Origin of the sequence: Stutzerimonas stutzeri, from assembly GCF_000935215.1 — a bacterium.
In the GTDB taxonomy this organism is placed as follows: Bacteria; Pseudomonadota; Gammaproteobacteria; order Pseudomonadales; family Pseudomonadaceae; genus Stutzerimonas.
Map to the genome: position 1 here is coordinate 1 of NZ_JXXD01000013.1, position 44,754 is coordinate 44,754.

Here is a 44,754-nt window from a genome sequence, read left to right on the forward strand (position 1 = left end):
GCGTCTGGCCCAGCCGGCTCCGGGTTGGCGCTCTCGTCGACAGGCCAGAAACGCCACGCGACCGCTTTTCTCTATTGCCCTGCCCCAGGTGACTTCCCATGAACAGCCCTAACCGCTTGCTCCTGCCACTGGCCGTGTTCGCCAGCGCGTCCGCCTTCGCCGCGGATGACGGTCCTCTGACGATCAACGGCTGCGTACTCCAGCCCGAGAGCCAATGTGCCAACGCCGATCTGCGCGGCGCCGACCTCAGCAATCAGGACCTGCGCCGCATCAACCTCGCCGGTGCCAACCTCTCCGGCGCCAACCTGCGCCACGCCAACCTCGACCTGGCCAATCTGGAAAAAGCCAACCTAACCGGCGCCACGCTTAACCGCGCCAGCCTGCAACAGGCCAACCTGCGCCTGGCCAATTTCACCGATGCCCGGCTGATCGCCATCCAGGGCTGGGGCCTGTTCGCCCAGGCCGCCCAGTTCAAGGGAGCCGACCTCACTGGCGCCTACCTTGAGTTCGCCCGCATGAGTGGCGCCAGGATGCATGGCAGCACGCTGCACGCCGCCGACCTGGAAATGACCTGGCTGAGCAAGGCCGATCTCGAGGGTGCCGATCTGACCGACGCTAACCTGCAGGAAGCCAAGCTCAACGACGCCAACCTCGGTAAAGCGGTGCTAACCGGGGCGCGCCGGCACTACGCGACGTTTCAAGGCACCAACATGGAAGGCTGCAAGGACTGCCCGGTCGATTGGGAGAAATGAAACCGCCGCCGATAGGCCAATTCAATCGCCGGTATAGAGCAAACCATTGGCTGGCAAGCTCAGGAAAATGACTCAGGCGCCGATCAAGTGACTGGGCTGTCTTGCCCTTCACCGGATGCCAATAAATGTTCAACAAGAACCTGAAACGGGAACTGGCTGAATTGCGCGAGGAAGCCGCAATCAATCAGCAGATCAAGAACTCGTTGTACAGGGAGATGATGGTCCTGGAACTGGACCCGCAAGGACGCATTCAGCACGCCAACGAGCTGTTCCTCAGCGAAATGGGTTATCGCCGCGACGATCTCATCGGCCGCTCCGTCGACGACTTCTTCAGCCAGCAGTTTCGTACCGAACCGAACTACTCACGCCTCAAGACCGCCATGCAGCGCGCGGAGCACATCAGCGGCGCCTACCGACTGCTACAGGCTGACGGCCAGGAAGCCTGGCTGCGTTCGATCTGGCAGCCGATCACGGGCTCGGATGGCAGGTTGCATCACTTCACGCTATGCGCCACCAACCTGACCCGCACTATCGAGACCTCACGCGAGCACGAAAGCGTAATCAACGCGCTGTTGCGCTCCACCGCGGTGATCGAGTTTGACCTCGGCGGGCATGTCATCACCGCCAACCAGCGGTTCCTCGACGGCATGGGCTACCGCCTCGAGCAGATCAAGGGCAAGCACCACCGCATGTTCTGTGAGCGTGAGGAAAGCGAGTCGCCGGCCTATCGCGAATTCTGGGCTAGCCTCAACCGTGGCGAGTACATCGCCGAACGCTTCAAGCGTATCGATGCCCACGGCCAGACCGTCTGGCTCGAGGCATCTTACAACCCGGTGCTCGATGCCTACGGCAAGCTGTACAAGGTGATCAAGTTCGCCACCGTCATCACCGATCAGGTCAACCGGGAGATGGCCGTGGCCGACGCCGCCACGGTTGCCTACGACACCTCCCAGCACACCGACCTCAGTGCCCAGCGCGGCGCGCAAGTGGTCCAGCAGACGGTCGAAGTGATGCATCGCATCGCCCAGCAGATGCAGGAAGCCTCCGACGGTATCGAGGCGCTGGACAAGCAATCGCAGCTGATCGGCGCGATCCTCAAGACCATCAGCGGCATTGCCGATCAGACCAACCTGCTGGCTCTCAACGCCGCCATCGAAGCCGCACGGGCCGGTGATCAGGGCCGTGGCTTCGCGGTGGTGGCCGACGAGGTTCGCCAGCTGGCGGCCCGCACCAGCAAAGCCGCCGAGGAGATCGTCGGCGTGGTGCAGAAGAACCAGGACCTGGCGCAAGCCGCCGTGCACAGCATGAGCGCGAGCCGTGACCAGGCCGAGCAGGGACTGGAATTCGCCAACCAGGCCGGCGCGGTGATCGTCGAGATCCAGGACGGCGCGCAGCGCGTGGTCGGCGCGGTCGGGCAGTTCGCCAGCCAGTTGAAGAACTGATGGCGAGCCTGTCCACAGCAGATCGGCACATGAGGGATGGCCGCGCTACAGCCGATTCGGCACCGCTGCAGGCTGACTCGATCATCAGCGTTCGGAGGACGCCAGCTTGACGCAGAAGCTGATCATTCATATCCGCCAGCATCCGAATGTCGACGGGCTGCCGCGCTTCGACGGGCTGACGTCGCCGAGCATCGTCACCCCCGCGACAGCGGACGAGTTTCACGCGGCGGTGGAGGAAATCATGAGCTTTGCCTGCATCGGTTTCGATACCGAATCCAAACCGACCTTCAAGGTGGGCGAAGTCTCCAGCGGTCCGCACCTGATCCAGTTCGCCACCCCGGCAAAGGCCTACCTGTTCAGGATCGGCATGCCCGGCTGCATCGAAGCGGCCAGCGCAATCCTGCAATCGCCCGCGCTGGCGAAGATCGGTTTCGGGCTGAAGTCGGATCGTTCCAGGCTGCAAGGCAAGCTGGGCATCCGCCCGATCAGGCTGCTGGACCTGGGCTCGGTGCTTCGCTATCAGGGCAAGAAGGGTCAGGTCGGCCTGCGCGGTGCGGTGGCCGCGGTGCTCGACGCACGGATCGAAAAATCCCGCAGCGTGGCCACCTCGAACTGGGCGAATCCCGCGCTGACCGAGGCACAGCAGGCCTACGCGGCCAACGACGCCTACGCCGCGCTGTGCGTATTTCTCGGTCTGAGCGCAGACCAACAAGCGATGCTGCTCGCGGCGCTACCGCGCTGACAGGGCTTCGGCGGCGGCAGTCAACAGGAGTCAGGCCAGCCCATGCGCCCGGCGTTGCAGGAAGGTCAGTGCGGCATACGCCAGGACGCCCAGCGCCGCCGACAGCCACAGCGCCCGCGTACCGAAGTCGTCGATCAGCAGCGCGAACACCAGCGGCGAAAACGCTTGGGCGAAACGTGCCGGTACCATCAGCAGCCCCTGGCGCAGGCCATAGCCATGGGGGCCGAATATCGCCAGCGGCAAGGTCCCTTTGGCGATGGTCAGAATGCCGTTGCCGCCGCCATGCAGAAGCACGAATGCGGTGGTCGCAGGCGCACCCACCAGCATCACGCCAGCCGCGCCGATGGGATGGGCGATAGCGGCGAGACGGGCCGAGATCAGTGGATGGAAGCGCTGCAGCAGGACGAACTCCAGGCAGCGCGCCCCGACCTGGGCCGGTCCGACCAGCGCCGCGATTCCGATGGCCGCGGCCGCTGACAGCCCGGACTCCTGCAACAGACGTGGCAGGTGCGCCGCCATCGCCGTGCTGGTGAACCAGGTGGCGGCGAAGACGAAGGCCAGCAGCGCCATGGTCGATCCAGCACCCGAGCGATCGTTTGTCTGCGCTTGCTCTGCCGCGGTCGGAGCCGGCTGCACGCCAACCGGGATCAGCAACCGGTTCAACGGCAGCCCGAGCAGCAGATGCGCTCCGGCCCATGTGAGGCAGGTGGCGCGCCAGCCGAATTCGGCGTTCAACCAGCCGCTGATCGGCCAGCACACCGTACTGGCGAAGCCGGCGAGCAAGGTGATGCCGGTGATCGCGCCACGCGCATCGCGACCGTAGATGCCGGCAAGCGTGGTGAAGGCCGACTCGTAAAGGCCCAGCGCCATGCCGATGCCGATCACCAACCAGCCGGCCCAGAGCATCAGCGGTCCGTTGGCCAGGCCGAGCATGGCCAGGCCAACGGCAAAAACGATGCTGGAAAGCGCCAGCACATCGCGCCCGCCATAATGGTCTATGCGCTTGCCCGACAGCGGTCCGAGGACGGCTGTGACGATCAGTGCCAGGGAAAATGCAGCGAATACATTGCCTGTGGAAATGCCCAGCTCGCTCGCCATCGGTTCGGCGAGAATGGCCGGCAGGTAGTAGGTCGAGCCCCAGGCCAGGGTCTGTGCACTGCCGAGTGCAAGAACGATGCGCAGACGTGACGGCATGCTCAGCGGCACCCGCCAGCGGCACGTTGCGAGACGAGGGGGTAATGATGGACGCGGTTCATCCGTGCTCCTGTGCTGCCGTCAACCAATCGGCCAAGCTCGCCAGGATACGCAATCGCCCGTGACGATTTCACGTCAGAACCTTGAACCGCGAGCACACCGAACACCGCAGCCAGGCCGGACGCGACATGCCGGGCGCAAAGGCCCGGCATGCTCGGTGCTACTGCGACTGATCGGTTATAGCGCATCCCAGCGATAACGCACGCCCACCCAGCCCGCCCGGGGCGCGCCTGGGGCGATGAACTGCTCGTGGCGCCATTCATCCGGGTCCGACTCGAAAGCGTTGCCAGCACCGACGAAGGAATTCTCGGCCAATGCACCGCCGGTGGCGTACCGCTTGTCGAAGAGGTTGTCGACCCGGCCGAACAGCGTCCAGTCACGGGCGAAGCGGTAATCGGCAGTGAGGTTGACCACCGCGTAACCTGGCAGCTTGCCGCTGCCCTCTACCTCGTCGTTGGGCTGATGACGGTTGTTCTCGTTGCCGCGCACGTACTGCGACGAGTACGCCAGGACGCTGGTGCCGACTCGCAGGCGCTCATTGAGATTCCAGTTCAGCCCCAGCTTGAGGTTGTGCTTCGGCAGGCCTGGCAGATAGTCACCGCTGGACACGCGAATCTCGTCGTCCGGGCAGCCGCCCTCGCCTTCGGTGCTGTTGTTCTCGGCGAGAATGCAGGCCCCGGAGCGGAAGGTGGCGTGCAGGAAGGTGTAGTCCACCCGCCAGTCGAATGGCCCCAGCTCGCCAGCCAGACCCAGTTCGATGCCCTGACGACGGGTGCGGCCAAAGTTGGTGAAGTAGCCCATGCTACCGCCGGTGCCGACGAACAGCAGGTCATCATGGTTCATGCTGCGAAAGGCCCCGAGGTTCCAGCGGGTGCCGCCAGCCAGTTCGCCGCGTACACCGACCTCCAGCGTGCGGGTGACAACCTGCTCGAGGAAGGGGTCGGCCGCCATGGCGTTTGGTAGGCTGCATGGGTTTGCAGGGTCCGCGCAGCCCAGCTCGATTGGTGTCGGGGCACGGTTACCCTGGGAAAAGCCGCCGTAGACTGTGACCGCCGGTCGCAGCTGCCAGGCAAAGCCCAGCGCGGGATTGAGTTTGCGATAGGTGAAGTCGCCATTTAGTGCATCGCCCATGCGATCGGTGTTCACCACGCGGGTGCGGTTGTAGCGCAGCGAGCCGGTCAGCTGCAGCGCGTCGGTCAGCGCCCAGGTGTCGGTGGCATAGAGGCTGGAAGTACGGGTGCGCCCCAGCAGGCTGTTGGCCTGTTCCTCCTCTTCGCTGGCGGCGATTCCGCGCTCGTCGGTCAGCTCGCCGCCCTGCTCGCTCTGGTGGAAGCTGGCGCGGGTGTTGTCGTGGGACAGTCCGAAGGCGAACTGATGCGCACCTACATGCCGCGCCCACTGCAGCGCCAGACCGTAGGCACGTTGCGCGGTGCGGGTACGGTTCAGCACGCCGCTTTCCGGCCCTACGCCGATAAAGCCGCCGTCTTCCCACGCCTCGTATTCGTCCTCGTACTCATCGTTGCCGTCGCCATTGAGCGTCGCGGTACGTGTGCGGCGCAGATAGATCGTGCCGGAAAGGCGATCGTTGTCGTTGAGCCAGTGGCTGGCGGACAGGGCCATCAGGTGGCTGCGGTTCTCGGTCTGGTCGGGATAGGTGAAGATCGACTCGCGCCGCTGGTCGTACATGCTCTCCGGGATCAGGCCGTTGCCGATCAGATCGTTGTCGGCATGCGCCAGCGTAAGGGCCAGATCGGTGGTGTCGGTAGTCCAGGCGAACTTGCCGAACAGCTGGCGCACCTCGGACGGCGAATGGTCACGCCAGCCGTCCTCATCCATGCCTTCGGCGGCCAGGTACCAGGAGAACTCCTCATGGCTACCACCCTGTTCGATTGCACCTCCCTGGCGTCCGAACGAGCCGCCGTAGATTTCCGCCGAGCCACCTGGATGGGTATCGCCACGTTTGGTTTGCAGCGCCAGTGCGCCGCCCAGGGTGTTCAGGCCGTACAGCGGGTTCGAGCCCGGCACCAGGGCCATGTTGGCAATGGCGGTGTTCGGGATCAGGTCCCAGTGCACCACATCGCCGAATGCTTCGTTGACCCGCACGCCGTCGAGAAAAACCGAAAGACCCTGCGGCGTACCGAGCAGCGGCGAGGCGGTGAAGCCACGATAGTTGAGGTCCGCCTGGTACGGATTGCCCTGGATCTCGTTGACGTTGACGCTGGGCAACCCGCGCTGCAGTTTCTCGGCTAGCGATTGGCCGCCGAGCCGCCGCAGGTCCTCGCCATCCAGTGACTGGATGTTGGACGGTACCTGATCCTTTGGCAGCTCGATGCCCGGCAGCGGCGTGGTACCGACCACCTCCTGACTGCCTAGATCGAGCGTCTGCTCGGCATGAACGGACGCCGGCAGCAGCGCGGCGATGGCGAGGGACAGCAGCGTACGTCGGGGCGTCGCGCTGCTACAGAGCTGGTACGGCATGGGTAGTCCTTGTTCTTGTTGGCCAATCGGACTGGCCAGGCCACCCGCACTCGCGACGCGGCAAGAACCGCGGACAAGCGCATGCTGGCAACCTGCCAGACGCGATTATCGAGAGCCGCGACGCGATGCCGACAGGGAAGAATTCCCGACTCGAGCGGGAAAAATTCCCGGCCGCATGGAGATTGGTCTTACGACCTGCGCACTAGCTCGGGCCCACGACCTTCGCAAGGCGCAAGCGCCCCGTCCGCCTGTTACAGGCGGGCAGGTGCTTGGGAAAAATTGGAGAGGTGCTGCGGCTTCAGCACACAGACATGTCGCGCTGCATCGCCCACAGAGGCAGCGCGGCAGGAAGCCGAACAGCTGAGGGCCGATCAGGCCTCGCACACCATGCGGTCACCGACGCGGAGCAAGCCCTGGTCGATGGCCAGGTGCACGAGCTCGGCCTGGGAGCTGACCTCCAGCTTGCTTTTCAGCAGGGCCATATGGTTCGAGACGGTCTTGCTGCTGATGCACAGCCGCTCGGCGATCTCCCGATTGCCTATGCCACGCGCGAGCATGATGAAGATTTCCATCTCACGCGGTGTCATTTCGCCCAGTCGCCCCTTGATTGGCGACTGCGAAGGCCGCTGGCAGGCCAGATCGGTCGCCAGCGGCTGCTCGATGAAGGTCTGCCCGGCAAGCACCTTGCGCACCGCCTCCACCAGCACGTCCGGCGCGCAGCGTTTGGTCAGGTAGCCGGAGGCGCCGGCATCTAGCGCCTGCCGGACCAGTGCCAGCTCGTCGTGCATGCTGAACACCAGCACCGGCAGCAGCGGCAACCGCTGACGCAGGCGCCGGCAGGTTTCCAGTCCGCTGATGCCCGGCAGTCCGAGGTCGAGCACGACCAGGCTGGGAATCGATTCCTGCACCTGCTCCAGCGCCTGCTCACCGCTGGCGGCTTCACTGACTGTCACCTCGGGAAGCAGAGCCTTGAGCAGGCTCGCGTAGCCCTGACGCACTACTGCGTGATCATCCACCAGCAGAATCTTCATGACGTGGCTCCTTGCAAAGGCAACTTGAGATAGAGCGCCCAACCCTTGCCGGCGCGGTGGCGCACGCGCAGCCGGGCACCCAGACAGCGCGCGTGCTCGACCATCGAACGCAGACCGACGCCCGGCCGTTCTGGCGGCAGCCCATGGCCATCGTCCCGTAGCAACAGGCGCAGCCCGTTGTGATCCCCACACAGATGCAGGCACACGCGAGTCGCACGCGCATGCCGCGCCACGTTGGTCAGCGCCTCCTGCACCATGCGATAGAGATGCACCTTGGCGTCCATCGACAGTGCTGGAATAGCTCCACGCAGCTGGACATCGCATTGGATACCGTGAGTGTTCTGCCACTGCTCAGCGAGTTGCCCGATGGCGTCTTCCAGGTTCAGGTGATCGAGCATCACCGGATACAGGTCACGCACCAGCGTGCGAAATCCGTTCTGCAGATCGAGGCTGTGTTGCTCAAGGTGCGCCGCGGTATCGCGAACGGCGTCGGGCTGGTCCGCCTGGACGCGCAGCAGACAGGCCCGCGCGCGGATGCCGGCCAGGTACTGGCCGAGGTCGTCATGCAGCGCTTGCGCCAGACGGGTGCGTTCACGTTCCTGCAGCGCCAGCAGCGCCTGGGTCAGTTGCTCATTGTCGGCCCGCGCATCTTCGAGTGCAGCGGCCATGTGATTGAAGCGTTCGGCGAGCCTGCGCGACTCGGCGAAGCGATGCGATGGCAGGCGGGTGTCGAGTCGGCCGTCGGCGATGCTCACCAGTGCACCAAGCAACTCGCTGAGCACTCGCATGCCCGGACGCACGGCCCAGCGGATCGCCAGCAGGCAGAGCAGCAGCGCCAGGCCGAACAGCACAAGCAACTGCAACAACGAATCGCTGACCTCTTCGACTTCGTCATGCGGATCGACGCTGATGTGCAGCCGCTGGCCGTTGGAAAGCTGAAGGACGCTGGGTGACGAAAGTTCGGCTGGGTACAGCCAGGACCCGAGCCAGTTGTCGAGCGCTGGATCGCCCCCGACAGGCATCGATTCAGTGGCGTCCAGCCAGCGCACACGAATGTGGCGCAGGCTATCGGTCAGGCCCGGGCGCAGCGAGTCGGGATCGCGCTCGGCCATCTCGCCGAGATAGCCAACCACCGCCGCCGCGGCATCGAGCTCACGCTTTACATCGTGGGCGGCCTGGCGCAGCAACACCGCCAGACAGACCATGGTGATCAGGGTGAAGAGCAACGTGACCAGCAGATTGATTCGCCAGAGTGCGGACATATCGGCAACTCCCCGTGATCAGCGCCGAGCGCCAGTCCGCTTCACTTGACCACGAACCGGCCTTCCATGCCCTTGTTCTGCAGCCCCTTGCAGTAGAACGGGTAGCTGCCCGGCTTGACGGGCAGGAAGAAGATTTCCGCCTCGCCGGCATCCTCGAACTCCAGCTCGACCAGCGTGATCGCCTTGATCTCCACACCACCGGCCTCGACCTTGCGCAGATAGATCGACTGGGCGAACTCGGGCGCCTGGAACGCGCACTCCTTCTGGCCATCGGAGCTGACCTTGAGCTGGTAGGCGACGCCGGTTTCCAGCTGATATTCCTTCTGCGACACCGCGTAGTCGCTCTGCTCGGAACCGAACTTCAGATCCGGCAAAGCCTGCGTACGACGGGTCAGGTCGCCAGCGGCGTGGCTGTGATCGAATCCGACCAGGCTGCCAACGAACAGCAGGTTGAGCAACAGCGCTTTGTAAGTGGGCATGGGAATGGCCTCGTTATTGTTTTCGGTGTCGCCATCCTAAGGCGCCGAGCCCTGCCCAGCTTCCTACCTTGGTAGCGTTCAGGGGCCGTTGAATCGGGCGCTCCAGACTCTTTCATGGCAGTGGCGGCGATCCAAATCTGCGCAAACACCGGCTGCGTCACCCGTTTCGGCAGCCTGATGGCGCGCACCCCGGGTGCCGAGCGAGCCGAATCAGTACCAAGGTCGCAGTACCAAGGTATCGATCAACTTCCTGCCAGCGCGGCCGCCATATCCAGGTATGCATGATGCCGATTGGACATCATCCGATCCTTGGCCGCCCCACGTGAGACCGTCAGCGTCCCTGGGCCCGCCACCGCTGGTTCTTTTGCGTTATCAGGAGTAGGAACCGTGATGTCGCTCAAATCCATACAGCAGCGAATAGCGATCACCGGCGGCTTATGCCTGCTGGCAACCGCTGGCATCTTGATTGGCTACAGCGTCTATCTTGCCAGCTCGACCCAGGGCATGGTGTCCGACCGGGTCAGTCAGCAGGCGCAGGAAGATGCCTTGCAGACCCTGCAGCACCTCGGCGGGAAATACGCCGGAGAAATCCGCTCCGAGTTCACCGAAGCGCTGGAAGCGGCGCGGGGCATGGCGACGACCTTTGCGGTCGGCAAGCTGAACCCGGCGGGTTCGGGTGGGCTGCAGGTTGGCCGGGACGAGGTGAACTCGATTCTGCTCAACGTGCTGAAAAGCTATCCGGACTTCAACGGCACCTACTCGTGCTGGGAGCCGGACGCAATCGACGGCCAGGATTTCCTATTCACTGGTGGCCAGAACGGTAACAACGAGCAGACCGGTCGCTTCACGCCCTACTGGACGCGGGGCGCAGACGGCAAGATCGCGGTGCAGCCGCTGGTCGAGTACGACACCATGGACAAGCACCCCAACGGCGTACTCAAGGGCGGCTGGTACATCGGGCCGCGGGAAACGCTCAAGGAAAGCGTGCTCGGCCCGCTGCCCTACATCGTGCAGGGCAAGCAGGTATGGCTGGCGACGCTTTCGGTTCCGGTCATCGTCGATGGCCGCTTCATGGGTGTGGCGGGCACCGACTACAACCTCGACTTCGTGCAGAAGATCAGCCAGGAAGTATCCGGCAAGCTGTTCGAGGGCCGAGGCGAAGTGGCGATCATCAGTGACCAGGGGCTGATCGTGGCGGAGAGCCGCTCGCCAGACCTGATTGGCCAGCACTTCCAGAAGGTATTGCCGAACGAGTGGCAGACGGCTCTGAGCGCCGTGCAAAAGGGCGAAGAACTCGCCCGTCTGGACGCAGACGGCACGATCGTGGTGTTCGCACCGATCGAGCTGGGTCGTACCGGCAAGCCCTGGTCGATGATGCTGAAGATCAACAAGGAAATCGTGCTGGCCAAGGCCACCGAGCTGAAGACCGAGATGGACGCCAAGAGCGATCGGAGCATGCTGCAGCAGATCGGCGCAGGCGTGCTCATCTCAATCCTCGCCGTGCTTGCGCTGTGGTTTTCTTCCCGCTCGGTCGCCCTGCCCATTCGCAAAGCCGCGCAGCTGGCCGGTGCCATTCAGAAAGGCGACTTTTCCCAGCGCCTGGCGCACCAGTCCGCGGACGAAGTCGGCCAGCTATCCGCCAGCCTCGACCGAATGGCCGACAGCCTACAGGAGCAGGTACACGTGGCCGAACGCATCTCCCAGGGCGACCTGGCGGTGGAAGTCCGTCTGGCCTCGGAGCACGACCAGCTCGGGCTTGCGCTCAGGCGAATGGTCGACAACCTCAACGAGTTGGTATCCCAGGTCCAGCAGAGCTCAGGGCTGATCAACGACAAGGCCGGCCAGGTGACGAGCCTCAGCCAGGATCTTTCCAGCGGCGCAACGGAATCGGCCTCCGCGGTGACTGAGATTAGCGCCACCATCAACCAGATGGCTGCGCAGATTCGCCAGACCTCCGAATACGCCAGCGAAGCCAACGCCCTCTCGCGCGATTCCGAGCATTCGGCCCGCGGTGGCAACGAGTTGATGGTCACCCTGAAAGCGGCAATGCAGGAGATCGACCAGTCGGGCCTGGATATCACCAACATCATCAGGGCAATCGAAGAGATCGCCACGCAAACCAACCTCCTCGCACTGAACGCGGCCATCGAGGCGGCCCGTGCCGGCGAGCATGGCCGCGGGTTCGCGGTGGTCGCCGATGAAGTCCGTCAGCTGGCAGCCCGCAGTGCCGAGGCCGCACAGCGCTCTACCCGTCTGATCCAGGAGTCTAATGCGCGGACGATCAAGGGCATGGAGCTCACCGACGACACAGCACGGGCGCTGGAAGCGATCGTTCAGGGCGCGGCACAGGTTTCGCAGCTGGTCGACGAGATCGCCTCGGCGTCGAGCCAGCAGGCATCCGGTATCGAACAGGTCAGCCTGGCCATCGGCCAGATCGATGAAGTGGTGCACCACAACAGCAGTAACTCCGAGCAATCGACCCAGGCCGCACAGGAGCTGACGCAGCAAGCGCAGCAAATGATCGTGCAGGTCGGCCGATTCAAGGTCAGGCGAGTCCGCTAAGGGCCGGGGCGGCGCAGGGCCTGCGCCGCCTTTTCATCGTCATTTCTACGACCTTGGTACACAGCGACTGGTACTTTCTGCATATTCCCCCGCTCTGCCATGGTTCCTATGCTGCCTGCAACGTCACAGGAGCTGCCCATGAGCCACGTATTACGACGAGCCGGTTTCCTGATCGCCCTCACTTGCTGCACGCAGTTCGCTGCAGCGGCTGCCAGCACGGAGCTGGCGATACGCATCGGTTATCTCGGTTATCGCCCAGACACCGGCCCGGTGCTCTCCAACGTCATTCCTGAGCCCGAAGACGCCGGCCTGCGCGGCGCCGAACTGGCGATCACCGACAGCAACAGCACGGGACGTTTTCTCAAGCACAGCTATGTGCTCGAAGCGGCCACCAGCGAAACGCCGGAAGAACTCCTGGAACAGGCGGGCAAGCAATACGCCGACGGTCTGCGCCTGTTCGTGGTCAACGCTCCGGCTGCGTCCCTGCGCCAGCTGTCGGACGCCATGCCGGAAGCACTGCTGATCAACGCCGGCAGTGCCGACGATGCACTGCGCAGCCAGAGTTGCCTGGCGAATGTCCTGCACACCCTGCCCAGCCGCAGCATGCTCGCCGATGCGCTCGGCCAGTTCCTCGCGGCACGCCGTTGGAATCGCTGGATGCTGATCGTCGGTCCGACCGCTGAGGATCAGGCCTACGCCGATGCTTTGCGCCGCGCGGCCAAGCGCTTCGGTCACCGCATCGTGGTGGAGAAGCCCTGGAGCTTCGATAACGACCAACGCCGCAGCGCCCAGGCCGAGATGCCGTTGTTCACCCAGGGTGCCGAATACGACGTGGTGCTGGTGGCCGACGAACGTGGCGACTTCGGTGAGTACGTGCCATATCACACCTGGTTGCCGCGCCCGGTGGCAGGCACCCAGGGCCTGACCGCCACCGGCTGGCACAAGACGGTGGAAACCTACGGCGCCGCCCAATTGCAGAAACGCTTCGAGGCGCATGCCAAGCGCTGGATGAACGACCGCGATTTCGCCGCCTGGATGGGCGTACGCAGCCTTGCAGCGGCGGTCACTCGCCTGCGCAGCACGGACGCCGCGGCAATCCGTCAGCTGTCGCTTAGCGGTGAGCTTCCGCTGGATGGTTTCAAGGGCCGCAAGCTGAGCTTCCGCCCGTGGAATGGCCAGCTACGCCAGCCGATCCCGCTGATACACCCGCGGGCGCTGGTATCGAACTCGCCGCAGGACGGCTTTCTGCATCCCACCAGCGAACTGGACACCCTGGGCTTCGACGCACCGGAAAGCAGCTGCCGCCTGAGCGAGGCGCGCCCGTGATTCGTCTCACTGCAGCCGCGCTGCTTGGCCTTGCCACTCTGCCCGCCAGCGCCGACGAGCTGGGCTATGAGGCCTATGTCGACAGCCCCAAGCGCATCAAATGCCTCTACGGCTACGTGACGGCGAAGACCGGTAACTTCGATGCCGCCAAAGCCATCTTCGAAGACTGCGTGGCGCGCTGGAACGACGTCTACTCGATGATTTCGCTGGCGCAAATGTACGAGAGCGGCAGCGGCATGGAGCCGGATCTGAGCAAATCCGCCGCGCTACTGAAGAAAGGCGCGGAGCAGTCGGACGACGCCAGCTACGTCAGCCTGGCGCGCTACCACTGGGGCGTCGCCCTGGCCGAAAGGCGTGGCGTCGAAGCCGATTCCGTCGCAGCACGCCATTGGTTGCAGCGAGCAGCCGCCGGCGGCCAGGAAGAAGCCGAAGAATACCTGCGCCAGCTGGACCACAACGACACCACTGCCCCCATCACACAATAACGACAAGAGAGCCCAACCATGCCCAGAACTGCCCTTGCCTCCGCCATCGCCATTGCCATTGCCCTCAGCCTTGCCGCAGGTTCGGCTGCCGCCGCCACGGCCTACGTCTCCAACGAGAAAGACGACAGCATTAGCGTGATCAACCTGGACACGATGGAAACCGTCGAGACCCTGGAAGTCGGCATGCGCCCGCGCGGCCTCACGCTCTCCCATGACAACAAGCTGCTGTACATCTGCGCCAGCGACTCGGACACCGTGCAGGTGATGGACCTGGCCACGCGGCAGATCATCAAGCAGCTGCCATCTGGCGCGGACCCCGAACAATTCGCCCTGCATCCCAACAACAAATGGTTGTACATCTCTAACGAGGACGACGCCCTGGTGACTGTGGTCGACGTCGACAAGGAGGAAGTGCTGGCGCAGATCGATGTGGGTGTCGAGCCGGAAGGCATGGCGGTGAGCCCGGATGGCAAGTGGGCGGTCAACACCAGCGAAACCACCAACATGCTGCACTGGATCGACACCAGCACTAACGAGCTGGTGGACAACACCCTGGTCGACCAGCGCCCACGACACGTCGAGTTCACCAAAGACAGCAAGCAGCTCTGGGCCTCGGCCGAGATCGGCGGCACGGTCAGCGTGGTGGACGTGGATAAACGCGAGATCCTCAAGACCCTGACGTTCAAGATCAAGGGCGTGCACCCGGACAAGGTCCAGCCGGTGGGCATCAAACTCAGCTCCGACGGCAAGTACGCCTTCGTTGCACTCGGCCCGGCCAATCACATCGCCGTAGTCGATGCCAAAACCTACGAGGTGCTCGACTACCTGCTGGTGGGTCGCCGTGTCTGGCACATGGCATTCAACCCTGACGAGAGCCTGCTGCTGACCACCAACGGTGTCAGCGGCGACGTCTCGGTGATCGACGTCGACAAGCTCAAGGTCACCAAGTCGATCAAGGTCGGCCGCTATCCCTGGGGCGTGGTGGTCAGCCCATGAACTCACTGGAGGTCAGCGACGTCGCCTTCGCCTATGGTGAGCGGCTGGCGCTGGATGGGGTGAGCTTTAGCGCAGCGCAGGGGCGTTTCACGGCGTTGCTTGGTCCGAACGGAGCCGGCAAATCGACGCTGATTGCGCTGCTGACCCGCCTGTACGACCTGCAGCAGGGGCAGATCCGTATCGCCGGCTTCGATCTGCGCGAAACGCCGCGCAAGGCCCTTGCGCGCCTTGGCGTGGTGTTCCAGCAGAGCACACTGGACCTGGACCTCACGGTCGAACAGAACCTGCGCTACCACGCCGCGCTGCATGGTATGCCGCGGGCCGTGGCGAACGAACGTATCGAGCTGGAACTGCAGCGCCAGCAGCTCGGCGAGCGGCGACGCAGCAAGGTGCGCGAACTCAATGGCGGTCACCGTCGCCGTGTCGAAATCGCCCGCGCCCTGCTGCATCGGCCTGAGCTGCTGTTGCTCGATGAGGCCAGCGCCGGCCTCGATCCTGCCAGCCGCCAGGCGCTCAACCAGCATGTCCGCATGCTTTGCCAGGAACAGGGCATGAGCGTGCTGTGGACCACGCATTTGCTCGATGAAGTTCGCGCCGACGACGATCTGCTGGTGCTCAACCGCGGCCGCCTGGTGGCCCAAGGCCGTGCCGCGGACCTGGCGACCGAGGGTGAAGACCTGGCCGCGAGCTTTGCACGACTGACCGGCAACGAGGCCCACGGCGCCGGCAGCAATCTCGGCCACCAGAGTGCCGTGCTGGACAGCACGCCGCGCACCATCGAAACCGTGCACGCGATGTCGGCTTCCAACCCAGAGGCGGCTCACGGCACGCGCGCGCTCCTCGATTCGGAGCGGAAACGCTCATGATCATCTACTGGGAATGCCTGCGCGGTATCGTTCTGCGTGAATGGCTGCGCTTCGTGCAGCAGCGTTCGCGCTTCTTCAGCGCCCTGGTGCGGCCGCTGCTCTGGCTGGTGGTGTTTGCCGCCGGTTTTCGTGCGGCGCTCGGCATCGCCATCATCGAGCCGTACGACACCTACATCACCTACGAGACCTACATCGTGCCGGGGCTGACCTGCATGATCCTGCTGTTCAATGGCATGCAGGGTTCACTGTCGATGGTCTACGACCGCGAGATGGGCAGCATGCGCGTATTGCTGACCAGTCCGCTGCCGCGCAGCTTTCTGCTGGCCAGCAAACTCGTCGCCACGGCGCTGATCTCCTTGCTGCAGGTCTATGCCTTTCTCGCTATCGCCTGGTTCTACGGCGTACAGCCTCCACCACTGGGACTGCTCGTCGCCCTGCCCGCCTTGCTGCTGGTGGCACTACTGCTCAGCGCCCTGGGCCTGCTGCTATCCAACGGCATTCGGCAGCTGGAGAATTTTGCCGGGGTGATGAATTTCGTCATCTTTCCGATGTTCTTTCTCTCCTCGGCGCTCTACCCGCTGTGGAAGATGCGTGAGGCGAGCGAGTGGTTGTACTGGATCTGCGCCCTCAACCCCTTCACCCACGCCGTGGAGCTGGTCCGTCATGCGCTTTATCTGCGCCTGGCACCAACCGCACTGATGGTCTGCATCGGGCTGACCCTGCTGTTCAGCCTTCTGGCGGTGCTCAGCTTCAACCCACAACACGCAGCCTTGCGCCGCTCAGCTTGAGCGATCTACTACTTTGGTACCGGTTTTCCCCTCCATCGTAGGATTTAAAAGACAGGCCCATTGCTCTGTAATCGACCTATCAAAACGCCATGGAATACGGACTATGTTCAGGTCGCTGCTGCCGTTGCTGATCGCCGCGCTGCCTGGTTTCGGCATGTCCGTGACTGCCGTGGCCGAAGAGCAGCTCGCGCTGTTCTCTGCCGAGGGTTACCGCCAGACGCAATACCGCAGCCCGACGCCGGCAACCGCCGAGGGCGCGCAAACGCTGGACACCGCGGCTCTGCAGGCGTTGCTCGCGAAGGAGCCTGACGTGGTGCTGGTGGACGTGTATCGCAGCCAGTGGCTGGCTGGTCGCTTCGTCGACAGCGAGCCCCACGCCAACCTGCCGGGCAGCATCTGGCTGGCGAACACCGGCGATGGAAATCTGCAACCGCAGTGGGCCAGCTATTTCAGCGATAATCTGGCCCGCGTGAGCGGGGGCGATCAGGAGCGGCCACTGGTTTTCTACTGCCGCTCGGACTGCTGGCTCGGCTGGAACGCCACCAGGCGCGCACATGGGCTGGGCTACAAACGACTGTACTGGTATCGAGACGGGGTGGATGGCTGGGAACAGGCGGGCCTGCGCTTGCACCCTGCTACGCCGGAGCCCCTGCCTGGCGACGAGTAGTTCACCTGACCAGCATGCCCCCACCATAATCACAACAAAGAGGTGACCGGCCTTGTACAAGATCCTGATTGCGGACGACCATCCGCTGTTCCGTGAAGCCATCCATAACGTCATTCGCGACGGCTTCCCCGACAGCGAAATTCTCGAAACTGCCGACCTCGACAGCGCCCTTGCCTTGACGCTCGAGCACGACGACCTCGATCTGGTCCTGCTCGACCTCAACATGCCCGGCATGCACGGGCTGAACGGGTTGATCAACCTGCGCAACGAGGCCCCGACGATTCCCGTGGTGATCGTCTCGGCCGAGCAGGACAAGCAGATCGTGCTGCAGGCGATCACCTACGGCGCGGTCGGTTTCATCACCAAATCCTCGCCGCGGGCGCAGATGACCGAGGCCATCGAACAGATTCTCAACGGCAACGTCTACCTGCCCTCGGACATCATCCGCAGCCAGAAGAGCGCCAGCCGCCATGCGCATCACAACGAGCCGTCGATCCCGCCGGAGCTGTTGCAGGCGCTGACCCGCAAGCAGCTGCTGGTGCTCGAACGCATGACCAAGGGCGAATCCAACAAGCAGATCGCCTACAACCTCGACATCGCCGAGACCACGGTGAAGGCACATGTCTCGGCGATTCTGCGCAAGCTCAACGTGCACAACCGTGTACAGGCGATCCTTTCTGCCGGCGACATCGATTTCACCGCTTATCTGCGCCGCTGAAACGGCGCAGATAGCCTCGATCTCCCGCTAGGCGTTCGCCTGGGCGCCTTCGAACCAGGCCAGTTTCTCGCGTAGCTGAACCACTTCACCGACGATCAGCAGGGTCGGTGCCTGCACCTGTTCCTGGGCGATACGCTGGGCTAGGGTTTCCAGCGTTCCGGTGAAGACTCGCTGATTGGTGGTGGTACCCTGCTGCACCAGCGCCGCAGGCGTATCCGCCGAACGCCCATGGGCAATCAGTTGCTGACAGATCACCGGCAAGCCCACCAGGCCCATGTAGAACACCAGCGTCTGCGCTGGCGCGGCAAGTTCCGCCCAGGGCAGATCGCAGCTGCCATCCTTGAGATGCCCGGTGACGAAACGTACCGACTGCGCATGATCGCGATGAGTGAGCGGAATACCGGCATAGGCCGCGCAGCCACTGGCGGCGGTAATGCCCGGCACCACCTGGAACGGCACGCCGTTGGCTGCCAGCTCTTCGATTTCTTCGCCACCCCGGCCGAAAATGAACGGATCGCCTCCCTTGAGCCGCAGCACGCGCTTGCCTTCCTTGGCCAGTGTCACCAGCTGCCGGTTGATCTGCTCCTGCGGCACAGCATGATCCGCACGTTGCTTGCCAACGTAGATGCGATCGGCATCGCGCCGGCACAGGTCGATGATCGCCGGAGCAACCAGACGGTCGTAGAGCACGACATCGGCCTGCTGCATCAGGCGCAGGGCACGGAAGGTCAACAGGTCGGGATCGCCCGGGCCGGCACCTACCAGATAGACCTCGCCCAGTGCGCGCGGCGCTGCACCGGCAAGCTTCTCCGCCAGCAGGCGCTCGGCTTCGGCGCTGCAACCGGCCAACGCTTGCTCGGCGATCGGTCCCTGAAAGGTTTCCTCCCAGAACACCCGCCGCTGCTGGACATTGGCAAACTTGGCTTTGACCTGGGCGCGGAACTGCTTGGCCAGCCCGGCCAGCTGGCCGTAGGCTGCCGGAATCCAGGTCTCGATACGCGCGCGGATCAACCGCGCCAGCACCGGTGCATCGCCACCACTGGAAACCGCAATCACCAGCGGCGAGCGGTCGACGATAGCCGGGAAGATCACGCTGCACAGCTGCGGTGAGTCGACCACGTTGACCGGCATACCCAGCGCATTGGCGTGCTGCGAAACCGCGGCATTCAGCGGCTCGTCATCGGTGGCTGCGATGGCCAGCACACAGCCCTGCAGGTCTTGCGGGTCATAGCCACGATCGAGGCATTCGCCATCGCCCGCCTCTACCAGTTTGGCCAGTTGCGCCTCGATACTCGGCGCCACCACCCGCAGCCGTGCTCCGGCTTCGCTCAGCAGCCGCGCCTTGCGCAGTGCAATCTCACCGCCCCCGACGATCAACACCCTGCGGCCTTGGAGATTGTGGAACAGCGGGAGGTATTCCATGGGCGAATCCTGGAGAGTCGTTGGTGGTATGGGCATCACAGCCATTTAGGCCGCGATGCCCCTTGTCGAATATCAAGGATCCGGCCTGATGCCGAACCGCGATGACGCAGCGCCGCTGCCTCAGCCGATGACTTCGATACCACCCATGTATGGTTTCAGCACGTCGGGTACCACAACGCTTCCGTCAGCCTGCTGGTAGTTCTCCAGTACGGCGACCAGGGTACGACCGACCGCCAGGCCCGAACCATTGAGGGTGTGCACGAGCTCCGGCTTGCCGGTTTCCGGATTGCGATAACGCGCCTGCATGCGCCGCGCCTGGAAATCACCGCAGTTGGAGCAGGAAGAAATCTCTCGGTACTTGTCCTGGCTCGGCACCCAGACTTCCAGGTCATAGGTCTTGGTCGCGCCGAAGCCCATGTCGCCGGTGCACAGCGACAACACACGGTAAGGCAGTTCCAGCAGCTGCAGCACCTTCTCGGCATTGCCGGTCAGCTCTTCCAGCGCCTCGAACGACCTGGACGGCTGGACGATCTGCACCATCTCGACCTTGTCGAACTGGTGCTGACGGATCATGCCGCGGGTATCGCGCCCGGAGGCGCCGGCCTCGCTGCGGAAACAGGGCGTGTGGGCGACGAACTTCAGCGGCAGCTGCTTGGCATCGAGAATCTCGCCGGACACGATGTTGGTCAGCGATACCTCGGCGGTCGGAATCAGGTAGAAGTCCGCTTCGCCTTCACGGCTGATCTTGAACAGGTCTTCCTCGAATTTCGGCAACTGACCGGTACCCTGAAGCGCCGGCGCCTGTACGAGATACGGCGTGTAGGCCTCTTCATAGCCGTGATCGCGGGTGTGCAGGTCGATCATGAATTGCGCCAGGGCGCGATGCAGGCGGGCAATCGGGCCGCGCATCAGGGCGAAGCGCGCACCGGACAGCTTGGCCGCGGTCTCGAAGTCCAGCCAGCCATGCTGCTCGCCCAGGGCGACGTGATCCTGAACGTCGAAGTCGAAAGTCTTCGGCGTCCCCCAGCGGCGAACCTCGACGTTCTCATCCTCGTCCGCACCCACCGGCACCGACTCGTGCGGCAGGTTGGGAATGCTCAGCATCAGCTGGTCGAGTTCGCTCTGGATGCGGTCCAGCTCCTGCTTGCCGGAGTCGAGCTCCGAGCCCATGCGATCCACGTCGGCGAGCAACGGCGCGATGTCCTCACCGCGCTGCTTGGCCTGGCCGATGGATTTGGAGCGCGCGTTGCGCTCGGCCTGAAGTTGTTCGGTGCGGGTCTGCACGGTCTTGCGCTGAGCTTCCAGCGCTTCGATGCGCGCCACGTCCAGCTGGTAGCCACGGGTGGCCAGGCGGGCCGCCACGTCCTGTAGCTGAGTGCGTACCAGTTTCGAATCAAGCATGGTGGGTCTCGTCTGTGAAAGCTTGGATGAAGGGCGAAGAGGGAGCGAAGTTTACTGTGAACGCGCGCCGGTTCATAACCTGGCGAGCGCCAGACCGGTCCAGGCCGCCAACAGGCCACCGAACACGCTGCCGCCGACATAGGCGAAGGCAGTCGCCAGCTGACCGCTTTCAAGCAGCCGCAGTGCGTCAAGTGAGAAGCTAGAGAAGGTCGTCAGTGCGCCAAGAAAACCGATGATCAGTGCGCCACGCAGCTCGGGTGAAATGTCCGGTCGGGCGAGAAAGGTTGCATAGAGATAGCCGATCAGCAGGCACCCCAGCAGGTTCACGGCCAACGTGGCCAGATAGAAATGCCGTGGCCATTGATTGCTGACCCAGGTAGCCAGGGCAAAGCGCAACAGAGTCCCGATCACGCCGCCACAGGCGACGGCGAAGGCCATGCGGATCATTCCTTTCTCCGTTGTTTCGGGCTTTCGCGGTCGAGCCGGGCAAGGTGCTCGAGCTTGTCGCGGATCTTGCTTTCCAGCCCGCGCGGGGCGGGATGGTAGTAACGCCGCGGCTGCATCGCTTCGGGAAAATAATCCTCGCCTGCAGCATAGGCATCCGGTTCGTCGTGGGCGTAGCGGTATTCGTTGCCGTAGCCGAGTTCTTTCATCAGCTTGGTCGGTGCATTACGCAAATGCAGCGGCACTTCCTGCGAGCCGTTCTCGGCGGCATCACGCATGGCCGCCTTGAACGCCGTGTAGACGGCGTTGCTCTTCGGCGCGCAGGCGAGATAGACGATCGCCTGCGCCACGGCCAGCTCCCCTTCCGGGCTACCCAGGCGCTCCTGCACATCCCAGGCGTTCAGACACAGCGGCAGCGCGCGTGGGTCGGCATTGCCGATCTCCTCGCTGGCCATGCGCACGACGCGCCGGGCGATGTACAGCGGGTCGCAGCCACCATCGAGCATACGCGCGAACCAGTACAGTGCCGCGTCGGGATTGGAGCCGCGCACGGACTTGTGCAGTGCCGAAATCTGGTCGTAGAACGCCTCACCGCCCTTGTCGAAACGGCGACGGCTGTCACCCAGCAGATCCTGCAGCAAGTCGGTGCTGATGCTACCGCCCTCCTCGGCCAGGTCCGATGCGTTCTCCAGCAGGTTGAGCAGCCGACGACCGTCACCATCGGCAGCAGCCAGCAGCATCTGGAAGCTCTCTTCCGGCAGCCCCAGATGCAAGTCACCCAGCCCTTTTGGATCACTCAGCGCACGGGCGACCAGTTTACGCAGCGCCGCTTCGTCGAGACTTTTCAGCACGTAGACGCGGGCACGCGAGAGCAAGGCGTTGTTGAGTTCGAAGGAGGGATTCTCGGTGGTCGCTCCGATGAAGATCAGCGTGCCGTCTTCGACGTAAGGCAGGAAGGCGTCCTGCTGGGACTTGTTGAAGCGATGCACTTCATCGACGAACAGGATGGTGCGCCGTCCGTACTGGGCTGCCGTCTGCTTGGCGATCTCGACCGCCTGGCGAATCTCCTTGACCCCGGCGAGCACGGCGGAAACCGTTTCGAAATGGGCATCGGACACTTTTGCCAGGAGCCGCGCCAGAGTGGTCTTACCAACCCCGGGCGGCCCCCAGAACACCATGGAATGCAGCGCGCCCTGTTCCAGCGCCTCGCGCAACGGCTTGCCACGCGCGAGCAGATGCTCCTGCCCGACGTACTCGTCGAGGCTGGCTGCACGCAGACGCGCAGCAAGGGGTTGGGCGACAGGTTCGCGGCTGAACAGGTCCATTGCGGACGGTTACCTCGATTGCAGCGGCCAGCCGCTGCGCAGGCCGCCTGATACGAATGTCAGATGAGGGTCACTCGGAAATGACGTCGGCACCCTCAGGAATCTCGAAGGTGAACATGTCGGCGTTGAGCGGCTGATTCATCTTCACGCCCATGAAGAGGATATTGGTGCGCTGACCGACGCTGTCGATCAGCTGCATGTCGTTGATCACGCCGCTACGGAACGACAGGCGCAGATTATCGAACAACGTGTCCTTGGCCTTGGGCTTGAGGGTGAAATCCACAACCTCACCGGCCTCCTTGTGGGAAACCTCGAAGTTCTCGCTGATGGTCGACACGTCACCGGAGAGCAGTAGCGCCGGGGTATGCGTCAAGCGCTGGTCGAGTTGCTGGACGGTGACCTGCTCCAGGTCTGGGTCATACAACCAGACCTTCTCGCCGTTGGAGACCAGCAGCTGCTCCATCGGTGCATCGGTGTGCCAGCGGAACTGCCCGGGGCGCTTGAGCGCCAGTTCACCGGAGGTTTCCTGCAGCTGGGTGCCGCTGCCGTCGAGCGACAGCTGCGAGAAACGGCCGGTCAGGGTTTCAGCCTGGTTCAGCAAATCAGTCAGTCGTTTGGTGGATGCAGCCTGGTCGGCGTGTGCCGGGGCCAGGGCAACCATCAGGACAGATGCACACAGCAAACGGATCAATTGCATTTAGCCCTCGAAGCGATTCAATCGCGCATAGGCGGCGGCGCGATGACTTCGCGCGAGCCATTGGTGTTCATGGATGTCACCACGCCAGCCATTTCCATGGCCTCGATCATCCGCGCGGCGCGGTTATAGCCAATCTTGAGTTTGCGCTGCACGGCGGAAATCGACGCACGGCGGCTTTCAGTGACGAAGCGAACGGCCTCGTCGTATAACGGGTCTTCTTCGCTGCCCTCTCCGCTGCCTTCGCCACTGCTACCATCGAAGCCGCTACCCGCCTCTTCGGCGCCAGCAAGAATGTCTTCAATGTAGTCAGGCGCGCCACGGGCCTTCCAGGCCTCGACCACCCGGTGCACTTCCTCATCGGAAACGAACGCGCCATGGACACGAATCGGCAGGCCGGTGCCCGGCGGCAGGTAGAGCATGTCACCGTGCCCCAGCAACTGCTCGGCACCACCTTGGTCGAGGATGGTGCGCGAATCAATCTTGCTGGATACCTGGAATGCCATTCGGGTCGGAATGTTGGCCTTGATCAGGCCGGTAATCACATCCACCGACGGACGCTGGGTGGCAAGGATCAGGTGAATACCCGCCGCGCGTGCCTTCTGTGCGATACGCGCGATCAGCTCTTCGACCTTCTTGCCGACGATCATCATCATGTCGGCGAATTCGTCCACCACCACGACGATGGTCGGCAGGGATTTCAGCGGCGGCGGCTGGTCATCCATGCTCTCGCGACGGAACAGCGGATCGGTAAGCGGTGTGCCCGCCTCTTCGGCTTCCTTGACCTTGCGATTGAAGCCCGCGAGGTTACGCACGCCCATGGCCGCCATCAGCTTGTAGCGCCGCTCCATCTCGGCGACGCTCCAGCGCAGTGCGTTGGCCGCCTCCTTCATGTCCGTGACGACGGGGCAAAGCAGGTGCGGAATGCCTTCGTAGATCGACAGTTCAAGCATCTTGGGATCGATCATGATCAACCGCGCCTCTTCCGGCGTGGACTTGAACAGGATCGACAAAATCATCGCGTTGACGCCCACCGACTTACCGGAACCAGTGGTACCAGCCACTAGCAGGTGCGGCATCTTCGCCAGGTCGGCGATGACCGGCTTACCGCCGATATCATGGCCGAGTGCCAGGGTGACCGGCGATTTGGCGTCGTCGTAGGGGGCCGAAGACAGCACCTCGGAGAAGCGCACGATCTGACGATCCTCGTTGGGAATCTCGATGCCTACAGTGGTCTTGCCCGGAATCACTTCGACCACCCGCACGCTGATCACTGCCAGTGAGCGCGCAAGGTCTTTGGCCAGATTGGAGATACGGCTTACCTTCACACCGGCTGCCGGCTGGATTTCGAAGCGGGTGATCACCGGGCCTGGATGTACAGACTCGACGATGACCTCTACACCGAACTCCTTCAGCTTGATCTCCAGCAGCCGCGACATCGCTTCCAGCGACTCAGGCGAGTATTGCTTCTGCTGTTTCTCGGCAGCATCGAGTATCGAGATCGGCGGCAGGCTGCCCTCGATCAGCGGATCGACAAACAGGTTGGCCTGCTTTTCTTTCAGCACGCGCTTGCTCGGTTCGGCGGCTTTGGCAGGAGCAGGCGGAGCGATCACCGGAGCCACACGCTTGTCGCGCTCGCTCATGTGCTTGGCCAGGGACTCGTCACGTTCGATGATGCGCTCCTTGACCTTGGCCTGCTCACGACGGTCGCGCACCATCGGTGCAGCCACCTCGCTCACGACATCGTCGACCTCTCGCAACTGGGCGACCATCTGCTTGCGCTCGGCGCGGGCGCTCCACCAACGACTGAAGAAGCTCTGGATCAGCTCGATGAGGTCGAGAGTGATCTTGCCGGTGATGTCCATCACTTTGAACCAGGACAGATCGGTGAACACCGTCAGGCCGAACAGGAAAAACGCCAACAGCGCAAGGGTGCTGCCCTGTACGTTAAGGGACAGAACGGCCAACTGACCGAGGCTCTCTCCCAGCGCACCGCCGGCAGACGCGGGCAAGCCAGGAGCGGCCTGGAAATGGATATAGGCCAGCGCGGACCCGGACAGGACCAGGAACACCAGACCGATCAGGCGCCAGGAGAACAGCCAGCCGTTCCACACCCAGGGCTGATGACGCGCGCGGAACACTTGCCAGGCCTTGACGCCAAGCAGCAGGGGAAACAAATAGGCGAAATAGCCCAGCGCCATGAACAGAACATCGGCAAACCAGGCGCCGGCACGGCCGGCAGCGTTGCGGACCTGATCGACATTGCTGGTGTGGGTCCAGCCAGGATCGCCCGGATCGTAGGTAAGCAACGCCATCCACAGGTAGACGCAGAGCGCACCGAGCGCTATCAACGCGCCTTCCTTGAGGCGATAGTGCAATTGTTGTCGCCAGACGGTTGCCGGCGCGGTAGATGAGGAATTCTTCAAAACGCTTTCTTTCCTGCGCCTGCGGCGCGATGAACCGTAGTCAGCCAGAACCCCGGCATTGTACGGGTTTGTCGATTCGATGGCATGCAGGTTCCGCGGCGGCTTGGGCTTTTGCCGATGCTTCGGTGTAGCATAAACGCCCGATTTCCCGACGCGGCTCGACTGGAGCACGCTTCTCTATTTGCAACAAAGGCTTATGAGGGCTTTTTATGAGTGAAGTCAAGCATTCGCGTCTGATCATCCTCGGCTCCGGCCCGGCCGGATATACCGCTGCGGTATACGCTGCCCGCGCCAATCTGAAGCCACTGATGATCACCGGCATCCAGCCGGGCGGTCAGCTGACCACCACCACCGAAGTCGACAACTGGCCCGGCGATGTCGAAGGTCTGACCGGCCCGGACCTGATGGTCCGCATGCAGAAGCACGCCGAGCGCTTCGACACCGAGATCGTCTTCGATCACATCCATACCGCAGAGTTGCAGCAGCGCCCATTCACCCTACGCGGCGACAGCGGCGTCTATACCTGCGACGCATTGATCATCGCTACCGGTGCCTCGGCACAATACCTCGGCCTGCCCTCTGAAGAGGCTTTCGCTGGCCGCGGTGTATCGGCCTGCGCCACCTGCGACGGCTTCTTTTATCGCAACCAGGTCGTCGCGGTGATCGGCGGCGGCAACACTGCGGTCGAGGAAGCGCTGTACCTGTCCAACATTGCCAAGGAAGTCCACCTGATCCACCGCCGCGACAAACTGCGGTCGGAGAAGATCCTGCAGGACAAGATCATGGACAAGGCGGCCAACGGCAACATCCGCCTGCACTGGAACCATACCCTCGAGGAAGTACTCGGCGATGCCAGCGGCGTGACCGGTGTCCGCTTGAAGAGCACTCTCACCGGCGAAGAGAACAAGCTGGATCTCGCCGGCGTATTCATCGCCATCGGCCACAAGCCGAACACCGACCTGTTCCAGCGCCAGCTGGAAATGAAGGATGGCTACCTGAAGATTAGAGGTGGCGGCGAGGGTGATGCCACCTGCACCAGCATCCCTGGCGTCTTCGCTGCTGGTGATGTGGCTGATCACGTCTATCGCCAGGCGATCACCTCGGCCGGTGCCGGCTGCATGGCCGCTTTGGACGCAGAAAAGTACCTCGACAACTGATCTAGTGGCGGGCCTCGGCCCGCCCTCCCCTACCTGCATTTGCGTGGCGACATGCTGACCTGGCTAAAGCGCGACGATCTCTGCTTCCCCCCTCTCGAAGCGGCTTTGCGAGAACCCAACGGCCTTTTGGCTGCTGGGGGTGACCTTAGCCATGAACGCCTGCTGGCCGCCTATCGCCACGGCTGCTTTCCCTGGTACCAGGATGGGCAACCGTTGCTGTGGTGGTCTCCCGATCCGCGAACGGTGCTGTTCCCGAACGAACTGCATGTGTCTCGCAGCCTGCGCAAGCGCATCCGTCAGGGCGAATTCCAGGTGACCTTCGATCAAGCGTTTACCGACGTGATCCAAGGCTGTGCCGGGCCTCGTAGCTATTCAGACGGAACCTGGATCACCACACCGATGCAGCAAGCCTATGTTCAGTTGCACGAAATGGGTGTCGCGCATTCGGTGGAAGTCTGGCAGGAGCAGCATCTCGTCGGCGGACTCTACGGACTGGCAATCGGTAAGCTATTTTTCGGCGAGTCGATGTTCAGTCACGCTACCGATGCGTCCAAGGTTGGATTCGTCACACTGGTGGAACAGCTGCGTGACTGGGGTTTTGTCCTGATTGACTGCCAGATGCCGACACGTCATCTGGAAAGCTTTGGCGCCCGCAGCATTGCGCGTGAGCAATTCGCCGCCGCACTTGCCGAGCATCTGGATCAGCCCAGCGCAGCCGACTGGCGCGCCTAGTCGGCTACCGCAAGCTGACCTACACTCAGCTCATGATTTCTGAGAGTTGACCATGACTTCACTGGCTCGCCTCAAGTTCTACGCCACACAGCCCCATGCGTGCAGCTATCTGCCCGATGAACAGGCCACCACGCTGTTCCTCGACCCTAGCCAGCCGATGGACGCGCAGGTGTACGCGGAACTCTCCGAGATGGGCTTCCGGCGTAGCGGCGATCACCTCTACCGCCCCCATTGCCAGCGGTGCTCGGCCTGCATTCCGGCTCGCATTCCGGCAAGCTCGCCAGAGCTCAGCCGGCAACAGAAACGAATCCTCAAACGCAACGCTGACCTGCAGGTACGTTGTGTTCGCCCGGCGTTCAGCGAGGAGCTCTACACGCTCTACGCGACCTACATCGAAAAGCGCCATGCGGACGGCGACATGTACCCCCCCAGCCGCGAGCAGTTCAATACCTTCCTCGTGCGCGACCTACCGTTTTGTCGATTCTACGAATTCAGGCTGGATGGACGACTGCTCGCAGTCGCCGTCACCGATGTACTGCCCAATGGACTGTCCGCCGTTTACACCTTCTACGATCCCGAAGAAGAACGGCGCAGCCTGGGGCGCTACGCGATTCTCTGGCAGATCGGCGAAGCAGCGCGTCTCGGCCTGAAGGCCGTGTACCTCGGGTACTGGATCAAGAACTGCCGGAAGATGAATTACAAGACCGAATATCGCCCCATCGAACTGCTGGTCAACCAGCGCTGGGTGACGCTCAGCTGAAGTCCTTGGCTCATCGACCCATTTCGGGCACAATGCTTGCCGCTTTTGCCCGCGCACGCATGCGCCGGGTCACTCATTTGGACACCGAGGACTTTACTGAATGTCGAAAGAAGACAGCTTCGAAATGGAAGGTACTGTCGTCGACACCCTGCCTAACACCATGTTTCGTGTGGAGTTGGAAAACGGGCACGTCGTTACTGCGCACATCTCCGGAAAGATGCGCAAGAACTACATCCGGATTCTTACCGGTGACAAGGTTCGCGTGGAACTGACCCCCTACGATCTGAGCAAGGGTCGCATCACCTACCGCGCCCGCTAGGCGAGCCGCGAGAAAAATGCCCGGTTTATGCCGGGCTTTTTTGTTGCAGCAGCAAACAGCCGGAAACGGACGCACGCAATGCCGGAACGAAAAACGCCCGGCCGAAGCCGGGCGCTCGATTCCATCAAGGGTCAGGCCAGCTCTGCAGTGGTCTCGAATTCGAAGAACGGCTCGCCGCCCCGAATATCGATGTGAACCACGCCACCATGTTCGGCCAGCTCACCGAACAGGATCTCCTCGGCCAACGGCCTCTTGATCTTGTCCTGAATAAGCCGTGCCATCGGCCGCGCACCCATCTGCGCATCGTAGCCATGCTCCGCCAGCCAGCTGCGCGCAGCATCTGACACCTCCAACGTCACATGCTTGTCTTCGAGCTGCGCCTGCAGCTCGATCAAGAACTTGTCGACGATGCTCTTGATGACTTCGTGACTCAGACGGCCGAACTGGATGATGGTATCCAGACGATTGCGAAACTCTGGCGTAAAGCTCTTCTTGATGACCTCCATCGCGTCAGAGGCATGATCCTGCAAGGTAAAACCGATAGAAGCCCGCGCCGCGGTCTCCGCACCAGCATTGGTGGTCATGATTATGATCACGTTGCGGAAGTCGGCCTTGCGACCGTTATTGTCCGTGAGCGTGCCATGATCCATGACCTGCAGCAGCAGGTTGAAGACCTCGGGGTGCGCCTTTTCGATTTCGTCCAGCAACAGCACGCAATGCGGCTGCTTGGTGATGGCCTCAGTCAACAAGCCACCCTGGTCGAACCCAACGTATCCCGGAGGCGCACCGATCAGACGAGATACAGTGTGACGCTCCATGTACTCGGACATGTCGAAACGGATCAGCTCGACGCCCAGCGCTCGAGCCAGCTGGCGTGCAGCCTCTGTCTTACCCACGCCGGTAGGCCCGGCAAAAAGGAACGATCCAACCGGCTTGTCCGGAGCCTTCAATCCAGCACGTGAAAGCTTGATGGCTGTGGCCAGCGAGTCGATCGCATCATCCTGGCCAAAAACCGTGAGTTTCAGATCGCGCTCGAGGTTACGCAGCAGCTCCTTGTCAGAACTGCTGACGTGCTTCGGAGGAATCCGCGCAATCTTTGCCACGATGTCTTCGACCTGTTCGACATCAATGCACTTGACCCGCTGCTCTTCCGGCTGCAGGCGCTGATAGGCGCCCGCCTCATCGATCACGTCGATGGCCTTGTCAGGCATATGCCGATCATTGATGTAGCGCGAGGCCAATTCTGCCGCGGCACGAAGCGCCTCATCGCTGTATTCGATGTTGTGATGCTGCTCGAAACGCCCCTTAAGGCCACGCAGAATGCCGATCGTGTCTTCGACTGAAGGTTCGCTGACATCGACTTTCTGGAAGCGACGCGCGAGGGCGCGATCCTTCTCGAAGATCCCACGGAATTCCTGGAAGGTCGTAGAACCGATGCAGCGGATTTCACCGGAAGAAAGCAAGGGCTTGAGCAGGTTCGACGCATCCATCACGCCGCCAGACGCAGCTCCGGCACCGATGATCGTATGTATCTCATCAATAAAAAGAATGGCATGCGGCCGCTTGCGCAACTCTCCGAGCAACGCCTTGAAGCGCTTCTCGAAATCACCTCGATACTTCGTACCCGCCAGCAGCGCACCCAGATCTAGCGAGTAGACGACGCTATCAGCGAGCAGGTCCGGAACCTGATTATCCACTATGCGTTTTGCCAGGCCCTCAGCAATAGCGGTCTTACCGACGCCAGCTTCACCTACGAGAAGCGGATTGTTCTTACGCCGACGCGCGAGAATCTGCGCGACACGCTCGACTTCGTTCTCACGCCCAACCAGCGGGTCGATCCGTCCTTGACGCGCCAGCTCGTTCAGATTGCTCGCATAGGCATCCAGAGGATTGCCCGACGCACCCGGCTCGCCACCGTCCTCATCCTGCATCTCCGCATCGTTCTCCGGGCTACCAGCATTGCCAGGCACCTTTGAAATACCGTGAGCAATGTAGTTGACGACGTCGATACGCGCGACGTTCTGCTGCTTGAGAAGGAATACGGCCTGGCTCTCCTGCTCGCTGAAAATCGCGACCAGCACGTTTGCCCCGGTCACTTCCCGCTTGCCAGAGCTTTGGACATGGAATACGGCACGCTGCAGTACGCGCTGAAAGCCAAGCGTAGGCTGGGTTTCGCGCTCCTCATCGTGCTGTGGAATTAGTGGAGTGGTGGAATCAATGAACTCCTGCAGATCATGGCGCAGCTTGTCCAGGCTCGCGCCACAGGCCCGCAGCACGGTGGCTGCCGCTTCATTGTCCAGTAGGGCCAACAGGAGGTGTTCAACCGTCATGAATTCATGACGTTTGGTACGTGCCTCTTTGAAAGCCAGATTCAGAGTGACTTCGAGCTCACGGTTCAACATAGCTTTCACCTCTTCTCCAGCAGTCGGAGTTAACCGTCCTTCTCGATCTCACAGAGCAGCGGGTGCTGGCATTCCCTTGCATATTGATTCACTTGCATCGCTTTGGTTTCGGCTACGTCGCGCGTATAGAGCCCGCAGACGGCCTGCCCCTCGGTATGGACGGCCAGCATGATCTTGGTGGCCTGCTCCCTGCTGTGATTGAAAATGCCTTCCAGCACCTCGACGACGAAATCCATCGGTGTGTAGTCGTCATTGAACATGACAACTTTATACATCGGTGGTGCCTTTAATTCCGGCTTGGCCTCCTGGACAGCGAGACCAGACGCGTCGTCTTCGTCCCGTTGAGGCCGGTCCTGATTGAATGTTAGTCGAATCTGAGCAAATGCATGCATGCGCATAACGGTTCTAGGTCGTGGCGCGGGGGCCAGATAAATATGGACAGCTTCGCAGCCAGCTGACGAGTCGCCTTGACTATCGGCAAAACGGTGATACAAACAGTATGTGCCTACAAGGGCAAACGGGTTGCGCAACATGAGGCCTCGGGCTGCATAAGCGCGGAATGAAATGGATGTTACTCCAGTAATGGACTCCTTTGCAGAGGGATAACAGCATGCTAAGCGGTAAGGTCAAGTGGTTCAACAACGCCAAAGGCTACGGGTTCATCGTAGCAGACGGCGGCGATGAGGACCTGTTCGCCCACTACTCGGCCATCCAGATGGAAGGCTATCGAACTCTGAAAGCTGGGCAAGCGGTCATGTTCAACATCCTGCAGGGTCCGAAAGGCCTTCACGCAACCGACATCAGGCCACAGCAGGCCGTGTCCGAGGCGACGACCCCTGCTGCTGCCCAAGGCGTCTCGACGGTAGATGCCTGATTTGTCCTGAAACAAAACAAAAAAAGGCCGATCATCTGATCGGCCTTTTTCATTCCACACCTTACATATGGCTGATCATCGCGTCGCCAAATTGCGAGCATGACATCAACTGGGCGCCCTCCATGAGACGCTCGAAGTCGTAGGTGACGGTCTTGGCGGCGATAGCGCTCTCGGTCGACTTGATGATCAGGTCTGCCGCTTCCACCCAACCCATATGGCGCAGCATCATCTCAGCCGAGAGAATCAGCGAGCCCGGATTGACCTTGTCCTGACCGGCGTACTTCGGCGCGGTACCATGCGTAGCTTCGAACATGGCGACCGTGTCAGAAAGGTTTGCCCCGGGGGCAATACCGATACCACCGACCTCAGCGGCAAGCGCGTCGGACAGGTAGTCACCGTTCAGGTTGAGTGTTGCGATGACGTCGTACTCGGCCGGGCGCAGCAGGATCTGCTGAAGCATGGCATCGGCAATGGCGTCCTTGACTACTATGTTCTTGCCGGTGTTAGGGTTCTTGAACTGCATCCAGGGCCCGCCATCCAGCAGCTCGGCGCCAAACTCGTCGCGGGCCACTTCATAGCCCCACTCCTTGAAGGCACCCTCGGTGAACTTCATGATGTTGCCCTTGTGGACAATGGTGACGGAGCTGCGGTCATTGTCGACGGCGTACTGCAACGCCTTGCGAACGAGACGCTTCGTACCTTCCAGTGAAACCGGCTTGACCCCAATTCCGCAGTTTTCGGTAAAACGGATTTTCTTGACGCCCATTTCCTCGGTAAGGAACTTGATGACCTTCTCCGCTTCCGGGGAGCCTGCCTTCCACTCGACACCGGCGTAGATGTCTTCGGAGTTCTCCCGGAAGATCACCATATCCACGTCGCCCGGCTTCTTGACCGGGCTCGGCACACCGGTGAACCAGCGAACCGGACGCTGGCAGACGTAGAGATCCAGCTCCTGGCGCAGCGCAACGTTCAAGGAGCGGATGCCACCGCCGACCGGAGTGGTCAGGGGGCCTTTGATCGACACGACGTAATCGCGGACAGCTTCGAGGGTTTCCTTCGGCAGCCAGGTGTCCTGATCGTAGACCTGCGTAGCCTTCTCGCCCGCGTAGATCTCCATCCAGGCAATCTTGCGCTTGCCGCCATAGGCCTTCTGAACAGCGGCATCCACGACCTTGATCATCACCGGGCTGATGTCGACGCCGATACCGTCCCCTTCTATATAAGGGATGATCGGGTTGTCGGGGACGTTCAGGGTGTTATCGGCGTTAACGGTAATTTTGTCACCGCTGGATGGCACCTGGATCTTTTGGTATCCCATGCTGGACTCCGTCTTCGTGGTTAGACATCGATCATCTTTGAGGGTAACCCACTCGAATTGCCTGAAACTACATGTTCGTTCGTCGTATGCGCAATGCCGTTCTGCCCGAGGCAGGCTCGATGGTATACTGCCGCGATGACTCACAAGTCATAAGGGACGAACCTGTCTTGTACAAGTCCCGCCCCTTGAAACCTCAGAGTCGCTACCGCGGCTCGGCGGTTCAAATGCTCGACACTCTATTGGTGCATCCATCATCACCGCGGCGAATCCCCCTTCTGGTTTCATCTAGACGGAGAGCCAGAGCGCCTATCCGGCGCACTCGGGATTCTGTGCACGCCCTGCAAGAAGAGAGTTATCGCTAAATGTCCACCCCTTCGAAGATCATCTATACCTTCACCGACGAAGCCCCTGCGCTGGCTACCTATTCGCTTCTTCCTATTGTAGAAGCCTTCGCCGCCTCCGCTGACATAGCCGTCGAAACACGCGACATCTCTCTTGCAGGGCGCATTCTTGCGAGCTTTGCCGACCAGCTCGACGCTGACAAGAAAGTCGACGACGACCTGGCCAAGCTTGCCGAGCTGACCGTTCAGCCCGATGCCAACATTATCAAACTGCCCAACATCAGCGCTTCCGTGCCGCAGCTCAAGGCCGCCATCGCCGAATTGCAGGCCCTGGGCTACAACATCCCCAACTTCCCGGAAGACCCGCAGACCGATGCGGAGAAAGATACCCGCGCCCGCTATGGCAAGGTACTCGGCAGCGCCGTGAACCCCGTGCTGCGCGAAGGCAACTCCGACCGCCGCGCTCCGGCCGCCGTGAAAGCCTACGCTCGCAAGCACCCGCACTCGATGGGCAAGTGGAGCAAGGCTTCGCAGTCCCATGCCGACTACATGCGTGGTGGCGACTTCTTCTCCAGCGAGCAGTCGATCACCATGGACAAAGCTGGTGATGTACGCATTGAGTTCGTCGGCAAGGACGGCAAGGTCGAGGTCAAGAAGCAGCTGTCTCTGCAGGAAGGCGAAGTGCTCGACGGCATGTTCATGAGCTGCAACAAGCTGCGCGCCTTCTTCGAAGACACCCTGCAGGACTGCAAGGAAACCGGCGTGATGTGGTCCCTGCACGTCAAGGCCACCATGATGAAGATCTCGCACCCGATCGTCTTCGGTCATGCGGTCAGCGTTTACTACAAGGATGTGTTCGACAAGTACGGCGAGCTGTTCAAGGAACTGGGCGTCAACCCGAACAACGGTATCAGCAGCGTCTACGACAAGATCAAGTCGCTGCCGGTCTCGCAGCAGGAAGAAATCCTGCATGACATCCATGAGGTTTACAGCCACCGCCCTGAAATGGCGATGGTCGACTCGGTCAAGGGCATCACCAACCTGCACATCCCGAGCGACGTCATTGTCGACGCCTCGATGCCGGCGATGATCCGTAACTCCGGTCAGATGTGGGGCAAGGACGGCAAGCAGAAGGACACCAAAGCGGTAATGCCGGAGAGCACCTACGCCCGCATTTACCAGGAGATGATCAACTTCTGCAAGACCAACGGCGCCTTCGACCCGGTCACCATGGGCAGCGTCCCGAACGTCGGCCTGATGGCACAGAAAGCCGAGGAATACGGTTCGCACGACAAGACCTTCGAGATGCAGGCCGACGGCACCATGCGCGTCGTTCTGGCCGACGGCACCGTGCTGATGCAGCACGAAGTCGAGAAAGGCGACATCTGGCGCGCTTGCCAGACCAAGGACGCCCCGATCCGCGACTGGGTCAAGCTGGCCGTGACCCGTGCTCGCCAGTCGAACACCCCGGCGATCTTCTGGCTTGACCCGGAGCGCGCCCATGATCGTCAGTTGCAGAACAAGGTCGAAACCTACCTCAAGGATCACGACCTGAGCGGTCTGGACATCCGCATCATGGATTACAACGAAGCCATCCGCGTCAGCATGGAGCGCATGATTCGTGGCCAGGACACCATTTCGGTGACCGGCAACGTTCTGCGTGACTACCTTACCGACCTGTTCCCAATCATGGAACTGGGCACTTCGGCCAAGATGCTCTCAATCGTTCCGCTGATGGCGGGCGGCGGCATGTACGAAACCGGCGCCGGCGGCTCCGCACCAAAGCATGTGCAGCAGCTTGTAGAAGAGAACTACCTGCGCTGGGATTCCCTGGGTGAGTTCCTTGCTCTGGCTGTGTCCCTGGAAGAAACCGGAATCAAAACCGGCAACAGCAAGGCCAAGATCCTCGGCAAGACCCTTGACCAGGCCACCGGCAAACTGTTGGACAACAACAAGTCACCGGCGCGCAAGGTTGGTCAGCTGGACAACCGCGGCAGCCACTTCTACCTGGCTCTGTACTGGGCGCAAGCTCTGGCCGCCCAGGACGAAGACGCCGAACTGAAGGCCCGCTTCACCCCGCTGGCCAAGCAGTTGACCGAGCAGGAAGCGACCATCGTCGCCGAACTGGCCGAGGTGCAAGGCAAGCCGGTGGATATCGGTGGCTACTACCGCTCCAATCCGGAACTGACCAGCAAGGTGATGCGCCCCAGCGCAACCTTCAACGCAGCCCTGGCCGCGCTGAACGCCTGAATCGACGCTTGAGTGTTATCACGAACCCCGGCCTGGTGCCGGGGTTCGTGCTTTCTGAACGGAGGTGACTGTTATCATCCCGTCATTTACACAAGGCAGCTCTTATGGACTGGCAACCGCATATCACCGTCGCGACCGTTATCGAAGACCAGGGACGCTTTCTGTTGGTAGAAGAGCTCAAGGCGGGCCGACTCGTACTCAATCAGCCTGCTGGGCATCTCGAGGCCAATGAGAATCTGCGCCAGGCGGCTGTACGGGAAACTCTCGAAGAAACCGGCTGGGAGGTCGAGCTTATTGGCGTTGTGGGAATTTATCTGTACACCGCGCCCAGCAATGGCGTGACCTATCAGCGCGTATGCTTCGCCGCCAGAGCCCTGCAGCATGATCCGCAGCGTCATCTCGACGAGGGCATTGTCGCGGCTCGGTGGCTGAGCCGCGACGAGCTGGACGCGCAACCTGAACGCTGGCGCAGCGAACTGGTGCCCCGCTGCATCGATGACTATCTGACCGGGCCGCTGCATTCGCTCGACGTGATTCGCAACTGAACGCGGCTTCGTCATGCCTGCTGCAGCCTGATAGAATTCCGCCCCTTTACAGAGTCTCAGCGTGCTCCTATGTCTGTAACCACCCTCACCGCCCCGGAAAAAACACGTGTCATCGTCGGCATGTCCGGCGGAGTGGACTCTTCCGTTTCCGCCCTCCTGCTGCTCGAGCAGGGCTATCAGGTCGAAGGCCTGTTCATGAAGAACTGGGAAGAGGACGACGGCACGGAATACTGCACCGCCAAGGAAGACTTGGCCGACGCCCAAGCGGTGTGCGATCGGATCGGCATCAAGCTGCATACGGCGAACTTTGCAGCCGAATACTGGGACAACGTCTTCGAACACTTCCTTGCCGAATACAAGGCGGGACGCACACCGAACCCGGACATCCTTTGCAACCGGGAGATCAAGTTCAAAGCCTTTCTCGACTACGCATTGATGCTTGGGGCGGACCTCATCGCGACCGGCCATTACGTGCGTCGTCGCGACGTGAATGATCGTAGCGAGCTGCTCAAAGGGCTGGACCCGAACAAGGATCAGAGCTACTTCCTGCATGCGGTCGGCGGTGAACAGCTGAGAAAGACGCTGTTTCCTGTCGGCGAGCTGGAAAAGCCCGAAGTGCGGGCGATCGCCGAAAAGTACGGGCTTGCCACGGCGAAGAAAAAGGATTCCACCGGCATCTGCTTCATCGGCGAAAGGCGCTTCAGCGACTTTCTCAAGCAATACCTTCCGGCCCAGCCCGGCAATATCGAAACCATCGATGGTGAAGTGATCGGCCGTCATCACGGCTTGATGTATCACACCATCGGTCAACGCCAGGGCTTGGGCATCGGTGGCCTCAAGGATGCTTCCGACGAACCCTGGTACGTGCTGAGCAAGGACCTGCAGCGCAACGTGCTGGTGGTCGGCCAGGGCAACGATCATCCGTGGTTGTTCTCGCGCGCGCTGCTGGCATCGGAAATCTACTGGGTGAACCTCATCGACCTCAGCGCTCCGCTCCAGCTGACCGCCAAGGTCCGCTATCGCCAGAGCGATCAGGCCTGCACGCTGGAAAAGACGGCAGACGGCTATCGTGCCGTCTTCGAATCGCCACAACGGGCGGTGACACCGGGCCAGTCGGTCGTGTTCTACGACGGCGAAGTCTGCCTTGGCGGCGGCGTGATTGAGCAGGCCGAACCCTGGTTCGAGGGTCGAGCATGAATACGCTCGACGAACAACTGATTGCACTCGGCGCAGTGTTCGAAGCCGCAACGTTGGCGGACCGCATCGCTCGCACCGGCCAGGTTCCGAACGCCTCGCTCGGCTGCATGCTGGGCAGCCTGCTGGCCCGCAATCCGGAAACCACACTGGAAATCTACGGCGGTGATGACCTCAATCTGCGTGATGGCTATCGCGCTCTGGTCGGTGCCTTGGAGCGCGACAGCAGCGCACTGCAGCGAGAACCACTGCGTTACGCACTGGCGATGATCGGTCTGGAGCGCCAGCTGGACAAGCGCGACGACATGCTTCAGGTCATTGGCAGCCGTCTGGATCAGATTCAACAGCAGGTCGAGCACTTCGGCATCACCCACGAAAATGTCGTGGCCTCGTTCGGCGGTTTGTACCAGGACACCCTGAGCACATTTCGCCAGCGCATTCAGGTTCAAGGCGACATGCGGCACCTGCAGCAGACGGACAATGCAGCCAAGATTCGCGCCCTGCTGCTCTCCGGAATTCGCTCGGCACGTCTGTGGCGCCAGCTCGGCGGGCACCGTTGGCAAATGATCTTCAGCCGCCGCAAGCTGCTCGGTGCGCTCTATCCACGGCTGCGCTCGACCCAGGATGACGACCGCTAACGGTGGCGAATGTACCGGGCCCACCCGGTCCATTCGTGTATAATCTGCGCCCTCTTTTCGTTGCCTGACTGTCCGAGAATGCCTTCTATGCAGCTTTCCTCGCTCACGGCGGTTTCCCCCGTCGACGGCCGCTACGCCGGCAAAACCAGCGCCCTGCGCCCGATCTTCAGCGAATTCGGCCTGATTCGTTGCCGCGTCCAGGTCGAAGTCCGCTGGCTCCAGCGCCTGGCAGCCCACCCAGGCATTCCGGAAGTCCCCCCCTTCTCCGCCGAAGCTAACTCGGTGCTGAACCAGCTGGCCGAGAACTTCCAGCTGGAGCACGCCGAGCGCGTGAAGGAATTCGAGCGAACCACCAACCATGACGTAAAAGCCGTCGAGTACCTGCTCAAGGAGCAGGCCAAGCAGCTGCCGGAACTGGCCAAGGTCAACGAATTCATCCACTTCGCCTGCACCAGCGAAGATATCAACAACCTCTCCCACGCGCTGATGCTGCGTGAAGGCCGCGACAGCGTTCTGCTGCCGCTGATGCGCCAACTTGCCGAATCGATCCGCAGCCTGGCCGTGCAATTCGCTGACGTACCGATGCTCTCGCGTACGCATGGCCAGCCGGCGTCGCCGACGACGCTCGGCAAGGAGCTGGCGAACGTGGTGTACCGTCTGGAGCGCCAGATCGCCCAGGTCGCCGCCGTTCCGCTGCTGGGCAAGATCAACGGCGCAGTGGGCAACTACAACGCCCACCTGAGCGCCTATCCTGAGATCGACTGGGAAGCCAACGCCCGCGAGTTCATCGAAGGCGACCTCGGCCTGACATGGAACCCCTACACCACGCAGATCGAGCCGCACGACTACATTGCCGAACTGTTCGATGCCATCGCCCGGTTCAACACCATCCTCATCGATTTCGACCGCGACGTCTGGGGCTACATCTCGCTCGGTTACTTCAAGCAGAAGACCGTTGCTGGCGAGATCGGCTCGTCGACCATGCCGCACAAGGTCAATCCGATCGACTTCGAGAACTCCGAAGGCAACCTGGGTATCGCCAATGCACTGTTCCAGCACCTGGCCAGCAAGCTCCCGATCTCCCGCTGGCAGCGTGACCTGACCGACTCCACCGTGCTGCGCAATCTTGGCGTCGGCTTTGCCCACAGCGTCATAGCCTACGAAGCGAGCCTCAAGGGTATCGGCAAGCTGGAGCTCAACATCGCCCGCATCGCCGAAGACCTCGACGCCTGCTGGGAAGTGCTGGCCGAACCGGTACAGACGGTCATGCGCCGCTACGCCGTGGAAAACGCCTACGAAAAACTGAAGGACCTGACCCGCGGCAAAGGCATTACCCCCGAAGCCCTGCAGTCTTTCATCGACGGTCTGGATATTCCTGCCGAAGCAAAGGCCGAACTACGCAAATTGACGCCGGCCAACTACATCGGCAACGCCGTTGCCCAGGCCAAGCGCATCTGAGTTCGACCATGTATGCACGCCCGGCTGTGCCGGGTGTTTTATTTTCAGCTCTGTATATAGAGCAAGGTGTTACGCATGACTTCTGATATTCCACTTCAAATTCTGGGCGGCATCAGCGCCCGGGAATTTCTGCGCGACTACTGGCAGAAGAGACCGCTGCTCATTCGCCAGGCCATCCCAGACTTTCAGAGCCCCATCTCGCCGGACGAACTGGCTGGCCTTTCGCTGGAAGAGGAAGTCGAATCCCGCCTGATCATCGAGCACGGCGAAAGCCCCTGGGAGTTGCGTCGCGGTCCCTTTGCCGAAGACACCTACCAGCAGCTGCCCGAGCGTGACTGGACCCTGCTGGTCCAGGCCGTCGACCAGCTGGTACCGGAAGTCGCCGATCTGATCGAGCACTTCCGCTTCCTTCCCAACTGGCGCATCGACGATGTGATGATCAGCTATGCCGCACCGGGCGGCGGTGTCGGCCCGCATTTCGACAACTACGACGTATTCCTGCTGCAGGCGCATGGTCAGCGCCGCTGGCGCATCGGGCAGATGTGCGACAGCGAAAGCCCGATGCTGACCCACGGCGATCTACGCATCCTGGCCGAATTCGAAGGCACCGATGAATGGGTGCTGGAACCCGGTGACATGCTTTACCTTCCGCCTCGCCTGGCCCACTTCGGCACCGCAGAGGATGCCTGCATGACCTATTCGGTCGGCTTCCGTGCCCCTAGCGCTGCCGAGGTACTGACCCACTTCACCGACTTCCTGGCGCAGTTCCTGCCGGACGAAGATCGTTACAGCGACGCCGATCTGCAACCGAGCGACGACCCCTACCAGATCCAGAGCGACGCACTGGATCGATTGAAAGCGCTGCTTGCCGAGCACATGAGCGACGAGCGTTTGTTGCTCACCTGGTTCGGTCAGTTCATGACCGAGCCGCGCTATCCGGAGCGGGTGGAGGGGCCTGAGCTGGAGGAGATCGATCTGCGCTCGGCAATCGAAGATGGCGCCCTGCTGGTCCGCAACCCGGCGGCACGCCTGGCCTGGAGCGAAGTCGACATCGGCCTGCTACTGTTCGCCAGTGGCCAGAGTCGCCTGCTTCCCTCTAAGCTGCGCGAACTGTTGAAACTGATCTGCTCGGCTGATGCGTTGCACGCCGATAATATCGGCGACTGGCTGAGCGACGACGATGGCCGGGGGCTTTTGTGCGAACTGGTCAAACAAGGAAGTCTGGAGTTTGCTGATGAATAGCGTTCAGGTACGGATCGCCGACTGGCAGCAGGACAACGCCGAATTGCGGCGCATTCGGGAGGCCGTGTTCATTGCCGAGCAGGCCGTTCCGCCCGAGCAGGAGTGGGATGCCGACGATAACGAAGCCGTACATTTTCTCGCCCTCGAGGGCGACTATCCGATCGGTACCGCACGGTTGCTGGCCGACGGGCAGATTGGCCGGGTAGCAGTCCTGCGCGACTGGCGCGGCATGAACGTGGGCGATGCGCTGATGCGCGCCGTCCTTGCGGAGGCGGAGCGCCGGGGCCTGACGGAGCAGACACTGACTGCGCAGGTTCACGCCACCGCCTTCTATGAGCGACTTGGTTTTGAAGTGGTCAGCGATGAGTTTCTCGAAGCCGGAATCCCCCACGTCGACATGCTCCGCCGGAGCCACTGAGGCCGTATGAGCGACAGCGCCCCTGACGAAAGTAGCGATCAGGCCGAACTCCCGGCCATAGACTTTCACTCTCCGGGGCGTTTTGCCGTTCACAACCCCCAAGCCGACCTTCCCGAGCCTCTCGCTTGGAGAGCGGCCGCCTTTGAGCTTGGACAGGACACCGAACTGCAACGCTTCAGCGAACCCAACGAGGTTCGCCAGCATGCTTTGGCCATGCTGCAGCAGGCGACTCGCTCGCTGTGCATCTACAGCACGGATCTGGAACCCTGGCTTTATCATCACAGCAGCGTTCAGCAGGCGTGCACTCGCCTACTGCTGGCCCACCCGCGCAACCGCCTGCGTATCTTGATCGGCGACCCGACACGAGCGATCAAAGAAGGCCACCGTCTTCTGCAGCTTGCTCGGCGATTGACCAGCAATGTACATATCCGCAAGCTGAACCCCGATTATCCCGAGCAGAACGGCGCCTATCTGATCGCCGATGATTGTGGTCTGCTGCAACGCCCCAAGGCTGACCAATACGCCGGCTATGCCCTGTACCACGACCTCGCCCGGGTGCGCATACGCCAAGCGGAATTCGACAGGGCCTGGGAACATGGATTAGCGGATGCAAACCTGCGGAGTTTTCTGCTATGAGCCCTCGAATCTTTCTGCTGTCCGTTGCTGTCAGCATCTGTCTTCCGTTACAAGCGGCGACCGAAGTCATTCAGCTCGACAACCGCATGGCCGAAGACGTTATTCCCGTAGCGGAGTCGGTGCTCGGTGGCCAGGGGCGGGTCACAGCCTACGGCAGCCAGCTGATCGTCAATGCACCGGACGCGCTCATCAGCGAACTGCGGCAGGTGATCGATCAGCTGGACGTCGAGCCCAAGCGTCTGCTTATCAGTGTCGATGCTCAGGACTCGGCCAGCAGCTCCGCAGGCGGTTATCAGGTGGACGGCTCGGTACGCTCCGGCGACGTGGAGTTTGAAAGCGGACGCGGAGAGATTGGTGGGCGTGATCGGGTGCGAATCATCCGCCGCAGCACGAACAGCAGGGATGGCGGCGTTCAGCAGGTTCAGGCCAGCGAGGGTTATCCGGCGCTGATTCAGGTGGGCCAGAGTGTGCCGCTGACCACCCAGGGCACAGATGGCTACGGCCAGATCTACCAGCAGACGCAATATCGCGACGTTCTCCGCGGCTTCTACGCCACCGCCACAGTGCACGGCGACCGGGTGCAAGTCACCATAAGCAGTACCCGAGACCGGCTTGCGCAAGGCCGTGGTGGCGTGGTGGAGGTTCAGAACGCGGACACTCGGGTAAGCGGTCGTATCGGTGAATGGATCACCATCGGCGGCGTCGATGAAAGCGCGAGCTCCGAGCAGCAAGGCACGTTACGTCGCTATTCCACCCAGGGCGGCCAGAACCTGTCGATGCGCCTCAAGGTCGATGTTCTGGACTGAACATCAGCAGGTCCCTGACAGCCACGCCACGATGTAGTGCCCCGAAAAAAACACTACAAAACGATTGACGATGCAATTTCAGCGGAGCATTATTGCCCCGCTCCCGCTAACCAGGGGCCCTGGCAAGGGTCTCCGGGGCGTGCTCAAGCCAACCAGCCGAGCCGTTCCGTGACTGTACTGCCCACAAGGCGGACTGACGAGGTTGCGACTGGAACGAGTCGTCCTGAGGGACGGGGTAGCGATTGACGCATCAGCCAGACTGAAAGCTTCTCGTTGTTGTAGCGCACACGGCAGCCACGCCGGCTGTGGGCGCAGCAACCGGAACCAGCCCGGCGGTCGTATCCCCCCTTCTCTTGGTTCAATCCTCGTCCCGGTCGATATTTCGACGCTCTGCCGCGTGTTGCCCGCAATGATCAGCGATAGCACGTAGGTTTCGGTGGGAAAAGTCGGTGCTCAACCACACTCATTTTTGAAGGATTGAACATGTCCGCATATCAAGACGACATCAAGGCAGTTGCCGCCCTGAAAGAGCAATACGGCAGCAGCTGGGCCGCCATCAACCCTGAGTCCGTCGCTCGCATGCGCGCCCAGAACCGCTTCAAGACCGGTCTGGAAATTGCTCAGTACACCGCCGACATCATGCGCAAGGACATGGCCGAGTACGACGCCGACTCGTCCGTCTACACGCAGTCCCTCGGTTGCTGGCATGGCTTCATCGGTCAGCAGAAGCTGATCTCCATCAAGAAGCACCTGAAGACCACCAACAAGCGTTACCTCTACCTGTCCGGCTGGATGGTTGCTGCTCTGCGCTCCGAGTTCGGCCCGCTGCCGGACCAGTCCATGCACGAGAAGACTGCCGTTTCCGACCTGATCGAAGAGCTGTACACCTTCCTGCGTCAGGCTGACAGCCGCGAGCTGGACCTGCTGTTCACCGCTCTGGACGCCGCTCGCGAAGCTGGCGACAGCGCCAAGGCTGCCGAGATCCAGAACCAGATCGACAACTACGAAACCCACATCGTACCGATCATCGCAGATATCGACGCTGGCTTCGGTAACCCGGAAGCCACCTACCTGCTGGCCAAGCGCATGATCGAAGCAGGCGCTTGCTGCATCCAGATCGAGAACCAGGTTTCCGACGAGAAGCAGTGCGGCCACCAGGACGGTAAAGTGACCGTTCCCCACGCCGACTTCCTCGCCAAGATCGCAGCTGTGCGTTACGCCTTCCTCGAGCTGGGCATCGACAACGGTGTGATCGTTGCTCGTACCGACTCCCTGGGTGCCGGCCTGACCAAGCAGATCGCCGTGACCAAAGAGCCGGGCGACCTGGGCGACCTGTACAACTCCTTCCTGGATTGTGAAGAAGTCTCCGCTGCCGATCTGAACAACGGTGACGTGGTTCTGAACCGCGAAGGCAAGCTGCTGCGTCCGAAGCGTCTGCCGTCCAACCTGTTCCAGTTCCGCGCTGGCACCGGTGAAGCACGCTGCGTACTGGACTGCATCACCTCGCTGCAGAACGGTGCTGACCTGCTGTGGATCGAAACCGAGAAGCCGCACGTTGGTCAGATCGCGGCCATGGTTGACGAAATCCGCAAGACCATCCCGAACGCCAAGCTGGTCTACAACAACAGTCCGTCGTTCAACTGGACCCTGAACTTCCGTCAGCAGGTCTTCGATGCGTTCGTCGCCGAAGGCAAAGACGTTTCCGCCTACGACCGCGCCAAGCTGATGAGCGTCGAGTATGACGAAACCGAACTGGCCCAGGTTGCAGACGAGAAGATCCGCACCTTCCAGCGCGACGGTTCAGCTCACGCCGGCATCTTCCACCACCTGATCACCCTGCCGACCTACCACACCGCCGCGCTGTCCACCGACAACCTGGCCAAGGGCTACTTCGCCGACCAGGGTATGCTGGCGTACGTGAAGGGCGTTCAGCGTCAGGAACTGCGTCAGGGCATCGCCTGCGTCAAGCACCAGAACATGGCTGGTTCCGACATCGGCGACAACCACAAGGAGTACTTCGCTGGCGAAGCCGCTCTGAAGGCAAGCGGTAAAGACAACACCATGAACCAGTTCCACTAAAAATCGGTTCGCGGCCTCACCGGCC

40 protein-coding genes are annotated in these 44,754 nt (G+C 61.8%); 26 read left to right on the top strand and 14 right to left on the bottom strand.

Annotation, left to right across the window (positions count from 1 at the left end; all coding sequences use genetic code 11):
- The first annotated feature begins 98 nt into the window (after nt 1–98).
- The 3 genes from LO50_RS01780 (at nt 99) to LO50_RS01790 (ending at nt 2,936) form a co-directional block, all read left to right on the top strand.
- The gene (locus LO50_RS01780) at nt 99–752 is read left to right on the top strand and encodes a pentapeptide repeat-containing protein (protein WP_044313912.1); all 654 of its coding nucleotides are present in this window, start codon (nt 99–101) and stop codon (nt 750–752) included.
- Nucleotides 753–877: 125 nt separating this feature from the next.
- Nucleotides 878–2,194, top strand: coding sequence for a methyl-accepting chemotaxis protein (locus LO50_RS01785; protein ID WP_044313913.1), 1,317 nt, complete (start codon nt 878–880; stop codon nt 2,192–2,194).
- Nucleotides 2,195–2,300: 106 nt separating this feature from the next.
- Nucleotides 2,301–2,936: a 3'-5' exonuclease gene (locus tag LO50_RS01790; RefSeq protein ID WP_044313914.1), complete on the top strand. Its 636-nt coding sequence runs from the start codon at nt 2,301–2,303 to the stop codon at nt 2,934–2,936.
- Nucleotides 2,937–2,966: 30 nt separating this feature from the next.
- Here the strand turns inward: LO50_RS01790 and LO50_RS01795 are convergent, their stop codons facing one another.
- The 5 genes from LO50_RS01795 to LO50_RS01815 form a co-directional block, all read right to left on the bottom strand.
- Complete coding sequence (locus LO50_RS01795; protein WP_044313915.1) at nt 2,967–4,130, bottom strand: MFS transporter; 1,164 nt, start codon at nt 4,128–4,130, stop codon at nt 2,967–2,969.
- 237 nt (nt 4,131–4,367) lie between these two features.
- Entirely contained in the window at nt 4,368–6,668 is a 2,301-nt protein-coding gene (locus LO50_RS01800) for a TonB-dependent receptor (protein WP_044313916.1), read from the bottom strand.
- A 371-nt stretch (nt 6,669–7,039) separates the two neighbouring features.
- Entirely contained in the window at nt 7,040–7,699 is a 660-nt protein-coding gene (locus LO50_RS01805; RefSeq protein WP_023446938.1) for a response regulator transcription factor, read from the bottom strand.
- A complete protein-coding gene (locus LO50_RS01810; RefSeq protein ID WP_044313917.1) occupies nt 7,696–8,961 on the bottom strand; it encodes a HAMP domain-containing sensor histidine kinase in 1,266 nt (421 codons plus the stop codon). Before LO50_RS01810 ends, LO50_RS01805 begins: the two co-directional genes overlap by 4 nt.
- Before the next feature lie 41 nt (nt 8,962–9,002).
- Nucleotides 9,003–9,440 (bottom strand): cupredoxin domain-containing protein, encoded by a 438-nt coding sequence (locus tag LO50_RS01815; RefSeq protein WP_014820096.1) that lies wholly within the window; start codon nt 9,438–9,440, stop codon nt 9,003–9,005.
- A 390-nt stretch (nt 9,441–9,830) separates the two neighbouring features.
- Between LO50_RS01815 and LO50_RS01820 the strand changes: the two genes are divergently transcribed.
- From LO50_RS01820 to LO50_RS01855, 8 genes are all read left to right on the top strand, one after another.
- Nucleotides 9,831–12,002: a methyl-accepting chemotaxis protein gene (locus tag LO50_RS01820; RefSeq protein ID WP_044313918.1), complete on the top strand. Its 2,172-nt coding sequence runs from the start codon at nt 9,831–9,833 to the stop codon at nt 12,000–12,002.
- Nucleotides 12,003–12,140: 138 nt separating this feature from the next.
- Complete coding sequence (locus LO50_RS01825; RefSeq protein WP_044313919.1) at nt 12,141–13,328, top strand: ABC transporter substrate-binding protein; 1,188 nt, start codon at nt 12,141–12,143, stop codon at nt 13,326–13,328.
- A complete protein-coding gene (locus tag LO50_RS01830) occupies nt 13,325–13,813 on the top strand; it encodes a tetratricopeptide repeat protein (protein ID WP_023446942.1) in 489 nt (162 codons plus the stop codon). The genes LO50_RS01825 and LO50_RS01830 overlap by 4 nt, the downstream gene beginning before the upstream one ends.
- Nucleotides 13,814–13,831: 18 nt before the next feature.
- Entirely contained in the window at nt 13,832–14,809 is a 978-nt protein-coding gene (locus tag LO50_RS01835) for a YVTN family beta-propeller repeat protein (RefSeq protein WP_044313920.1), read from the top strand.
- Entirely contained in the window at nt 14,806–15,675 is an 870-nt protein-coding gene (locus LO50_RS01840) for an ABC transporter ATP-binding protein (protein ID WP_044313921.1), read from the top strand. Before LO50_RS01835 ends, LO50_RS01840 begins: the two co-directional genes overlap by 4 nt.
- Nucleotides 15,672–16,463, top strand: coding sequence for an ABC transporter permease (locus tag LO50_RS01845; RefSeq protein WP_044313922.1), 792 nt, complete (start codon nt 15,672–15,674; stop codon nt 16,461–16,463). Before LO50_RS01840 ends, LO50_RS01845 begins: the two co-directional genes overlap by 4 nt.
- Before the next feature lie 103 nt (nt 16,464–16,566).
- Nucleotides 16,567–17,130 (top strand): PQQ-dependent catabolism-associated CXXCW motif protein, encoded by a 564-nt coding sequence (locus LO50_RS01850; protein WP_023446945.1) that lies wholly within the window; start codon nt 16,567–16,569, stop codon nt 17,128–17,130.
- 52 nt (nt 17,131–17,182) lie between these two features.
- Nucleotides 17,183–17,848 (top strand): response regulator transcription factor, encoded by a 666-nt coding sequence (locus LO50_RS01855; RefSeq protein ID WP_023446946.1) that lies wholly within the window; start codon nt 17,183–17,185, stop codon nt 17,846–17,848.
- 27 nt (nt 17,849–17,875) lie between these two features.
- On the opposite strand, the gene cysG is transcribed toward LO50_RS01855, so the two are convergent.
- The 6 genes from cysG to ftsK form a co-directional block, all read right to left on the bottom strand.
- Nucleotides 17,876–19,270: a siroheme synthase CysG gene (gene cysG / locus LO50_RS01860; protein ID WP_044313923.1), complete on the bottom strand. Its 1,395-nt coding sequence runs from the start codon at nt 19,268–19,270 to the stop codon at nt 17,876–17,878.
- 120 nt (nt 19,271–19,390) lie between these two features.
- Nucleotides 19,391–20,671: a serine--tRNA ligase gene (serS, locus tag LO50_RS01865; RefSeq protein ID WP_044313924.1), complete on the bottom strand. Its 1,281-nt coding sequence runs from the start codon at nt 20,669–20,671 to the stop codon at nt 19,391–19,393.
- 72 nt (nt 20,672–20,743) lie between these two features.
- Nucleotides 20,744–21,118, bottom strand: coding sequence for a fluoride efflux transporter CrcB (gene crcB, locus LO50_RS01870; RefSeq protein WP_044313925.1), 375 nt, complete (start codon nt 21,116–21,118; stop codon nt 20,744–20,746).
- The gene (locus LO50_RS01875) at nt 21,115–22,440 is read right to left on the bottom strand and encodes a replication-associated recombination protein A (RefSeq protein ID WP_044313926.1); all 1,326 of its coding nucleotides are present in this window, start codon (nt 22,438–22,440) and stop codon (nt 21,115–21,117) included. Before LO50_RS01875 ends, crcB begins: the two co-directional genes overlap by 4 nt.
- A gap of 70 nt (nt 22,441–22,510) precedes the next feature.
- Entirely contained in the window at nt 22,511–23,137 is a 627-nt protein-coding gene (gene lolA / locus LO50_RS01880; protein WP_044313927.1) for an outer membrane lipoprotein periplasmic chaperone LolA, read from the bottom strand.
- A gap of 17 nt (nt 23,138–23,154) precedes the next feature.
- Nucleotides 23,155–25,608, bottom strand: coding sequence for a DNA translocase FtsK (gene ftsK, locus LO50_RS01885; protein ID WP_172602807.1), 2,454 nt, complete (start codon nt 25,606–25,608; stop codon nt 23,155–23,157).
- Between the two features lie 161 nt (nt 25,609–25,769).
- Here ftsK and trxB point away from each other — a divergent pair, with 161 nt between their 5' ends.
- The 4 genes from trxB to infA all read left to right on the top strand — a co-directional run bounded on the left by trxB (nt 25,770) and on the right by infA (nt 28,528).
- Complete coding sequence (trxB, locus tag LO50_RS01890; protein WP_044313928.1) at nt 25,770–26,717, top strand: thioredoxin-disulfide reductase; 948 nt, start codon at nt 25,770–25,772, stop codon at nt 26,715–26,717.
- A 51-nt stretch (nt 26,718–26,768) separates the two neighbouring features.
- Nucleotides 26,769–27,449: a leucyl/phenylalanyl-tRNA--protein transferase gene (gene aat, locus LO50_RS01895; RefSeq protein ID WP_044313929.1), complete on the top strand. Its 681-nt coding sequence runs from the start codon at nt 26,769–26,771 to the stop codon at nt 27,447–27,449.
- Nucleotides 27,450–27,501: 52 nt separating this feature from the next.
- On the top strand, nt 27,502–28,209 hold the full coding sequence (locus LO50_RS01900; RefSeq protein WP_042928864.1) for an arginyltransferase: 708 nt from the start codon (nt 27,502–27,504) through the stop codon (nt 28,207–28,209).
- Nucleotides 28,210–28,309: 100 nt separating this feature from the next.
- The gene (gene infA, locus LO50_RS01905; RefSeq protein ID WP_002553999.1) at nt 28,310–28,528 is read left to right on the top strand and encodes a translation initiation factor IF-1; all 219 of its coding nucleotides are present in this window, start codon (nt 28,310–28,312) and stop codon (nt 28,526–28,528) included.
- Between the two features lie 131 nt (nt 28,529–28,659).
- Here the strand turns inward: infA and clpA are convergent, their stop codons facing one another.
- Both clpA and clpS read right to left on the bottom strand, forming a co-directional pair.
- Entirely contained in the window at nt 28,660–30,930 is a 2,271-nt protein-coding gene (gene clpA / locus LO50_RS01910) for an ATP-dependent Clp protease ATP-binding subunit ClpA (protein ID WP_014820078.1), read from the bottom strand.
- A gap of 29 nt (nt 30,931–30,959) precedes the next feature.
- Nucleotides 30,960–31,322, bottom strand: coding sequence for an ATP-dependent Clp protease adapter ClpS (gene clpS / locus LO50_RS01915; protein WP_003298832.1), 363 nt, complete (start codon nt 31,320–31,322; stop codon nt 30,960–30,962).
- Nucleotides 31,323–31,540: 218 nt separating this feature from the next.
- Here clpS and cspD point away from each other — a divergent pair, with 218 nt between their 5' ends.
- Entirely contained in the window at nt 31,541–31,804 is a 264-nt protein-coding gene (gene cspD / locus LO50_RS01920; RefSeq protein WP_003298830.1) for a cold shock domain-containing protein CspD, read from the top strand.
- Nucleotides 31,805–31,865: 61 nt separating this feature from the next.
- Here cspD and icd read toward each other — a convergent pair whose 3' ends face one another.
- Nucleotides 31,866–33,122, bottom strand: a complete 1,257-nt coding sequence (gene icd / locus LO50_RS01925) for an NADP-dependent isocitrate dehydrogenase (RefSeq protein ID WP_014820077.1) — start codon at nt 33,120–33,122, stop codon at nt 31,866–31,868.
- A 362-nt stretch (nt 33,123–33,484) separates the two neighbouring features.
- On the opposite strand from icd, the gene LO50_RS01930 reads away from it, so the two are divergent.
- The 10 genes from LO50_RS01930 (at nt 33,485) to LO50_RS01975 (ending at nt 44,729) form a co-directional block, all read left to right on the top strand.
- Nucleotides 33,485–35,713, top strand: coding sequence for an NADP-dependent isocitrate dehydrogenase (locus LO50_RS01930; RefSeq protein ID WP_044313930.1), 2,229 nt, complete (start codon nt 33,485–33,487; stop codon nt 35,711–35,713).
- A gap of 104 nt (nt 35,714–35,817) precedes the next feature.
- Nucleotides 35,818–36,258: an NUDIX hydrolase gene (locus LO50_RS01935; protein WP_044313931.1), complete on the top strand. Its 441-nt coding sequence runs from the start codon at nt 35,818–35,820 to the stop codon at nt 36,256–36,258.
- A 69-nt stretch (nt 36,259–36,327) separates the two neighbouring features.
- On the top strand, nt 36,328–37,455 hold the full coding sequence (mnmA, locus tag LO50_RS01940; protein ID WP_152623946.1) for a tRNA 2-thiouridine(34) synthase MnmA: 1,128 nt from the start codon (nt 36,328–36,330) through the stop codon (nt 37,453–37,455).
- Nucleotides 37,452–38,090 (top strand): high frequency lysogenization protein HflD, encoded by a 639-nt coding sequence (gene hflD / locus LO50_RS01945; protein ID WP_044313933.1) that lies wholly within the window; start codon nt 37,452–37,454, stop codon nt 38,088–38,090. Before mnmA ends, hflD begins: the two co-directional genes overlap by 4 nt.
- 87 nt (nt 38,091–38,177) lie before the next feature.
- A complete protein-coding gene (gene purB, locus LO50_RS01950; RefSeq protein WP_014820072.1) occupies nt 38,178–39,548 on the top strand; it encodes an adenylosuccinate lyase in 1,371 nt (456 codons plus the stop codon).
- A 75-nt stretch (nt 39,549–39,623) separates the two neighbouring features.
- Nucleotides 39,624–40,790: a ribosomal protein uL16 3-hydroxylase gene (locus tag LO50_RS01955; RefSeq protein ID WP_044313934.1), complete on the top strand. Its 1,167-nt coding sequence runs from the start codon at nt 39,624–39,626 to the stop codon at nt 40,788–40,790.
- Nucleotides 40,783–41,208 carry a GNAT family N-acetyltransferase gene (locus LO50_RS01960; RefSeq protein WP_014820070.1) on the top strand — a complete coding sequence of 142 codons (426 nt, stop codon included), beginning with the start codon at nt 40,783–40,785 and terminating at the stop codon, nt 41,206–41,208. The genes LO50_RS01955 and LO50_RS01960 overlap by 8 nt, the downstream gene beginning before the upstream one ends.
- A gap of 6 nt (nt 41,209–41,214) precedes the next feature.
- Nucleotides 41,215–41,844 (top strand): DUF7931 domain-containing protein, encoded by a 630-nt coding sequence (locus LO50_RS01965; RefSeq protein ID WP_044313935.1) that lies wholly within the window; start codon nt 41,215–41,217, stop codon nt 41,842–41,844.
- Nucleotides 41,841–42,650, top strand: a complete 810-nt coding sequence (locus tag LO50_RS01970) for a secretin N-terminal domain-containing protein (RefSeq protein WP_044313936.1) — start codon at nt 41,841–41,843, stop codon at nt 42,648–42,650. The genes LO50_RS01965 and LO50_RS01970 overlap by 4 nt, the downstream gene beginning before the upstream one ends.
- 483 nt (nt 42,651–43,133) lie before the next feature.
- Nucleotides 43,134–44,729, top strand: coding sequence for an isocitrate lyase (locus tag LO50_RS01975; RefSeq protein WP_014820067.1), 1,596 nt, complete (start codon nt 43,134–43,136; stop codon nt 44,727–44,729).
- Nucleotides 44,730–44,754 lie beyond the last annotated feature (25 nt).

Bases quoted from the DNA above. Each gene is read 5' to 3' on its own strand.
- LO50_RS01780 (WP_044313912.1), top strand. From the start codon at position 99: ATGAACAGCCCTAACCGCTTGCTCCTGCCACTGGCCGTGTTCGCCAGC.
- LO50_RS01785 (WP_044313913.1), top strand. From the start codon at position 878: ATGTTCAACAAGAACCTGAAACGGGAACTGGCTGAATTGCGCGAGGAA.
- LO50_RS01795 (WP_044313915.1), bottom strand. From the start codon at position 4,130: ATGCCGTCACGTCTGCGCATCGTTCTTGCACTCGGCAGTGCACAGACC.
- LO50_RS01800 (WP_044313916.1), bottom strand. From the start codon at position 6,668: ATGCCGTACCAGCTCTGTAGCAGCGCGACGCCCCGACGTACGCTGCTG.
- LO50_RS01805 (WP_023446938.1), bottom strand. From the start codon at position 7,699: ATGAAGATTCTGCTGGTGGATGATCACGCAGTAGTGCGTCAGGGCTAC.
- LO50_RS01810 (WP_044313917.1), bottom strand. From the start codon at position 8,961: ATGTCCGCACTCTGGCGAATCAATCTGCTGGTCACGTTGCTCTTCACC.
- LO50_RS01815 (WP_014820096.1), bottom strand. From the start codon at position 9,440: ATGCCCACTTACAAAGCGCTGTTGCTCAACCTGCTGTTCGTTGGCAGC.
- LO50_RS01820 (WP_044313918.1), top strand. From the start codon at position 9,831: ATGTCGCTCAAATCCATACAGCAGCGAATAGCGATCACCGGCGGCTTA.
- LO50_RS01825 (WP_044313919.1), top strand. From the start codon at position 12,141: ATGAGCCACGTATTACGACGAGCCGGTTTCCTGATCGCCCTCACTTGC.
- LO50_RS01835 (WP_044313920.1), top strand. From the start codon at position 13,832: ATGCCCAGAACTGCCCTTGCCTCCGCCATCGCCATTGCCATTGCCCTC.
- LO50_RS01840 (WP_044313921.1), top strand. From the start codon at position 14,806: ATGAACTCACTGGAGGTCAGCGACGTCGCCTTCGCCTATGGTGAGCGG.
- LO50_RS01845 (WP_044313922.1), top strand. From the start codon at position 15,672: ATGATCATCTACTGGGAATGCCTGCGCGGTATCGTTCTGCGTGAATGG.
- LO50_RS01850 (WP_023446945.1), top strand. From the start codon at position 16,567: ATGTTCAGGTCGCTGCTGCCGTTGCTGATCGCCGCGCTGCCTGGTTTC.
- cysG (WP_044313923.1), bottom strand. From the start codon at position 19,270: ATGGAATACCTCCCGCTGTTCCACAATCTCCAAGGCCGCAGGGTGTTG.
- serS (WP_044313924.1), bottom strand. From the start codon at position 20,671: ATGCTTGATTCGAAACTGGTACGCACTCAGCTACAGGACGTGGCGGCC.
- crcB (WP_044313925.1), bottom strand. From the start codon at position 21,118: ATGATCCGCATGGCCTTCGCCGTCGCCTGTGGCGGCGTGATCGGGACT.
- LO50_RS01875 (WP_044313926.1), bottom strand. From the start codon at position 22,440: ATGGACCTGTTCAGCCGCGAACCTGTCGCCCAACCCCTTGCTGCGCGT.
- lolA (WP_044313927.1), bottom strand. From the start codon at position 23,137: ATGCAATTGATCCGTTTGCTGTGTGCATCTGTCCTGATGGTTGCCCTG.
- trxB (WP_044313928.1), top strand. From the start codon at position 25,770: ATGAGTGAAGTCAAGCATTCGCGTCTGATCATCCTCGGCTCCGGCCCG.
- aat (WP_044313929.1), top strand. From the start codon at position 26,769: ATGCTGACCTGGCTAAAGCGCGACGATCTCTGCTTCCCCCCTCTCGAA.
- LO50_RS01900 (WP_042928864.1), top strand. From the start codon at position 27,502: ATGACTTCACTGGCTCGCCTCAAGTTCTACGCCACACAGCCCCATGCG.
- infA (WP_002553999.1), top strand. From the start codon at position 28,310: ATGTCGAAAGAAGACAGCTTCGAAATGGAAGGTACTGTCGTCGACACC.
- clpA (WP_014820078.1), bottom strand. From the start codon at position 30,930: ATGTTGAACCGTGAGCTCGAAGTCACTCTGAATCTGGCTTTCAAAGAG.
- clpS (WP_003298832.1), bottom strand. From the start codon at position 31,322: ATGCATGCATTTGCTCAGATTCGACTAACATTCAATCAGGACCGGCCT.
- cspD (WP_003298830.1), top strand. From the start codon at position 31,541: ATGCTAAGCGGTAAGGTCAAGTGGTTCAACAACGCCAAAGGCTACGGG.
- icd (WP_014820077.1), bottom strand. From the start codon at position 33,122: ATGGGATACCAAAAGATCCAGGTGCCATCCAGCGGTGACAAAATTACC.
- LO50_RS01930 (WP_044313930.1), top strand. From the start codon at position 33,485: ATGTCCACCCCTTCGAAGATCATCTATACCTTCACCGACGAAGCCCCT.
- LO50_RS01935 (WP_044313931.1), top strand. From the start codon at position 35,818: ATGGACTGGCAACCGCATATCACCGTCGCGACCGTTATCGAAGACCAG.
- mnmA (WP_152623946.1), top strand. From the start codon at position 36,328: ATGTCTGTAACCACCCTCACCGCCCCGGAAAAAACACGTGTCATCGTC.
- hflD (WP_044313933.1), top strand. From the start codon at position 37,452: ATGAATACGCTCGACGAACAACTGATTGCACTCGGCGCAGTGTTCGAA.
- purB (WP_014820072.1), top strand. From the start codon at position 38,178: ATGCAGCTTTCCTCGCTCACGGCGGTTTCCCCCGTCGACGGCCGCTAC.
- LO50_RS01955 (WP_044313934.1), top strand. From the start codon at position 39,624: ATGACTTCTGATATTCCACTTCAAATTCTGGGCGGCATCAGCGCCCGG.
- LO50_RS01960 (WP_014820070.1), top strand. From the start codon at position 40,783: ATGAATAGCGTTCAGGTACGGATCGCCGACTGGCAGCAGGACAACGCC.
- LO50_RS01965 (WP_044313935.1), top strand. From the start codon at position 41,215: ATGAGCGACAGCGCCCCTGACGAAAGTAGCGATCAGGCCGAACTCCCG.
- LO50_RS01970 (WP_044313936.1), top strand. From the start codon at position 41,841: ATGAGCCCTCGAATCTTTCTGCTGTCCGTTGCTGTCAGCATCTGTCTT.
- LO50_RS01975 (WP_014820067.1), top strand. From the start codon at position 43,134: ATGTCCGCATATCAAGACGACATCAAGGCAGTTGCCGCCCTGAAAGAG.